Raw genomic sequence first — 57,671 nt, 5'->3', positions numbered from 1 at the left:
TGCCAAAGCCACCTTCTCCGGTGACTTGCCCAGTCGCTGAAATCGAAAGGGCACCAGTTCCCAGGTTCCTGACGCTAATACCATTGGTACCACCCGTAACAGCTGCAGCATTGATGCTCAGGTCCGTCCCGGAGTGGAGGGCATATATACCGTTAGTCTCTGCCCCTGTAACTTGCCCGGTCGCAACGATTGAAAGGGCGCCCGTGCCGTTATTCGTAGCGGTAATGCCATTGGTACCACCCGTAACAGCTGCAGCATTGATGCTCAGGTCTGTCCCGTAGTGGTTGACGTAAATACCGTCAGTCGCTGTCCCGATGACTTTTCCTGTGGCTGTGACAGAAGTCTGACCGGTCCCGAAATTAATGGCTACAATGCCATCCTCGCCACCCGTCACACTTGCAGCATCAACTCTGACATCGGTGCCCTGGTAGTTGAATGCATAAATGCCGTATTTTCCCTCTCCGGTTCCTGTCCCGACTACGTGCCCTGTGGAGGTGACGGAGGTCGAGCCCGAACCGTAATTTATAGCGGCAATTCCGTTGTCACCCGAAACATCGACGGCTTCAACGCTCAGATCAGTCGCGGTAACACCATTATACGCATAGATGCCGTCACCATTGATCCCTGTGACTTGCCCCGTCGCTACAACGGAAGTTGAGCCAGAACCATCGTTTGTTGTGGAAACTCCGGACTCAGTACCCGAAACATTTGCAACATTAATGGTTACATTTGTAGTGCTCGCGTCGTTGGAGGCGTGAATACCGTCGCCATTGTTACCAGTGATTGTGCCGGTCGAAGTAATAGTGAGTGCACCATTGCCTTCGTTGATTGCGTAAACGCCGTTCAAAGCGCCCGTAACATTGTTTGCTTCAATGTTGAGATCTGCACCGTTGGCAGAATTTTTCGCCGTTATACCGTCGCTATTGGTACCTGTAATTTGTCCCGAGGACTTTATGGAGAGCGAACCCGAGCCGTAATTATCGGCATATATTCCGGCATTACCGCCAGTGACATCAACGACATTAATGGTCAAACCCGTACCAATGTCCGACGTGCGAGCGTAGATACCGTAATCGTTGGTTCCAGTCACTTGCCCGGTGGAGACGATGGAGACCGAGCCCGTGCCCTCGTTCCAGGCGTAAATGCCGTGTTCGTTGCCAGAGACATCTGCCACATTGATGTCAATGTCTGTGCTCAAAGCGCCGTTGTTGGCATTTATGCCATCGCGATCCGAACCCACAACATTCCCTGTCGCGGTGATAGAAAGCGCACCAGTACCGCCATTATTGGCGAAAATGCCAGTCGAACCACCTGAAACGTCGACGACGTCAATGGTCAGATTGGTTCCGTTGTTTGAAGCATTGATCCCGTTGGCAGTGGTGCCGGTGACTTGGCCTGTCGTCGTAATCGAGAGCGCGCCATTGGCATTATTCTCAGCGGAAATTCCTCTTCCATTCCCGATAATCGAAGAGGCATTCTGATCGTCAAATGTTAAATCGCCAGCCCCTCCGCCACCTACTGATATATCAAATCCGTCACCGATTGCCGCATTGATCCCGAAACCCGGCTGAGTTGTCACTGACAGTGATCCAGGATCTGTCAGGATCTGTGACAGGTCACTTCCTGTCGCGGCACCTGTACAGCTATAGACGCCTGCGGAAACAACCGTACACGACCCAGCCATCGCAGAACCGGTCATGATCCCATAAACGGCTGTGCTGGCAAGCAGCGCAAGTTTAACCTTTTTGCGCCCAATCCCGGCATTCGAAGTCTTCTTGGTTGGTTTTATGATCATGCTGTCCCCTAAGAACTGTAAAAAAACCAGCGCAATTTCAGCGAGGCAACCCGATTTCTCCGGGTCATAAGTGATAGGATCTAGTTCTTCGGTTCCCCATCGGAATAAGACTCTGAAACTTGTTATCTTCACTTGGAGTTTAAAATTGCCTGCAGCGAATACAATATCAATAAAAGACACTAGCTAACACTTACTGGCACTTTGGAATTTTTGAGCTATTATGGTCGCCAAGTCTATGTATTCTTTTAGTTATTTGAATTCAAATTAAGACCGTACGGCCTGTAATTGCCACCTAAAGATAAGAGGCTACTACTTATTGATATTGCCAATGCTGTTTGAAGGGAATTGATGGCAAGGACCGTTACATGGCAGACCTTCGCAAAAGCCCAGTGACTTGGTGGAAGGCAAGTGTCAATTGAGCTCTTATCGGTTTTGGAGTTTAAGCATCGACAGCAAATAATGCGAAACTATTTCATGCACGGGCGGGACCAACGGAATATCCGAAACGATTACTTTTGGGCTTGAGATCGATGTGAACGCCAAGATGCGTATTTTCTGTAACTGTCGCTAAGGCTATGCAAAAAGATCGACAAACGAAGAAGTCTGCCGCGTCAATTGGTTCATAAACGGCGACATGGTTTCGGCGATTGCATCGTCATGACGGATAGCGCGGCCTAAAGTTATGAACAGAACCGCCGACGGCGAAAGCACCACGGAGTAATTTCTTTGACAATGTTCAAGCGTGGCCGCGCTTGGGGATATCGCGCCGTAAGTCAAAAAGAGCCAGATGCTGAAGAAAGAGGGTCACAGAAAAAATGATTGAAACGACTAGGGTTCTTAAGCTACTCAACGCATTAAGGGATCGTCATAAAACTGTCTAAAAAACGTCGTGCAGCTGGAGGGGAATTTTTATCTTATGCTACTTTCTGTAGAGGGAATTGTCGAAAAAGGCCTTGGTTATCATTCTCGCTTGCATATTCCGGGTAGCAAAGAAATTGATTCCGCTCCCGACGACTGGCCTATCCAGTTTGCTGCGGGTTCTCTGAATATTTTTGTGCCAACACTTCCTCAGGAGGTCTCCGGGCGTCAAGGCTTCAAAGCGCTGGACAAGGGAAAGTTTCCTGCTGCTTTCAGTATACCTCAGCACGCAATCGGAAATAAGAGCCTCCGTAAAAAATTCTTTAAGCCTCGACGCGGAACCGGGCAGGCATGGAGAGCAATCTTATCGGCCAACGCAGGAACACAGAATGTCTGGGTATTCCGCCGTATTGGCTCTCACATGCGCTATCATCTCGAACTAATCTCGCCATTTATTCTTCGTGAACAGCTTCGACTGTCTGACGGCGATCGTGTTAAACTCACGATGGTTGATAAGTTCGAACTCGGACATCTATGAAGCGGACTTACTGAAAACCTCGTTTTCTTGTTTCTTACTGACCTAAGCTTCGCCACCTGAGGACTCATAACACCTCCCAAGGCGTCGGAATGTCTGCGGATGGGAAATTGAAATTATGGATCCTCGGCCAGAATTCGTTCGATTTCCAATATTCGTTCATCACGACGAATGAGCCTCTTGCTGCGTCGACCGAATAATTTCTTCTTTGACGTGGCTTGGCGGCTTGCTTGGAGCTGCTCGATAAAAACCTCTTCAGAAAAGCCGTTCTTGAACCGATCAAAAACCCAGCAGAATGAAACCGGTAGCCGTGCGACGGTGAGGCGTTCGTCCGAAATCGTTGCCAAGATTTCTTGCAAAGTCACTTGGTCCCAGATTTCCGGCTGACTGTCGCACGCTTTTTTCCACTCACGCAGCAATTCGACGACTTCCGGGGTGTCCGCAAGGAAAATGGTTGCTGAAATTAGTTTGCCTTCATGCGAATAAAAAACCCCTATATCGGCGTCAATTGCATTGATATGCGGCCAGGGATCGTTATGGAAGACAGCGTCGACGTCGACATATAACAAGGGTCCACGGTGTTGTTCTCGGGCTTTCAAAAGGAATGTGGGCTTCAAAGCCGCATTTCTTACCCACGAGCCTGCGCTTTCAATAGGGCTGGTTTCGACCGTAAGCCCCAAGCGCCTGGCCGACTTTTCCATGCGTTTCGCTTCGTCTTCATAAAACGAATTTCGCGTATAAAACCCGACAACTCTGCCGTTTGTTTGCAATGATGGCGTCAATTTATCAAAAGTCGGAAAAGGCCGGACAAAACGCCTATATTCGGGCGTGATCGCGCAGAACTTACGTCGAATAGTGTCTAGGAAAGACATAGGGGATCCAAACTCAGTTTTCACTGCCTTGTTCATTCGTTGGTCGGGTGCGATAAAGTCAATTATTCGCCACTATCAGAAGACAGCAGGCTTTCTTCTATTGACGATGACGACAGCTCTAAGAATGTGGCGAATTTATAGAAGTGCACGTCTGCTGAACGCAGAGCCACATCTCCTTGAGGACAGGACTTATTCCTCTGGTTTTCCGTCTCCGATAGAATTCACGTTCAGGAGGGCGCCTTGGGTTTTCAGGCCCCCGACACGTAAGACGAGTTTTTTCGCGAAATACTGAGCCTGAACGTTGCTGCCGCTACGCCTTAAAGAGAGCGTCTTACGCAACTCGGTTCGTGGAGATCAGCACTGGGGAGGCACTCAGATGCCGAAAGGGGCTCCCATATCGATCGCCTTTCATTCAACTGGATAGAAGCGCGCGTTGTTGACAATCAGGATAAAGATGAAATTGTCAGCTCATCCTTCGAAACGTACAAGCGAACGAGTTTGATATCGCCAAAGAAAATCAGCCCGCGGCGGGGCGATCATTACCGAAGAACCCGAGCGATAACTCAATTCCGGCAATCTTTGCCATTAGTTATCGCCAAGACTGCGAGAAATATCTCCGACCGCCTGCGACATAGTTGAAGGTGATGAAGTGCGACGGACATCATCCGCCGCACGGGTTACTTTAGTCGTCGTAGCGCCAGCCGCGAACAGGCTCACCAGTTGCTGGATTAAAATCGGCTTGGACCTGCATGCCATTGGCGTCCACCGCACTGATTTCGTATAGACCATCATCCATCTCGACTTCGCGAACCTTATAACCGTTTCCTTCAATTTTCTTGATGATCTGGCTGATACTCATCCAATCAGCTGTGCCGGAACCGGCGGCCTGTATTGTCTGCGCGTTTACAATTCCGGAAAAGATAATTGGCGCGAGGCCTGCGGCGGCAATCGTCGAAAGAATGTTACCCATGATATACGCTCCATTGTGTGTCCGTGGTTTACTTGGCTCAAGGCCAGGTGACGCTGGCTCTTTTCGCAAACCTCACCTGACACTCCGCATTCATTCGTTGTCAGGGTTCTGTCAGGATCGTGGGTGTAGAATTCTGAAATGCGTACACTCTTAGTCATCTCTTTTCTCTTTTTAGCAGCGCCGTCTCTTGCCGAAGACAGCCAGGATCGTGCCCGTGACGCATTGGAACGCGGTGATATTCTGCCCCTATCGAGAATTCTCGATGTCGCTAAGCGGGATGCGGGTGGACGTGTGATTAACGTTGAACTTGACCGCGATGATGGACGCTTTATTTACGAAGTCGAAATTATCACGTCCGATGGCCGGTTGTTGGAACTTTCCATCGATGCGGCGACCGGTAGGATCCTTGATCGGGATTTCGAGGACGACTGATGCGAGTGTTAGCTGTCGAAGATGATTCCCGCATTGCCGAAAGCATCAGGCTAGCACTCGAGGGCGCTGGCATGCGAGTAGAGCAAACGTCCAATGGGGAGAATGCCTGGTTTCTTGGCGATACGGAAGATTTTGATCTCGTCATACTTGATCTCGGCCTTCCAGGAATGGACGGACTTTCCGTGCTCAAGCGTTGGCGGGCCAACGGACGCCACATGCCAGTGTTGATACTAACCGCCCGTGGCTCCTGGCAGGAGCGTGTGGAAGGCATAGAAGCCGGAGCCGATGACTATCTCCCGAAGCCGTTTCGCATGGAAGAACTTATTGCCCGCGTCCGTGCTTTGATGCGCCGGGCAGGAGGTCTCGGATCTGCAGTACAAGAGTTCGGCGATCTCGTGATCGATCTCAACCGTATGAATGTCACACGTAAAGGCTGCCCGGTGAACCTCACCTCGCTGGAATGGCGAGCATTTGCCTACCTCGTTCTCAATCGTGCACGTATCGTACCGGCTGGCGAGCTCGTTGAACATCTTTATGGAGATGATGGTCGCGAGGCGAATGCGCTCGAAGCGGTCATCGCTCGGCTTCGCAGAAAACTCGGCGAGGGAGTGGTGGGTACTCGGCGCGGTTTTGGGTATTTCTTCGTGGAGACGGTCAAGTGAATGGCATTTCACTGCGATTGCGCCTGTTATTGATCGGCGGAGCCGCAATCATCCTCTCCCTTGGTGCTGCAGCCGCAGCACTATCCATTCTGTTTGGTCACCATGTTGAGCGGCGTGCGGCAGCGGAGCTTCAGCTTCAACTTGAGCAGGTCGTGGCCGGACTTGCGCGCGAACCGACTGGCCTTTCAATTCGTATGCCCCCTGTGGATCCTCGCTTCTCACGTCCCTATGGGGGGCTGTACTGGCAGGTTAAAACTGATGAGCAGACGCTCCGCTCGCGTTCCCTTTGGGATCAAACACTCGAGTTCGCGAGCGATGACCAGGTTCCAATTCAAAAAATTACCGGTCCAGAAGGCGCAAGTCTCTTAGCACTCCATAGGACTGTACGGCTTCCGGCACGGTTGGGTGGGGCCGCAGCTCAAGTGATTGTCGCGATGGACCGAAGCGAACTCACAGTCGCCAGACGAGCCTTTGTTGCAGATATGGCACCTTATCTGGGTGCTCTCGCACTGGCACTTATAGCAGCGCAGATCGCTCAACTCGTTTACGGACTGAGGCCTTTGATCCGCATTCGTGAACGTATAGGCCAATTGCGCGCGGGTCGGGCGTCGCGTATGGGGGCGGAATGGCCATCGGAGATGCTTCCGCTAGCTAATGAAATCGACGCGCTGCTTGAAGCCAGAGAAACCGACATCAAGCGCGCCCGTTTGCGAGCGGGCGATCTCGCGCATGGACTGAAAACTCCACTACAAGCACTACTTGGCGAAACACAGTACCTGCATCAAAATGGCGAAGCGCGCATCGCCTCGTCCATCGAGGACATCGTAGATACGATGCGCTCACATGTTGAACGAGAACTTGCGCGCGCGCGGACTGCCACAACATCGAGCTCAAGCTGCGATGTTGCCTCAACCGTGGAGCGCATTAATGCTGTGCTGAGCCGCACACCCAATGGCCGCAGTCTCATCTGGAACGTTCACGCTGAGACAAATCTTTCTGCAACCATTGATGCGGCCGATCTTGCGGAAGCGCTCGGAGCGCTGGTTGAGAATGCAGTTCGCCATGCTCGCTCGGCTATATTTATAGAGGTCACAAAACATGACCAACGCATAAAGATATTAATTGGTGACGATGGTGGCGGTGTGCCCCCGGAACGTCTGACTGAAATCGCGCGTCGCGGCTGCAGGCTCGACGAGCAACTTCCTGGTGACGGCCTGGGAATTGCCATCGCGACGGAAATAATTGAGGGGGCCAAAGGCACTCTAAAGCTGCAAAACGGGACCAAGGGGCTAATGGCCACCATCGATTTGCCCTTAAGCACCCCCAAAAACTGAGCGCTCTGAGGTGATTTTTACGCTGCAATTTGCTAAGTTGGGACACTTAATGTCGTGTTAAAATTGAGCGCTCGCTGAGGGCTTCGTCCCCGCTTATCCTTCAAGAATGCGTTGAGAGTGCTAATTAAAGCAAATTCAAGATTGCAGCCTCTTTGGACGAAATTGGCTACAAACGCTCTTATAAGTCCTTTCGGAGGATAGGCCTGTTACTTATAAGGCTCCTCGCTGAGCGCCAGGAGCCATGAAGCTAACTCACTTCAGACGCTTTTTTTCGGCAAAACCCAATCCGGGCGTGCGAAGTGGCAAGTGTATCCATTTGGAATACGCTCGAGGTAATCCTGATGCTCAGGTTCCGCCTCCCAGAAATCACCAACTGGCTCAACTTCAGTGACGACCTTGCCTGGCCATAGGCCCGACGCATCAACATCTGAAATCGTGTCCAGCGCCGTCGCCTTTTGCTCATCATTTGTGAAATAAATTGCCGAACGATAGCTGGTGCCTAGATCGTTTCCCTGACGATTTTGGGTGGTCGGATCGTGAATTTGAAAGAAAAACTCCAGTAGCTGGCGGTAGGAGATTTTCATTGGATCGAAATTGATCTCAATTGCTTCCGCGTGGGTGCCGTGATTGCGGTAAGTGGCATTTGGTACGTCGCCGCCGGTATAGCCGACGCTGGTCGCAACAACACCCGGCATCCTGCGGATAAGGTCCTGCATACCCCAGAAGCAACCGCCGGCGAGGACAGCACGTTCGATTGTCATTTTATGTCCTCCACCTGATCGAGATAGTCTCCATAACCTTGTTCGTTCATTTGGTCACGCGGCACGAAACGCAGCGAGGCAGAGTTGATACAGTAACGCAAGCCGCCCCGATCAATCGGTCCATCAGTGAAAACGTGGCCAAGATGGCTGTCGCCATGGCTTGAACGCACTTCTGTGCGGATCATGCCGTGGCTGACGTCACGCAATTCACTGACATTTGCGGGCTCGATTGGTTTGGTGAAGCTTGGCCATCCACAACCAGACTCGTATTTGTCCGATGAGGCGAACAGCGGTTCTCCTGAGACAATATCAACGTAAATGCCCGGCTCCTTATTATACAGAAGTGCACCAGTACCCGGTCGCTCCGTCGCGCTCTCCTGCGTTACCCGATATTCTTCTGGCGACAGCTTGGCTATTGCCTCATCGGTCTTTTTGTATGCAGCCATCAAATCTTCCTTCTCAAACTCTGTTACATAAGATGGATATTTCAATCGAGGTTGTCCAATAAAACAACCGCTACCGCTCAGCCTCGGATCAGCCGGCGAGATACTGGATGCGAGAAAGAAAATGAAGAATATCAGGTCAGGATGCAAAGCCCCCACCGCAATGCAGGAGGTGGCATTGCCTCAATGAGCCGACTTACTTGCGGGGAGCCTATCGTGAGGAGGGAGAAGGGGAGCTTGAGGCGAGGGAATGAGGCGGAGCTCATCGCGTCGATGCGCGGCCTGATGTAGCACTCAGGTGCTTGGCCTCAGCGCCCACGATCAGTTTGGTGAAATCGCCAGCTTTATAGCCCCTCTTGAGCGGATGGGCGCAGGCATATGTGAAACAAATGCCGATGTTAAGCTTTACGGGGTGATTGATGATTTTGCCGAACTGATGACCGGCGTCGAGGACCTTAGTTCCAACATCGCAGGTCGTAGCTTCATTTGCCTCCAGACCGGTCGACCATCTGGTGAACTGTTTTCAGCAATTCATCTCCAGCGACTTGGATAGCCGCTCGCTGACAGGCCGATCGGCTTTGCAACTGGCAATTTCCTGGCGCAGCGCGATTTTGACCGCATCGGTTTCGTTGTTTTTGTCAGGTCGACCGGCTCCTCAGTGATCTTGGTGACCTCTTGATCTTTCGTGAAAAGGGCAATCGGGATATCTCCTTATGAAGAGATGACGATATCCCAAGAAGTTATAGGGTCTACGATAAAGGGGCTAGGCTGCCTTATATTGTTCGCCCTTGTCAGGGCGATGAGCCCGGCTGCTGGTATCAGGTGAACAAGAATACACAATTGACAGTCTACCTACTAGAAGGTAGATAGAAGTTTATGAGCAACATTCTGTCAAACTACGATCATATCCTTGTCAGCGCGCGTGAGCTAATTGTCCGTGGTGGTTACAACGGTTTCAGTTATGCGGACATCGCCGAGATCGTCGGCATTCGCAAGGCTAGTATTCATCACCATTTTCCAACCAAGCTCGACTTGGTCCTAACCCTTGTCAACCAGTATCGTCTAAATGCAGAGACCGGAATTGCGCAGCTCGAGCAAAACGTCACAGATCCGGTCGATCAACTGCGTGCGTTTGTTGATCATTGGGCCCAGTGCATCGAAGACGGTAGCCGCCCATTTTGTGTTTGCGCGCTTTTGGCAAGCGAACTGCCGCTTCTACCCCGAGAAATCGCCATCGAAGTCAATGCTTACTTCCAGCTCCTCTCGAAATGGCTGGCTCGGGTATTCGAATCCGCCTCAAAACTAGGACGCATCCATATTTCGCGCGCGCCGGAGGTGGAGGCGGAAGTCTTTATGGCAATGGTTCACGGAGCCATGTTGTCTGCGCGTGCATTCGCAGACCCCGGCAAGTTTTCGTTGATCACAAACGCAGCATTGGACAGTCTAGCACCTAGGCACTGACTGCTAATTGGGAGTTCCTGTCCGATAGGCTGCGAAATACACCCAAAGCCATCGTCGTCGCAATGCCAGACTACCAACTAGAAGGAAGGCGTTATTCTGACGCAAAGCGAATTTCAGGTTCACGAATAATCCGTGGACCACTCAACCAAGAGCCAAAACAATCGCCACCACCTGGAAAGGAACTAAAGTGTTCGGAATCTCAACGCTCGGCTGGCTTCATACACTGGGAAGCCTTCCTGCAATACCCGCAGCAATCTACATGATTTTTCGATATGGGCGCGTCAAGCCGGACAGCCTAGCAGGGAGGATCTACTTTGTTTGCATGGTGATCGGCAGTTTGACGATCTTTCTCGTCGCAAAAGCCCCCATCAGCCCAGCCATTGCGGTCATCACTTTGCTTTGTCTGGTCACTGGTTACACGATGCACAGGTTCACATTTCTCGGACGCCTTCGAAAGTACCTTGAAACCCTGCTTCTCAGCCTCAGCGTGTTTTTGCTCATGGTTCCTTCTGTCTCGGAAACGCTTCGCCGTGTACCAGATGGCCACCCGATTGCATCCGATCCAAACTCGATCGTGCTGAAAGCCGCCCTGGGAACAGTAGCCACAATATTCGTTTTGGGCCTGGCAACCCAGTTTTTCTTCCTGGCGCGGCAGGCAACAAGGAAGCCTCGAAATTTGGTCTGAACTGGCGTCTCGGACTAACCTGAGTGAGCGAAGGCTACAATTGGAGGCCCCTGTAAACCTTATGGGTCGGCCGCTTTGTGTGAGCGTCCTATCACTTGGCACAATGCCTACTCAGGTCACGCAAGCCTATTTTCATTTTCTACATAAACAAAATGCTCATTGCAGAATTTCAAATCAGTGGAGGTATTTTCCACCTAAACGAACGTCGGCGTTATGAAAGCGACAAATAAATATATGCCGGATATTGAAGAGACGTGAAATCATCACGTCTAATCAGTACCGGCATTACGCTCGGATCGCCGTTCGAACGAGCAGGTTCTAATAACCTACTGCAGCACCAGCGACGGCACGGCTGTCTATAGCGCCGTAATAGCGGTTGTCACCGCCCTTTTCGATAGCTGCCATGTCCTTGCCGCCGATAAGGATGCCTGCTGCCTCTCCCCAAACCGGCCAGTCATCGTCTTCACCAACCGTATAGCCCATACCGGTCAGCAGCCGGATCGTATCCGGAGAAAGCGCATTCGCTTCGATATAGACCCGGTCAGGCAACCACTGATGATGAATGCGCGGTGCATCAATCGCCTCCTGAATATCCATGCCATGATCGATGACATTCATGATCGCCTCGAGCGTGATCGTGATGATGCGCGAGCCGCCGGGGCTGCCGATAACCATGAACGGTTTACCATCCTTCGACACGATGGTTGGGCTCATCGAGGACAACGGTGACTTGCGTGGTTGAATGGCATTGGCTTCCCCTTGTATGAGACCATAGAGATTGGCCACACCTGGCTTGATGGTGAAGTCGTCCATCTCGTTATTAAGGAGAATGCCGGTACCTTCAGCCACCTTGGCCGTGCCGAAGGATCCGTTGAGAGTATAGGTCACAGCGACCGCGTTGCCATCCTTGTCGACAATGGAATAATGCGTGGTTTCGTTGGATTCCTTGAATTCGGCTGGCTTCAGAGCCTCGCTGACACCAGCGCGATAAGGATCGATGCGGCCACGGATCTCTTCGGCATAAGACTTGCTGGTGAGTTTCTCGATTGGATTTTCGACGAAGTCGGGGTCACCCAATGCCGTATTTCGGTCAACATAGGCGTGGCGCATCGCTTCCACCATCAAACGTGTGGTTTCTGCTGAGCCGTAGCCAAGATAGGAAATCGGATAGCCCTCCAGCACGTTCAGGATTTCGCAGATGATTAGTCCGCCCGAAGAAGGCGGAGGCGATGAAACGATGTCGTAGCCGCGATAGCTGCACTTGATCGGCTCAAGCTCACGGACCTTGTATTGCTCGAAATCGGCCTTGGCGAGAATGCCGCCATTTTCCATGCTCGATCTGACAATCAGATCGGCAATATTACCTTGATAGAAGGCGTCGGGACCTTTTTCCGAAATCAATGAGAGCGATTTCGCCAGGTCCGGCTGGACGAGCTTTTCCCCCAAGGAAAGCGGCTTTCCGTCTTTCAAGAAGATTTTCGCCGCTGCCGGATCGTTCGCCAGTCTTTCATTGCCATCAGCAAAGGAGAGAATATCGCCCAGTTCCAACGTGAAGCCGTCCTTGGCAAGCTTCAGTGCTGGGTCGATCAACTCCTCGCGCTTGCGGGTGCCATATTTTTCGCGCGCTTCCTCAAGGCCAGCCACTGTGCCTGGAACGCCGATGGCGAGATAAGTTTCAGTGCTGGCGCCTTCAACCGGCTTGCCATCCTTGTCTAGATACATAGTCTTGGTGGCTGCGAGCGGTGCGCGCTCGCGAAAATCGAGAAAAGTACTTTTGCCGTCCTTGAAGCGGATGGTCATGAAACCTCCACCGCCGAGATTACCGGCAGTCGGGTAGACAACAGCCAGCGCGTAGCCAACCGCGACAGCCGCATCGACGGCATTGCCGCCCTTCTTCAGCACATCGATACCGACCTGCGAGGCAAGGTGCTGGGCCGTCACCACCATGCCATTCTGGCCTTCCGCCGGTGCTGGTGATGCCGCGTGAACTGAAGGCAGATGTCCGGCAATAGCGATAATAGCGGCAAGGGAAAATGATTTCAGTCCGTAATGCGGCATGTCTTTTCCTCCCATGTAGTCTACCATGTGGTCGGACAATAGCGTGCGAGAAATTTCAGGCGAAAGCAAGCACGACAAAGCTTGGCTACATGATTCCACAAATAGTGCGTGAGGCGATACTAATGTGCCAACTTTGTGGATTGAAGTTTTATAATGTCTGACACTGTTGCCTGCATGACTGCAATCCCTCGGTAACTGCCTGGAGCTGATTAATATCTTGTCTCATTTCGCAGATAAATCAAAAGCCTAGAAAGGCCGCAGGCTCAGCTTGTGAGTTCATATCACGTGAAGGCGAGGGGCTATTTTCGCCATGATGAGATCGCTAACTAACAGTACTGGCAATTTGGCAGAAGAACGCTGATTTCGCGCGAAACTTCATGCTTCAATAAAAAATGTAGATGATTGAAGGTTTTCGACCATGGCGATCAACATTACCAATGACGAAGCGGATAAGCTCATTCGCAAGTTTGCAGCGCTCACCGGACGCAATCTGACGGATGCGATTATATTAGCAGTCAACGAGGCTATCGATAGCCGTGTTAATGCTGAAACACCGTTGGAAACTGCCGAACGTTTGCGAAAGAAGCATGGAATGCGCCTCACAGATCAGGCGAAAAACCCTCTCCCTCAAGCGGTCTTTAACGACATGTGGGATGACAATTAATGTTTGTCGATGCTTGCGCCCTGATCGCACTTGCGACCAAAAAGCCAGAAGCGATAAGCGTTTCAAACGCACTGACAAATTCCAAGACGCGCCTCACATCACCGGTCGCAGTGCTGGAAACAGTTATTGCTTTATCACGTCCAGATAAGTTCGATTGCACGCCTACACAGGCCGAAGCTTTCCTCATGGACTTGCTGGATTCGCGCAATATCAAACTGGTGGATTTGCCGGTTGGCAAGAGTGCAGCGAGCCTTTCCATCGGGGCAATCGAGAAATATGGCAAGGGCGCGAGGCGGCTTAATCTGGGCGATTGTCTGCATTACGCCTGCGCAAAATATTATCGTGTTCCCATTCTCGCCACCCATGACGAGTTTCGGCAAACAGATTTGGAAACCGTACCCTAAACGGGGTGCAAAGCCTGTGAGATTGATAACGTTGCGATCCCTATTCGCCATTATTGGCGCTCAGGATCGACGTTAATGTGGTTTTTGTCGTTGCTGGACAGCGGCGATATATGCCTCAATCACTGCATCGCAGCTTAGTCATCATTGACCTTGAAGGTAGTACGTCCTCAGCTCCAGATCCAAGTTTCAACATGTGGCAAAATGGGATTTTCGTCATATCTGGTGTGTTGGGCTGACTTTAAAATCCAATACGTGCGCTTATAACATCGTCACATGTGTACGATTAGTTATTCGCAGAGATCTTATCAACAATTGAGTGAATAGCGCTTTCGAAACCACAGGCTTCAGCTCAATTTTCGTCCCGTTTCCGAAACAAACGTCGTAAGACGATCTACAATTGCGTCAGATTTAACGCAGACTGACCGCATAATGAGTAGTGGTGGTTAAACATCGCGACTGTCGCAACTCGACTGGTTTGTCTTCAAGGTCGACTGCAACGCGTTGAATTGCCAGCAATGGATGGCCAAGTGGGCACGCCAGTCTCTGCGCATCTATTTCATCCGCAACGGTCGCCCTTAGTTGCTCGTCGGCCCTGGCGATTGTGATACCCCAGCGCGCAGATATCAACTGATAGATATTGTTCGGGATAGCATCCAAGGCGTCGAACCCCGGAAACCGGTCCTTCGGAAGCCATATGACTTCGTTGATCACAGGATTTCCCGCAAGCGTGCGCACGCGTTCTACTCGTAGCATCATGGTACCCGGCGGTAATTCGAGGGACTGCGACACGTTGGCAGGCGCTTGAACTGCTCTCGTCGCGAGCGTCAGGGATTGTGGGAAGTCAGTTTCCCCTCCATCCAGCACCAAGCGAAAAAACTGGAACATGATCCTCGAGTCTTCCGGTTGCGCGACGAAAGTACCTCGTCCTTGCCGCCGTACCAGGAGATTGTCCGCCGTCATTGCATCCAGAGCCTTTCGGACCGTTCCTTGGCTTACGCTGAGACTGCGGGCGATCTCTTGTTCGCTGGGCAGGATCATTCCCGGCGTCCATTCACCCGTCACAAGCCGGCGCACCAACTGGTCGCGCACTTGGGCATACAACGGTTTGGGACCGATTGGTGCGCCGCTTTCCTGTTTTAATTTGTTCATTTCTTACTCTGCAAGCCCCGTTTTCTCGCCCCGAGATGGGCGCGTTCGCGATTCTATCGCAAGACGATTGACAGGAAAAGCCTCTTATGTCTTCTATAAGACGTCTTATATAAGACATAAGAGTTTAACAATTCATCACCCTGCGTGACGTGGCTTGAGAGGAGCACACCCGTGTCCATTCCCCAACTGTTGATTCATGAGGCTGGAGACAACGTCGGCGTCGTCGTCGTCGAAGGCCTGAAAGCCGGCACGAACATGTTGTGCGTCGTCACGCACGACAACTCCAGCTTCAAGATGGTTGCCCATGACGATGTGCCGATCGGTCACAAGATCGCGTTGGCCGATCTCAAGATCGGGGACACTGCGATGAAGTACGGCGAAGACATCGGAAAGTTCGTCGCCGACGTCGCCAAGGGCAGGCATGTCCACACCCACAACCTCAAGACGAAGCGCTGGTAGGAGAGCGGACCGATGACCACAAAATATTCCAACATGACTTTCATGGGCTACAGGCGCGAAAATGGCCGCGTAGGCGTCCGCAATCATGTCGTGATCTTGCCCGTCGACGATATTTCCAACGCGGCTTGCGAGGCCGTGGCGAACAATATCAAGGGCACGCTCGCCATTCCCCATTCCTACGGGCGCCTGCAGTTCGGAGCCGACCTCGAACTACACTTCCGCACGATCATCGGCACTGGCGCGAACCCCAACGTCGCGGCCTGTGTCGTGATCGGTATCGAACCTGGCTGGACCAAGCGGGTTGCCGATGGCATTGCCAAGACGGGCAAGCCTGTCGCTGCCTTCTCGATCGAGCAGAACGGCGACCTGAAGACGATCATGGATGCTTCGCGTTCCGCCAAGGAATTCGTGCATTTCGCCTCCGAGCTTCAGCGTGAGGAGTGCTCGATCTCGGAACTCTGGATCTCGACGAAATGCGGAGAGAGCGACACGACGACCGGTCTCGGCTCCTGCCCGACGGTCGGCAACATGTACGACAAGCTGCTTCCCGAAGGGATCTACGGTTGCTTCGGCGAGACATCCGAGATCACCGGCGCCGAACACATTTGCAAGGCGCGCGCAATCAATCCCGAAGTCGGCGAGCGCTGGTACAAGATGTGGAAGGCCTATTCCGATGACGTGATCTTCGCGCACCAGACCGACGACCTGTCGGAAAGCCAGCCCACCAAGGGCAACATCGAAGGGGGCCTGACCACGATCGAGGAGAAGGCGCTCGGCAACCTTGAAAAGATCGGGCGCACGTCGAAATATATCGACATCCTCGACGCGGCCGAGGCTCCGGCCTCGGGCAACGGACTTTACTTCATGGATAGCTCCTCGGCGGCGGCCGAATGCGTCACGCTGATGGCGGCTGGTGGTTATGTCGTTCACACCTTCCCGACAGGGCAGGGCAATGTCATCGGCAACCCAATCTTGCCTGTGGTCAAGATCACCGCAAATCCACGCACCGTCCGGACGATGTCCGAGCACGTCGACGTCGATGTGTCCGGCATTCTTCGCCGGGAAATGACCATCGATGAAGCCGGTGATGCTCTCATCGACATGATCCGGCGTACCGCGAGCGGCCGCAACACCGCGTCCGAGGCGCTTGGCCACCGCGAATTTTCGATGACCAAGCTCTATCGCAGCGCCTGACCACCGGTGTCGGCCCGCTCTCACAAAAAGTGCGGGCCGACGATCGGGTGGTGACACTGCCAAAGTATCTTCAAGAGAGGCAGAAATCGATGAACTCGGAACTGTCGGCGCGGACTGAAATCAAGCACATGACCGTAAGGGCAAGACTCTCGAATGTGAAAAATCACGTGCTCCAGATCCGCTATGGTGTCGGCATCTTAGGTGCGCGGATCACGGCCGAGCAGATGGTGAGCCTCCGCGCCGTACCGGTCATCCTGGTCGGAGCGACGATAGCCGCGAACATCGTGTGATTGGCTTATTTCGAGGGTTATGCCGCTCGGGCGCAGGGCGTCCGCATAGGGTAAAGGCTGCGTACAAAATTTTTAACCAAAGAGAAAGAGTGTCCATGAAAATCGGCGCACTTCGGGAAAAAGTTGAAGGCGAGAATCGGGTCGCGATGACGCCGGACAGTGCATTGCTGCTGCAGAAGCTGGGCCATGATTGTTTTGTAGAAGCGGGCGCGGGCGTGAAGGCGGGCATTTCGGATGACGCCTATCGCGCGGCCGGCGTGACGGTTGTCGACGATGAGGGCGCGCTGTTTGTGGCCTCGGATGTCGTAACGAAGGTTCGTCCGCCGGAGCCCTTCGAGGTCGCGCACCTCGTTACCGGACATACGCTGCTCTCCTTCTTCTATCCCGCCCAGAACGCCGAACTCCTGGAGCAGGCCTGTTCGACGGGTGCGAACATCATCGCGATGGACATGGTGCCGCGTATCAGCCGAGCGCAAAAGATGGACGCGCTGTCCTCCATGGCCAACATCGCCGGTTACCGAGCAGTGATCGAGGCGGGCAACAATTTCGGCCGCTTCTTCACCGGCCAGATCACCGCCGCCGGCAAGGTGCCGCCGGCGAAGGTCCTGGTCATCGGCGCTGGCGTCGCAGGCCTCGCCGCCATCGGCGTCGCCGTCTCGCTCGGCGCGCAGACCTACGCTTTCGACGTGCGCGCGGAAGTGGCCGAGCAGATCGAGAGCATGGGCGCCGAGTTCGTCTTTCTCGATTTCGATGGCGGCGTGCAGGATGGGGCCGCGACCGGCGGTTATGCCGCCCCGTCCTCGCCGGAATTCCGAGAGAAGCAACTGGCCAAGTTCCGCGAACTCGCGCCGCAGATCGACATCGTCATCACCACGGCGCTGATCCCCGGACGCGACGCGCCGAAACTGTGGCTTGCCGACATGGTGGCGGCGATGAAGCCCGGCTCCGTCGTTGTCGACCTTGCCGCCGAGCGCGGTGGCAATTGCGACCTGACCGTCGCCGACCAGAAGATCGTCTCGCCGAACGGCGTCACCGTCATCGGTTATACGGACTTCCCGAGCCGCATGGCCGCGCAGTCCTCGGCGCTCTACGCCACCAATATCCGCCACATGCTGACCGACTTGACTCCCGGAAAGGACGGCCGGATCGTGCACAATATGGAGGACGATGTCATCCGCGGGGCGACCGTCGCCTTCAAAAGCGCGATCACCTACCCGCCACCACCGCCGAAGATCGCGGCGATCGCTGCCCAGAAGCCTAAGGAAAAGGTGAGGGAGCCGACGCCGGAGGAAAAGCGCGCCGCCGAGGCTGCCGCCTTCAAGGCGGATACGAAGAACCAGCTGATGCTGCTCGCCGCCGGCACGGCGCTGCTCCTGATGGTTGGAGCCTTCGCGCCCGCGGCCTTCATGAGCCACTTCATCGTCTTCGTGCTCGCCTGCTTCGTCGGCTTCCAGGTGATCTGGAACGTCTCGCATTCGCTGCACACGCCGCTGATGGCCGTCACCAATGCTGTCTCCGGCATCGTCATTCTCGGCGCGCTCCTGCAGATCGGGTCAAGCAACTGGCTTGTGATGGTATTGGCGGCGCTCTCCGTGCTGATCGCCACGATCAACATCGTCGGCGGCTTCCTCGTCACCCGGCGCATGCTCGCCATGTTCCAGAAGTCGTGATCGGGGGATTTGCATCATGACCATCGGTATCGTTTCGGCCGCCCATATCGCGGCAGCAGTTCTCTTCATCCTTTCGCTCGGCGGCCTCTCAGGCCAGGAGAGCGCCAAGCGCGCTGTCTGGTACGGCATCGTCGGCATGTGCCTTGCGGTCGTCGCCACGGTGTTCGGGCCGGATGTCGGCAACGGGGTCGTCGTCGTCCTAATGATCGCCGGCGGTGCGGTGCTCGGCCATTTCGTCGCCTCGCGCGTGCAGATGGCCGAAATGCCGCAGCTCGTCGCGTCACTGCATAGCTTCGTTGGTCTGGCCGCCGTGTTCATCGGCTTCAACGCCCATCTCGAGGCAGCGAATGTCGCCGGCCTCGACGAGGCTGCGCGTGCGACGCTGACCGGCTTTGCCAAGTTGCTGGCCCACAAGGAGCCGGTTGAACTGGCGATTATGAAGGTTGAGGTCTTCCTCGGTGTGTTCATCGGCGCAGTTACCTTCACCGGCTCGGTCATCGCCTTCGGCAAGCTGGCCGGCAAGGTCGACGGCAAGGCGAAGAAGCTGCCCGGCGGGCATCTCTTGAATGCCGGTGCCGCAGCCCTGTCGATCCTGTTGCTGTTGCTCTATGTCAATGGTGCCGGCGTCTGGACGCTGGTGCTGATGACGCTGGCCGCTTTCTTCATCGGCTATCACCTGATCATGGGCATCGGCGGCGCAGATATGCCGGTCGTTGTCTCAATGCTGAACAGCTATTCCGGCTGGGCGGCCGCGGCCATCGGCTTCACGCTGGGCAACGACCTACTGATCGTCACCGGCGCGCTGGTCGGCTCTTCGGGAGCGATCCTATCCTACATCATGTGCAAGGCGATGAACCGCTCCTTCATCTCGGTCATTCTCGGCGGCTTCGGCGCAACGACCAGTCCGCAGATGGAGATCTTAGGTGAACAGATCGCCATCGATGCGGAGGGCGTTGCCGCCGCCCTCAACGACGCCGACAGCGTCATCATCGTGCCGGGCTATGGCATGGCGGTGGCGCAGGCTCAGCAATCTGTCTCGGAATTGACGCGCAAGCTGCGCGCCGCCGGCAAGTACGTGCGCTTCGCAATCCATCCCGTCGCCGGCCGTCTGCCGGGGCACATGAACGTGCTGCTCGCCGAAGCCAAGGTGCCCTACGACATCGTTCTGGAAATGGACGAGATCAACGAGGACTTCCACGAGACCGATGTGGTCATCGTCATCGGCTCGAATGACATCGTCAACCCGGCGGCGCAGGACGATCCGAACTCGCCAATATCGGGTATGCCGGTTCTGGAAGTCTGGAAGGCCAAGCAGGTGTTCGTGTCGAAGCGCGGGCAGGGCACCGGATACTCCGGCATCGAGAACCCGCTGTTCTTCAAGGACAACACCCGCATGCTCTACGGCGACGCGAAGAAGTCGGTTGGCGAGTTGCTGGCGATGGTCAATTAGCGGGGAGGCTTCGTAATGAAGGGCTTTACCTCCGATACGCTACACAACCCGCCTGCACCGCGAGGCAGCCTGATAGGTCTCCCCGAGATTAGCTCAAGCGCGCTGCTGCCTCTAACCGCGAGGAGGCGCGGTCGACTTGCGCGCGATCAGTTCAACATCCAGCATTGTAGAACGGGGCGCTTGCGGTGCTCTGAGCATTTCAAGGATACGCATTGCCGCCAGATCACCCATATTGGCGGCGGGAATGTGCACGGTCGTCAGAGCAGGTGCCACGTGCTCGGAAAACTCGAGATTGTCTATTCCCGCAATGGACATGTCTGTGGGCACTGCAATCCCTTGTGCTTGCGCCTCGATCATCGCCCCCGTCGCCAGAATATCGATCAGGCCGATTATCGCTGTCGGCGTATTGGCGTGCGTCAGCAAGCGATTGCAGCCGGACCTGCCCCCCGCGATGGAGATTGGCTGTTCGAGAACGTTCGTCTCACCGAGGGGCACGCCGCGTCGTTCAAGGGCATTCCGAACCCCCTCGAGGCGTTGGCGTTGGCGATCATTGTTCCGACGTTCGCCCGTCAGGACACCGAAGTGGCGGTGCCCGAGGTCAAGGAGATGGTTCGCCACCAACTCGCCGGCCTTCACGTTGTCGACGCAAACGCTGTCTCGCCCTTCCATCGCGCACCAGGTCAGGACCGTTGGAGTTCCGGTGCTGTCAACCAGTTTCCAAAGACCTTCCGGACGATCGGCGCCGACGAGAACAAGACCATCGACCCCCTGGCCGATCAACTTGCTTGCAGCGAGCTCTTCAAGAAATGGATCGTAGTCGTGAGACGCGACAAGGAGCTGGAATCCCGCATTCGAAAGCGCCTTTTGCATCGCATGCAGTGCTCTGGAGAACATCGGGCTATCGAGGGTCGGCACGACGACGCCAACACTGTTGGAGCGCCCGGAAACGAGCGCCCGGGCTTTCGCATCGGGGATATAGCCCAGCGATTTAGCCACCGCGCGGATGGTGCGCAGCGTCTCCTGCCTGACCAATTCAGGATTGGAAATCGCCCGGGAGACGGTGGCGGGTGACACGCCGGCCGCTTTGGCGACGTCCGCGAGGGTGGCTTTGGAATTCTTCACGGAAACCTCCGGCGAGAAATGAAAGAAATTTCATATCCTTTTCGCCGGAAGCATGCAAATAAAATCGTGTTATTCGAGACTATTAGAAGATTAGGCTATGCCAGACATTGACAATATGATGCAAAAATGAAAGCGTTTGCATAAATACTGGGAGGTACGCGATGTCGAGGAGGATGAGGGTCGGGGCCACGACCATTCTCGTGGTTATGGCACTTTGGTTTGTTTTAACGTCTTTGACCGGCGCCATATCGCCCGGGCGCTTCCCGTCCCCGGGCGCTGCTTGGCAGGCGCTCGTTCAGATCTGGTCACCGGGATACGCCAACGGAACATTGCTGGAGCATGTGCTTCGCTCCCTGCTGCTCGTTCTTTCCGGGTTCGCTGCCGCAGTGCTGACCGGCGTTCCCCTCGGGTTGCTGATGGGTTGGAGCAGGAAGGCTGAAGCGTTCATCAACCCAATCTTCCTAATCGTCCGCCCGATACCGCCGCTTGCCTGGATACCGCTCGCCATTTTGTGGCTTGGTCTCGGTGACGCTGCAAAGATCCTTGTGATCTGGTTTTCCGCCTTCGTTCCGTCGGTCATCAATGCCTACTCGGGCATCCGCAGCCTGGACAAGACATTGATCGAGGCTGCGAGAATGCTTGGGACGCCGCCCAGAAGGTTGACGCTCGAAGTGCTGTTGCCGGCAGCTAGCCCCATGATCTTCACCGGATTGAGGCTTTCGCTCCAGGCCTCCTGGACGACGTTGGTCGCCGCCGAGCTTGTCGGTGCTCTCTACGGACTTGGCAGGGTTCTGAATGTGGCGCAGCAGGATCTCTATCCAGGGATGATCCTGGTCGGGATGGTTGCAGTCACAATCGGCGGCTGGGCGACAACCTACGTCCTGTCGCGCTTCGAGCAGTGGTCGCTGCGGTGGAATCAGGCCGCAATGGCGGCGGGAGTTTGATAGCCATGGCCCGTAGCATTTCTCTTCAGCAAAGCTTTCTTCTTGGCTTCGCAGGCCTCGTCGCCTTCTTTGCACTTTGGACGTTTCTATCGGTCTCTGGACTGACTTCGCCACTCTTTCTGCCATCGCCGGCAGCCGTAGCTGAACGCTTCGGCTTCCTGCTGCACACACGGTTTGCGGGCGGAACCCTCTTGCAGCATCTCGGTGCAAGCTTTGAACGGTTTGCATATGGCTTTGGTCTGGCGGCGCTGGTCGGCATTCCGCTTGGCCTGATGATGGGTTGGTTCAGGCTATTGGACGATATCGTTACACCGCTCTTCGACGCCGTGCGCTTCATTGCGCCGATAGCGTGGGTGCCATTCGCCGCCCTCTGGTTCGGGACCGGTATCGGTGGCCCGATCATGATCATCTTCGCAGGCGCTTTTCCACCTTGCCTGATCAACGCCTATCGCGGTGCGAAGTTCGTGGATCCGCGGTTGATTGAAGCCGCCCGTATGCTCGGAACACCGGATTCGCGGACGATCCTGGAAGTCCTGTTTCCATCGTCAGTGCCGTCGATCATTGCCGGCTTACGCGTATCCGCAGGGCTTGGTTGGCAGTCTCTCGTAGGTGCGGAACTCATCGTGGCATCCACCGGTGTGGGGTACATGATGGTTCAAGGGCAGGGAAACCTTTCAACTACCACGGTTATGTCCGGAATGATCGCAATCGGGCTTGTCGGCATTGCGATCGACATCCTGCTCCGTGGGATCGAGGCTCGCATTCTGCGAGGCCGGGGACGGCCTGGTTAAGTTACGGCGTTGCGACTTAGGCGGCCAGTGCACTTGGCTGCAGCGCACGGAATGTTCTGGAGGAGAAGGAAATGGGAATTATCCGCCTTGATGGTGTCGGTCGTGTCTACGGCAAGAAGGATGGCTTCGTCGCGCTGAAGGACGTCAATCTGGAAATTGCCGACAAGGAGTTTGTCGCGGTTGTCGGCCCGTCCGGTTGCGGCAAGACGACCTGCTTGCGATTTGTCGCCGGTTTCGACTTCCCCACCTCGGGGATGGTTTCCGTAAACGGAAAGCCTGTAACTCGCCCCGGCCCGGATCGAGCAGTGGTGTTCCAGCAGTTCGCGCTCATGCCATGGAAAACGGTTCGTCAGAACATCGAGCTGGGCTTGCGCAATAAGAAAGTGCCTAAGTTTGAGCGTGACGCGCGCATCGCAAGCACGCTTTCCTTGATGAACCTCCAGGCCTACGAAAACGCCTTTCCCCACCAGCTTTCCGGCGGGATGCAGCAGCGTGTGTCGATCGCCAGGGCCTATGTGCTCGACCCCGATGTTTTGCTTATGGACGAACCGTTCGGCGCGCTCGATGCGCAAACCCGTGTCGTCATGCAGGAGGAACTGGTTCGGCTGGCGCGCGTCAATCCGCGTACCGTGATGTTCATCACTCACGCGGTGGAGGAGGCGGTCTACCTTGCCGATCGAGTGGCCATCATGTCGCGGCAGCCCGGCAGGGTAAAGGAAATGATCGATATCCGATCCGTAAGGCAAGCCGAAAATTGGGATGCGCACGAGAAGATCGAGGACGTCATGGATCTTGAGAGTTTCGTCCATCTGCGCACGCGGATATGGCGCAGCCTTCGCGAAGAAAAGGCGATGGAGATCGCCTGACCGCACTGGCTGCGAACTGGCAACTCAAACGGAGGATGTGTGAATGAAGAAAATTCTTCTTGCCGTAATGCTGGGCTCGATGCTGATGGCCGCGCCGTCAGTGCGTTCGGCCGAGCTTGAGCCGATCAAGATCAGCTATCAACCGTCCCTTTACTGGGCGCTTCCCTTCTACATCGCGAAGGAGAAGGACTGGTGGCGCGAAGTGGGTCTCGACGCCAGCTTTGTCACGTTCCCGGCGGGCGCTCCGCAGATCGCCGCTGCGCAGGCAAACGACTGGGATGTTGGAGGCACCGGTTCGGTTCCTGCCGTCCTGGGCGCTGCCCGGTTCGGATTGCTTACGATTGGCCTGACGAATGACGAGTCGAAGGCCAACGCAATTATGGCGCGCTCCACCGTCATCGATGGCCTGAAGGCTGATCCGACGTCGATAAAGGGCAAGAGACTGCTCTTGACGACCAATTCCACTGCCGACTACGCGGCTCGGGCGTGCCTGCGCAAATGGGGTGTCGCCAACGCTGACGTCGAGTTCGTCAATCTCGCGCAGGCGCAGGTTATCTCGGCGATTATCAGCAATAACGGCCACATTGCTGGGGTATGGGCGCCGCACACCTATACGTTGAAGGAGCGGGCCGGCATGGATTACCTCTGCTCCGGCGCGGATGCTGGTGCGACCGTACCGGGAGCATTGGTCGTCAGACCGGGCTTTGCTGAAGAAAAGCCTGAACTCGTCGCCAAATTCCTCGCAGTTTTCCTGCGCGGTATTGCCTGGTCAAAAGCCCATCCCGAAGATGCGAAGGCCATGCTTAGATCCTTTTACGCCGAGGGCGGCGTCGAGGTGTCCGACGAAGCTGCCCAGGCGGAATTTGATCTGCGCCAGACCTTTTTGCTGCAAGAGCAAAGTGACCTGCTCGAACGCAACGACGGGCACTCGCAGCTTGACTCGTGGTTCTCGTCCGTCGGCGACTTCATGACCGAAGTTGGTACGATTGCAAGCAATCCGGATACCGCAACCTATATCGAACCGAAGTTCGTGCACATGGTCCGCAACGATCCTGCGCTCGCAGCCTTTGCCGGGAAAATCGACTAACCCCAACCGCCACCGAACCATTATTGCGACCGGGCTACTTCCGTTTCTTTGGAGAAACGGAACGCTCCTCATCGAAGGTATGAAAAATGGCAATCACCTATCTGAAAAAAGCAAGCAAGTCACCGGAAACCGAAACCGGCACGGCACGCGACGTCGTTGCAACCATGCTCGCCCGCATCGAAGCAGACGGAGAAGCAGCCGTTCGCGACTATGCCGAGTCCCTCGACAAATGGACCGGCGATATCATCGTGACGCGCGAGGAGATGGAGCGGAGGACCGCGAACGTTCCGCAATCTGTGAAGGATGACATCGCTTTCGCTGCCGACCAGGTACGCCGCTTTGCACTCGCTCAGCGGGATTCTATCAAGGACTTTTCCGTGGAACTTCTCCCAGGTTTCACGGCGGGGCAGAAACTGGTGCCATGCAACGTGGCGGGTTGCTATGTGCCGACCGGGCGCTATGCCCATATCGCGTCGGCTTACATGTCCGTGGCGACGGCAAAGGCAGCGGGAGTGAAGACCGTGATCGCCTGCTCGACGCCGTACAAGGGAGAGGGCATCCATCCCTATGTACTTTACGCGATGCAGGTTGCCGGCGCGGATATCGTCATGACCCTTGGTGGTGTCCAGGCGATTGCCAGCATGGCCTACGGACTTTTTACCGGCCTTCCCGCTGACATCATCGTCGGCCCCGGCAACAAGTTCGTCGCCGAAGCCAAACGGACGCTTTTCGGCAAAGTCGGCATCGATGTGTTCGCCGGTCCGTCCGAAGTCGCCGTGATCGCCGACGACACCGCCGACCCCATGGTTGTTGCGACGGATCTCGTCGGCCAGGCAGAGCATGGTCACGAGAGCCCGGCGTGGTTGTTTACGTCCTCAAAACGTATCGCTGATGAAACCATGCGTATGATGCAGGGCATCATCGATGCCTTGCCGCAGCCTGCAAGGGACGCAGCGGATGCCGCATGGCGTGACTATGGCGAGGTTGTCCTGTGCGACACGCGTGAGGAACTTGTCGAGATTTCCGATCAATATGCCAGCGAGCATCTTGAGGTGCATTGCTCGGACCTCGATTGGTGGCTGAGGGAGCTTACCAACTACGGCTCGCTTTTCCTCGGAGAGGAAACGACGGTTGCGTTTGGCGACAAGACTTCCGGCCCCAATCATATCCTTCCGACGAAGTTCGCCGCTCGGTATTCCGCCGGCCTTTCGGTCCACAAGTTCCTGAAACCCCTGACCTGGCAGAAGTCCGACCGTGACGCGTGCAAGACGCTCTCTCTCGCAACGGCGCGCATTTCTCGTCTTGAGGGGATGGAGGCTCATGCCCGCACGGCGGACGTCCGGATGGACAAGTATTTCCCCGGACACAATCTCGACATGGGCGCCCCAGTCGAGAGCGCAAGCTGACCACGTCCTCAAGAAGCAGGGAGACTAGCATGGGACGATTGTCTAACCTCTTTGATCTCGACGGCCGAACCGCCGTCGTGACTGGTGGCAATTCCGGAATTGGGCTGGCAATCGCCACAGCTCTCGGGTTGCAGGGTGCGTGCGTTGTGCTGATCGGGCGCAATATCGCCAATCTGGCCTCAGCGGAGGCAGCTCTGAGGACCGAGAACATCCCCGTGCAGACCGTTGCCGGAGATCTTGCGGATCCAAAAGACGTTAACCGCGTCGTTGCGGATGTGAATTTGAGCAACGACGCGGTCGATATTCTGGTCAATGCCGCGGGTGTCAACCTTCGCAAGCCGTTCGCCGAGGTATCGGCCGGCGACTTCGATCTGCATATGGCGTTGCATCTTCGGGCGCCGTTTCTGTTGACACAGGGTTTCGCTCCCCTCATGCGGGAACGCGGTTGGGGCAGGATAATCAACATCGCCTCTCTGCAGTCCACGCGCGCATTTTCAAATTCGGCGCCTTACGGAGCCGCTAAAGGGGGAATCGTGCAGCTTACGCGCGCGGTTGCCGAGGAATGGTCCCGCCATGGCATAACCTGCAACGCAATCGCCCCGGGGTTCTTTCCGACACCTCTGACCGAGCCTGTTTTTTCCGATCCGCAACGAGCAGCCGCGAATGCCGCGCAGACGGCGATCGGCAGAAACGGCAATCTCGACGACCTTTACGGAACGGCAGTCTTCCTGGCGTCTGAGGCGTCCGCCTATGTTACAGGACAGACGATCCACGTCGATGGCGGGTTTACGGCGAAGTAGAAGGAAGCCGAACATGAAAGCTCTCGTATATACCGCACCTTATACGCTTGAATTCACAGATGTGGTCGAGCCAGTCCCGTCTGCAGGCGAAGTCCTGGTCCGGGTCGACGCTGTCGGAATCTGCGGTTCAGATGTGCATGCCTATCATGGCCACGATTCTCGTCGCTTGCCTCCTGTCATCCTCGGGCACGAAGCTTCCGGGGAAGCGATGAATGGCCTGTTGACAGGCCAGAAAGTGACGATCAATCCGCTGGTGACACCTGCCGATGGCAAATTTGCCCGATTTGGCCGGCCCAACCTGGATTCTCGACGTCAAATCATTTCCATGCAGCCGCGCCAAGGCGCCTTTGCGCAATATGTTGTGGTACCGGAAAGCAATGTCATTCCGCTTCCCGAAAACTTCGATGTGGGGACAGCAGCACTCGCAGAACCGCTAGCCGTTTCCTGGCGCGCGGCAAAGCGCGGCTGCGCCTTGCTGATGACGCCTCTGGACGAGGTGAGAGCGGTCGTGCTTGGCGGCGGAGCAATCGGCCTCGGGGCAGCGCTTGCGCTGCGACATTTCGGTATTCGCGATATCGCTGTCGCAGAGACAAACCCGGTGCGACATTCGATGATATCGGCGCAAGGTGGTTTTCGCCTTTATGTGCCGGGCGAGAGTGCGGCTCCGAAAGAGAACAGCATTGATCTTGTCATCGATGCAGTCGGAGCCGCGTCAACGCGCGCCGCCGCGTGCCAAATGGTCGAACCGGGCGGAGTTATCGTTCATATCGGCCTGCTTCCGGGAAGTGACGGACTGGACGTTCGCAAGATCACCTTGCAGGAGATTACGTTGACGGGCGCATATTGCTACACGCCGGACGATTTCAGAGACACTGTCGCCGCGATGATCGCAGGCGACCTTGGCGGCCTCGACTGGTTTGAAACGCGTGCCCTGTCCGAAGGAGCGGACGCGTTTGCAGACATCGATAACGGCTTGATAAGCCGTGCGAAGGTTGTGCTGCGACCCTGACCTGATGTGAAATCTATCCATGAAGCAATAGATAATGAGTGGGTTCTGTCGCAAAAATTTTGGCTGGTTAAGAGCGGCTTTGTTCTTGGGCGCATTTATGCTGCGAGCTCCGCAAAGAGCTGGAACCAATTTCTACTTGAAAGCTCATCTTCATCGGAGTTCAGCGCGTTTTTTCCGACGCTAGTGTATCCTCGGCGTTTCGATCACAATCAACGGGTGGGTTGCTCTTTGAGCGTGGCGTCCTGTTTCTGCAGATTTGGACGAGATTCAGGGCTATTGACTAGCAATCTGCAATCTCGGCCCGGTATACTGCTGGAAACAAGACACGCATGTCCTCGACTTTGAATCAAAAGCAAAACCAACCCTACAAATTTGTCCCGTTAACTATCGAGGCTTGAAATTCGTGCGCACCCAAGGGTCTGATCAGATCTTGCGTTCCTTGTGGGCTGTCTGACATGCGGTGGGAAGCGGAATGGCGGCTTTTGGCGAGAAAGCTTCCGAACCGGACGTTTGAGTGTCTATGTCGGTCTAAAAAGCGATCCAGCCATCACCACACGTTGGGCCCGGGATCCCACCACCTCGAGAATACGTGGCCCGTTGTGCAATAGCCCCAGATCATCTTCGCGCAGCATGGTCTTGAGGCGCCTGTCCACACGACTCCGCAATCGAGGAAGTTCGATTTCGACCGGGATCTCATCAGGAGATGAGAGCGGGACAAAAACTACAGCATCGAGCATGGCGAGCGCTTTGCTGACATTGGCCAGTTCACGGCCACTCGGAAGCCACTCAAAGCCCTCACCAGCGCTGACCACCTCCAGATAGGCGAGAAAGTCGAGTGGACAGCGGTCGAAGATCACGTCCCGGCCACCAGCATGACCCAAGATCAGCTTACAGCTTTCGGCAAGCTGCTTTTCAAGATCAGCTGTCGTAGCTCCATTGGCAAATGGGACGCCTTGCTGCTCAAGAAGCCAATAGGGCTCGGGCACGCTTTCATAAGCGCGATGAACGGCTGTGAAGTCGTGGATAAATGTCGTCTTGCCACTACCATGCGTCCCCGTCACTGCAATATGCATGATTCCTCCCTCCAGGGGCATTTACGACGTCGATTTCACTTGAGCAAGAACCGACGTATCAGGTCTAGCGAAGGCCCTTATTGTTCGGGCCGGCGACTGCTAGTCCCGTCTTTCATCTCAAAACACTCAGTCAGCTTCTAGCTCCCTTGAGCCGCAGCTTCTGGAAAACGGTCCTAATTCCTCGAACGACCACAATGGCGTCGGAAGCGGTCGTTAAAGTCGCGTAGGATTTACGATTGGCCGCGCTCATCAGCCGTTCAAAGTATACTGATCGGAGATTAGTCCCGCGGTTGCTGCACGCTATGTCACGCATTCCTGATCTTCCGGAAAGCGCATGTAACGGATCAGTTCGTGCCACCAAATCTGTCCCGTTTTCAAACCCGCCAGTTTATGCCAGTTTTAAAGGAACCGATGTTTCTGACCGGCAATCATCACACCTGGCAAAGACGAGGGAAAGTGGTTCGTAACCTTCCAAGGCAAAAAACGCAGCAGCTTGGCGCGCGCAGAAATCTTCTATAGACTGTGTAATTCATATGCATTACAATCAAGCTTTAACTTGGAGGAACTTATGGCTTCTAACGCACTCGTTCAAACTCGTATTGATGCCGAAGTTCGAGATCGTGCCTCTGCTGTGCTTGAAGGTATGGGTCTTACGGTGTCGGATGTTGTTCGTATCTTGCTCACCCGGACGGCGAACGAGGGGGCATTACCGCTCGAACTTATATCAGGCAGCGAAGCGCACGATGCTTGGTTTCGCAGCAAGGTTCTTGAAGCGCTTCACGACCCACGACCGGACGTCTCGGATGATGAAGTCACGGCTCATTTCGAAAGACGCCGGGCGGCAGCGCGCCTTAAAGCAACGACGCTCAAGTCGTGAAGCTCACTTGGTCCGCATTTGCGTTATCAGATCGAGACGCCATTTTCACTTTTATTGAGGCGGATAATCCCTTATCTGCAATCATGGTTGACGAACGGATCGTCGCGGCTGCTCGTCGCTTAATTGATTTTCCGGCGAGTGGTCGGGTTGGCAGAATTGCCGGGACGCGGGAACTTGTTGTAAATGGTACTCCATACGTCGCGGCTTATGCTGTAACGCAATCGGCGGTTCGTATCCTCCGCGTACTTCACGGAGCGCAGGAATGGCCAGATATTATTCCTACCAGATAGGCTTCGAACTTAATGTTTGGGATCAACGGGGCGCCAATTCGCTTCTGTTCAAGATAAAAGGGCGATATTGCCGTTGAGGAGGGGCAATCGCGAAGAATCTTGACTGGTTATCAATGGGAGACGGACTGCGTTGCGGTATGCCAGCACTAGATTTCAACCAGTTAATTTAACATAATAAGAAGCTTTCCATACTTGACCGAGGCTAAAGCGGTTTCCAATGGTGTCTTGTGCCTGTACTAAGGGTGTTATATCGAGCACTCTGTCGGGGGTACACATATGCGACTTCAGTCTCCATGGACTCCTCGTCTTTCAGATAATGGCAATACTCCCGCAAACAGGCTAGTAGAAGCTTTGTCAGAGGACATTCTCTCCGGGCAGTTGCATGGCGGCGACAGACTTCCTGCCCATCGGGATTTGGCATGGAAACTGAACCTCGGAGTAGGCACAGTTACGAAAGCCTATGCGATGCTTGAGCGGCGCGGATTGGCGCGCAGCGTAAAGGGCTGTGGTACATTCGTCGCCGTCTTTGAATCGCGAAAGGGGCCTGCAATTGATTTCTCGGTCAATCGCCTGCCTGTTATGTTAAGTGACAGATTGTTGGCTGGCACACTTTCTGCAATATCCAGAAAAATAAACTCAGCCCACGTCAATCTTTATCCCCCACCAGCAGGCCATGATGAGCATCGGCGTTTATTGGCGCGCTGGCTCGAAAGCCTGAGCATTGAGGCGGACGCAAAGAGGATTATATTAGCTGGAAGCGGGCAGCAGGCACTTTGGCTTGCTTTCGATATTCTGTGCGGCGGCAATGGTTTGATTGTCACAGAACGTCTCAGCTACTCGGGAGCTATTGCACTTGCGCGCTATCGCGGCCATCCAATGCGGAGCGTTGATATTGATGACCAGGGTATGGTGCCGGATGATCTCGATCGGGTGCTATGCGAAGAAGAGAACAGCGGGCGCCGTCGCCTTGTTTATCTGACCCCCACACTTCATAATCCTACGACGATTTCTATGGGAGCAAACCGGCGAAAGGACATTGTGGACGTCTGCAACAAGCGAAACGTCCCGATTGTTGAAGATGGTGTCTATACACTGGGTGCCTCTCCCAACCTTCCTCCACTTGTCACCCTGGCACCGGATCGCGTCTTTCATGTAACGAGCCTCTCCAAGTCACTCAGTCCAGGATTGCGACTGGGCGTTCTGGTTTTGCCTTCAGGCTGGGAGGAACATGCCGAGGAAGCCTTGCGTGCGCTGCCACTGTCTTCTTCGCCAGTAGACTATGCGCTCCTCGAAGAGTGGTTTACCAGTGGTGTTATGGAAACGGTGAGGGGTACTTTGCGTGCCGAGGCGCGGCAAAGGGCAAAACTGGCCCGGTCATTCTTCGATAACAGAACAATCATGACCGATGATTGTGCTTTTCATGCGTGGCTGCCAATGCCTCATACGGAAGCGGAAGCCTTCGAAAAGGCAGCGGCGACGCTTGGCGTTGTTGTTACAGAGCCGGATGCCGTTCGTGCTGATCGAAACGATAATGCGACGGGTATCCGGCTGTGTCTGGGTGGGCTTGGTATGGAAGACCTGACCACAGGTCTAACATTGCTCTCGCAGTTGAAAATAGGGGATCATTCTTAGAAATCGACGTTACTCATGAATTCCCAACAGCCGTTAAAGCGGTGTCACCATTTGAAACTGGAAGACACCATAACCTCTCTGCCATCTCCGTAAAGACACTTTGCAAATTCGCAGACAGCGTATTCGTCGTTGAAAAGGTTTGTTGCATTCAATGACAAGGTAATGTTTTTGGTCACTTCATAGCGAACCATTGCATCGACAAGCGTGTAGCCGGGTATTGGTTTATCTATGCCTGATGCGCTGGTCCATCCGGTGTATCGTACACCACCTCCAACGGTCAGTCCGTCGATGCCCAACTGAGTTACATCGTAAGTCATCCAGAGAGCGGCCTGATGATAGGGTGTGTTTTCACTGCGCTGGCCAAGTTCCAAAAGTTCTTCACTCTTGGTGATCCGGGCATCTGTGTACGAATATGAGCCCACCATGGTCAGATAATCAGTCAGCTCGGCTTTGGCCTCAAGCTCAAATCCACGAGCACGCCGCTGACCGATCTGTGTGAGCTCATCAGCAAGTGTACGGGTGACGATATTGTTCTGATCAAGCTGATAGGCGGCTGCGCTGAACAACATATTCGTGCCGGGCGGCTGATAACGAATGCCAGCCTCAATCTGTTCTCCCGTCATAGGTGAGAAATTCATGTCTTCGGCATATTCAGATACCGAGATCGGGAAGAAGGATTGCGCATAACTGACATAGGGAGCCAGTCCATTCTCAGCTTCGTAAACCACCCCCGCGCGCCATGTTGTCTTTTCAGAGTTGCGGCTGATCGACTGGTTGTTCGCATGATAGCTGAAATCCTGATCAGCCCAGTCGTGTCTTACACCAAGCAGTACGTTCCAGCGTTCATCAAAGGTGATTTTGTCTTGCAGATAAATACCATGCTGTACGGTTGTTGTTTTCGCACCACGGTTACGAGCAGGGTCACGATTAACTGTGAAACTTGCGCCGTAGATTGGATTGTTCAAGTCGATTGATGGAGCAACTGCACGAAAATTATCTGAATCATACGATGTGTCGTAAAAGTCATAACCGACGAGCAATGAATGTGAGAGTGGACCTGTATCCACATCGAATGCAACATTCATATCATGTGTGAAGCCCTTCGCGCCATCATGACGGTCGCTGTACTGGCGAGCCAGTATGCCTGTCTGTGCGACCTGATTAACGGCAGCGGCGCTCGTCTGGGCCATCATATAACGCCAGTCCAGATCGGATTCGTAATAGCGTGATTTTGCCGAGAACCGCACATCATTGTCGAAACGATGGGTAAATTCGTAACCCAGCGCACCCATATTAGTTTTCATCCGATCATAGTCCGGCTCTCCAATAAAAGTGTCGCGGCCGAGGATGAATGGGCCATTACCGATGCCTTCCACAATTTCGTAGGGTAAGGCAGCGGGGAAACGTGTGTTGGTCTTCTGGTAAAAGCCAAGCATGGTCAGCGATGTGTCTTCATCAGGCTTCCATTCCAAAGCCGGGGCGATATAGATGCGGTCATTGTTCATGTAATCAACGTTGGTGTCGCTGTCGCGACCAAGAAAAGTCAAACGATATGACAATGTGTCGGTTATTGCTTCGCTGAAATCTGCAGTAAGCTGTTTACGGTTATGAAGCCCGCCCTGAACCGAGACTTCACGCAGAGGCTCGGATGTCGGGCGTTTGCTGACGCCGTTCACAAAGCCGCCCGGCGAAAGCTGGCCATAAAGAACCGAAGCCGCACCGCGTACAACATCGACACGTTCAAGACCAAATGGCTCTTGCGTACCATCATAAGAGTTGTTCTGTAGCCTCATCCCGTCGCGCAGCATCCCACCGGTACCTGATTCGACGTCGAATCCACGAATTCTGAACCGGTCGGCGACGCGCGAGAATGGGCCGGGCTGTGCCGTGAAACTTGGTGTATAAGCAAGCACGTCAGCAAGAGTTTGCGCTTCGCGATCTTTGATTTCGGTAGCTGAGACTACCGACACTGATTGGGGCGTAAGCAGGATAGGTGTATCCGTTTTCGTGCCACTACTGCTGACCTTAGCTACATATCCTTTAACAGGTTCTGTTGAGCTGGCATTGTCCTGCACGACAATCGTTTGCAGCTGAATTCCAGCATTCGTTTCCTGTGCTGAAACACTGCTCACCGCAAGCGCCATCATCGCGCAAGCGAGTGGAATGCTATATGGCAATGCAGACATGTAGGGCAGGCTGCCGATATTCGATTTCAGATGGTTTACCGGCATAGAATTCCCCAATAGCGATGCATGAATTAGTGGAGGCTGGCAGGCCACCGTATAAACATGACAAGTACAGTCAACAAAGATATGCTCTCGCTATCATGTGATTCACTTTGAATAAATTAAAAAAGTGTCACAACACACTTATTGCAGCGCGCTCACTATCGCGCGGATGATATGACGCGATTGGAAGAGCCTATCAGAGCCGCTTCTTACAATTGTGCACGGAGATGCTGGCTATGTTCGAAATGAAGCGAGTGAACGTTTATCGTGGCACCCAGCATATTCTCCATGACATTGATCTGAAAATTCTTCCGGGGCGTTTTACCGCTTTGATCGGGCCGAACGGCTCTGGCAAATCAACGCTTCTGGGCAGCATGGCGAACTCGGTCGCGATATATAGCGGTCATGTTGAACTTGGTTCAAAGCAGCTTGTTTTATACTCGAGACGCGAACTGGCCCGGCAAATGGCATTCTTGCCGCAACATGTGCATACGCCGGTCGGAATGAGTGTGCGTGAACTACTTGCACAGGGACGGTTTCCGTGGAGAAGCTGGCTCGGTGGCTGGTCAAGCGAAGACGAAGACGCTGTCTCGCGTGCCGTTGCACTTTGCGGCATTGAACAACTCATCGACAGACCATTGCAGAGCCTTTCAGGTGGTCAGTTGCAGCGTGCATGGATTGCAATGACTTTGGTTCAGGATACACCAGTTATTCTGCTCGACGAACCTACGACATTTCTGGACGTTGCAAACCAGTTAAGCCTGCTTGATCTGCTGTCGGTCTTGCGCGATGCAGGACGCACAGTGGTTGCAATCCTTCACGACCTCAATCAGGCGGCGCGTTATGCAGATCAACTTGTCATGCTGAAAGATGGGCGGGTGGTTGCCGAAGGCGCGACACAGCAGGTCTTCAATGTGCCTAATATCGATAATGTGTTTTCGGTGCGATCAAGAATGCTTGATGATCCGGAAACGGGAATTGCAATGTGCATTGCTTCTTCCTGGGCGTGAAGGGTGCATCCTTTGTCAGTTTATCTGCGTTCTTTTCAGTTTTTCGCCCTTTTTGTGCTGCTAATCGTGGCTGCAATCCTTCATCTGAAGCTCGGAGCGCGTCAGCTTGACTGGAGTGTGGTCTGGCAAGCACTTGTCGCCTATGTTCCGGCAGACCCATTGCATAATATCGTGATGGAAATGCGAATGCCTCGTTTGATCAGTGCTGTCATCGTCGGTGCAACCCTCGGTCTTGCAGGCGCGTTAATGCAGGCGGTCAGTGAAAACCCGCTTGCAGATCCCGGGCTGATGGGGGTGAACAGTGGTGCTGCCTTCTTTGTCGTTTTCGGTTTGCTTGTGCTCCCCGGTAACACGCTTGCCATGATACCGCTTCTCGCCTTTGCGGGGGCAATTGTTGCAGCAGCGATCGTTCTTCTGAACAGCGGATCGGACCCCAATCCGGTTCGCCTCGTTTTATCCGGTGTGATGGTTGCGGCCCTGTTCAGTGCCCTGACCTCTATGGTTCTTTTGCTTGACCAGCAGGGGCTTGAAACTCTGCGGCGCTGGCTTGTTGGTTCGCTTGCTTTTGACAGTACAGTAGCCCGCTGGCAGACCTTTCCATTCATCCTTCTCGCTGGATGCATTGCAGTAGCGAATATTCCCGCACTTAATCTCCACCGATTGGGATCGCAGTCGGCGGCGTTGATGGGGCTGAATGTATTGCGGATGCGGCTCTCATCACTTCTGGCGATCGTGCTTTTGGCCGGATCATCTGTTGCAATAGCTGGTCCTATTGGCTTTGTCGGTCTTATTGCTCCGCATATTGGGCGTATTTTTCTCGGTAATGACTATCGGCTCCTCATCCCCGCAGCGCCTCTGATAGGTGCACTGCTTATTGTTACTGGTGACATCGTATCACGCACGGCATTACGTCCACTGGAGATCAATACGGGTATTGTGACTGCCATCGTCGGCGGCCCCATTTTCATCGCTCTCGTTCTGGGGAGAGTGAAATAATGGCAGTGCAAACCCATATCACCAATCACACCCGCAATCGGTTTTCTCATGGTCGGATCATTCTGATTGCTGCTACTGTGTTTCTTGTTATAGCCGCAATACTGGCAATAAAGCTCGGCAGCTATCCTGTTACACTAACAGAAATTATTAAGGCGGTCATAACGCCCCAAAGCACTGATAATATTTTGCGTAGCATCGTGTTTGACACGCGTCTGCCACGCATATTGCTTGCCATTTTTTCTGGTATGGCGATGGCTCTTGCCGGAGTGATATTGCAGGTAGTGACACGCAATTCACTGGCTGCACCCGGATTGGTGGGTGTTGAGGCAGGCGCTGGTATCACCGTGTTGACTGCGCTCATTCTTTGGCCATCTGAGCTGGCTGTTGAGCTTTATCCGCTTGCGGCTTTGCTTGGTGGGCTGCTGGTTGCATTGTTTGTTATCGCTCTTGCCTGGAACAAAGGGGTCTCGCCCTTGCGTCTCATTCTGGTGGGTGTTGGTGTAACAGCGATACTCAGTGCATTGGCAGACCTGCTTATCACCTACGGACGGATCGAACATGTTGAATCGGCTTTGCTCTGGCTTGCAGGCAGTCTGCATAGGGCAGGGTGGGAAAATGTGCGGGGGCAATTCTGGTGGCTGCTTCTTGCCGCTGTTCCCATATTGTTGTTTTCCCGCCAGTTTGACCTGTTTCAGCTTGGTAATGCGGTTGCAGCAAGTCGCGGCCTGAATGTTGCGCGCTTTCAGATCATCGCACTTTTGCTGAGTGTGATGCTTACCGCTTCTGCCGTCGCGAACGTTGGTACAATGAGTTTTATTGGTCTCTTAGCCCCTCATGCTGCAAGGCTTTTGGTAGGGGAAAGGCATAGATTGCTTTTGCCTCTGTCTGCATTGATTGGTGCAAGTATTGTGCTTGTCAGTGACACAATCGGCCGAACCGTTTTTGCTTCACTTCAGATTCCGGCGGGACTTGTGGTTGCAGTGATCGGCGCGCCCTATCTTCTTTATCTGCTGTCGCGAAAAGGAACGACCCGATGACCAGAATAGCGTCAGCTTTGCTTATTCTTATATGCAGTTTCGGCTTTGTTGTTAGTGCTCATGCAGAAGAAACAAGAACATTTACCAATCGTTTCGGCTCGGTTGAGGTGCCAGTTCACCCACGCTGTGTGGTGTCATTGCACGATTTCAGTCTGACAACGCAATTGCTGGAATTAGGGGTTGTGCCTTGTGGTTCATCTGGTCGCAAGCGCTTGCTTGCGGACACTATTTATAGGGGTGCATCGCAGAGATACGATACGTCAGAAATCCAGTATATCGGAACGCATCAGGCTCCTGATATTGAAACAATTGCGGCATTGAAGCCAGACCTGATAGTGGGGTTGTCTTATCACGCAGCGCTTCGCGATAAGCTTTCAGCAATTGCGCCCGTTGTGCTGCTGCCTTTACGTGAAGAAGGCATATTAACCTATTCAGAGCAATTGGCTGATCTTGTTGGTAAACGTCATCGCTATGATGAATTGCATCGGGAGTATCAGGATATAGTCAGCGAATTCGGAAAGCGCGTAGAGAAACCAGCTTCAATCACAGTGACACCGATGGAGATTTATCGCGATGGTTTCAGAATTATCGGGCGTGGTGGCATGGAACAGGTGATAAAGGATTTTGGTCTTGGTCATGTTCCCGCTTATGAGAATAGCGAAAGCGATATACCCTATAGCTTAGAACGCCTTTCCGACTTTGACAGTGATATCATCATCGACACTTACGAAGAAATGCTGGACGAGGAGGCGGAAATGCGCGCCTTCCGGTCGACTGTCCAGTGGCGCAATCTGTTTGCTGTTCGCAATCGTCAATTTCTGTATTTTAATCGCAGTCGTTACGGCGAGACGATGCAAGGCCTAATTGGTTCTGCGATTTTGCTTCTATCGCATATCGGCGAGCGAGAAATCCTCCGGCAGAAGCCTGAATAGGTTGTCAGGTCAGCGGCGTAATTGAAACTGCGATCCAGCGTTCAACCTGATCCCTATCGCCGTCTGGCTCTAGCGTGCTGCAGCGTGTATTGACGTCAAACTGATCCAGCCTCAACTGGATGAGCAACTGTTGAGATTGAGTGGAGGCAATAATCTCCGCTTCAATTTCATTCGTGTTCCCTGCTTTGCGCTCAAGAACAACTTTCTCCTGTGGCCCAATATCATTCCAGAATGAAAGTGCGGCGTGCTCGGCGACCTGTTCTAAGGCGTCGATTTCCGGATTGCCTCTGTACGCTGGCAGGAATGGAACACCTTTGCTAAGGCAGGACAGGAAATCGGAAACGTCCTTTGGCTGGAGACGTCCATATCTGGCGCGCTGTGGCAAAATGAGCAGCGACGCGGCAAAGCGACATCCGCCGATATGCGTTGACTGTAGAACCCGGAAAACCGTCGGGTCGGCCTGATCACGCAGCGCTTTCCAGGTAGCAAAACCATAACGTGCGCAGCAAGGGTCCTGCTTTCCATCTGTACAGCAAAGGATGGTAATGCGCTCATCGCGCTCTCCGCAGAGTTCCCCTCCCGAGGCCAGAACCAGCAATTGCTCGGTCAGAATGTCAGTCGTTGCTGTGCGTAGAATAATGTTGTCGCATGAGAGAGCAATTTCATCCCCCTCTACGAGTGCCACATGGATACCAGCCTGATTAGTCGTTATCATAGCCTGAGAAAGTGCTTCGGGCATGTCAAACGCATTCGTTCTTGGAACACGCCAGTGGCGTCGCGGCCAATGGAGGAGCGCGTAACGTGGGGCGGTCCCACCAGCTCCGGGCATAGGTTCACCCCGCTCCAGACAGACGTCGCGACAAAATTTATGAGCACTCATATTTAGCCAAGTTGTAAGAGCTCCTCACACGACCGACGGTTTGGTAATCCAAACACACGAATTGCCTATTCATATACATTCATTGTGCTTTGTCGCAACGATGAACTAACAGTCATTCGAAAATGGCTGATAAGAGGTGCAGATTTCTGACTGGTGGCCTGGAACCACAACCGCCTAAAACTGTCGGGTTGAAGCACGACTGTTCTTGACTCATACACAAAATCAATGACATGCAACAACGCTGCACCGGTTATTGAAAGTTGCGGATGGTATCTACGGTGCACCTTTTTCGCCGTCATCCGCCTCCTGTGGCAAGGAAGGTGGGTGTAATCAATGCGTCGCAACAAACGCATAATAATAATGCAATTCTATCATCTACTAAGAGAATATAGTCTTTATAATTTTGGGTATAGGACAATCAGCAACACGTCCCTTTACCTTCCTAATCCAAAAGCCATAATTTACGTCAATGCTGTCAATGCCATGTTCATTTATCGATACCCTCAATTCTTTTAGAAAGTCATCAATATTGCTATCTAGTTCAATATACTCAACAGAACCATCACAATTTGTGATGCTCTTGCCTAGCTTGAAATCTCCATTGCCAACAATATAATCCAATAATATGCGGACATCACTCAATTTTCTGCCAACACTCTTCGATAAGTCAATGTCATTTTCATCATAGGAAACCGCTGCAATGATTTGTGCAAAGAAAATGTAATCGATCTCGCCTTCCTCATAGAAGGAATCGATAACGTCTCTCTCTCTTTTTTTCATTGGGCCAACCTCACGGCTTTCTATCAATTTTAAATGGTGTCCGTATGCTCGGAAATAAATCAAATTTCGCGCCTGCTGTCTCGGAGATAAGTCGCCATCCAACGCGTGCTCCTATGGTTTCCTAGCGTAAAAACTGCTTCATGCTTTTAAAAACCGTGAGTGCAGGCTAAACTCCTGAGCAAATAGCGAGTATATAGCTTATGAAATTGGATTATCCGCTGCTTGGCCTCATCAAACAGTGCGAAACGGTCTGCGAGGCAACTTGCTGTGGTCGTGATGCATTTGACTTTTCCCCAATTCATATGGCGTCGTTCTTGCTACGATATAATTGCGAGATCGACGTGGATCAGATTGAGCAGATAAACTCCCAACTGGCGAGCCTCAAGAGGGAGAGCATAGACGCAATAAAAAACGAGAAGGTGATAACAATAGACGAAATGAATCAGATTTTTACCGGAGAACAACTCGCTGAAATTTGCTCTGAATTATCTGATAATTTACTGCTTGCTCCGAAAATAGTTTCGTTTGCAGAAAAGCTTTTAGAAAATCTGCCGCAGTCGGCGAGTGATTAACTCATCCGGAACATTGTTGCTATGGATAGCTATCGATGAATTGCACAATTAAGAAGATCGATTGTTCCGAAATCTTGGACTGGCCGTCTTTCCATGATGTTTTCATTTCTGCTTTTGGTTTTCCAGACTTTTATGGGAGAAATCTCAGCGCTTGGGTCGACTGCATGACCAGTTTGGATGACGACTTCTCAAGTTTCGTGGTGGAAAAAGGAAAGATGGTTGTTTTACAACTCGATCAGGGACAAAAACTGAAAGACCACTCGCCAGAAATTTGGAATGCAATCTTAGAACTTGCGGCGTTCGTAAATTATCGACGTCTAGAATGCGACCAACCGCCGATTTTGATTGTCTCTTTTTACTTATGAGAGAATTGAGGGTTTTAGAGGTGCGCCCCGATTGCATAGCCAATGTTGACCCGGTGAAATCCAAGACATATCGCCTGGGTCAGCCGTTCAAACACACCTTGAAGCGACACCAATCTGGAAAGTCGCCGTTAAAAACGAAGAAATCCTCTAGGTACTTTAGTCCTGCGACCTGGAGCCGTCTAACAAAGTCATCGGCAGCTTCCCCTCCGAATAACGGGCCAAGAGACACGATATCGTCGCTAGGCAGTAGACTCATAACGATCTGATCCAAATTCTTGCTGCTGCCAATTTGACAGCGGCTGGAAGTTCATCGGGTCTTTATGGTAACGCGTGGCGATGCCTCTGAACTGTTTGAGTTTGCTGAAGAATCGCTCAACGAGATTGCGCTGTCGGTACACCCATTGACTGAAAGGGAAGCTTCCCTTCCGATTGCTCTTGGCCGTAATATTGGCCCATGCCTGCCGTTGCTTTGCAAATGCTCGTATAGCGTTGGTATCGTAGGCTTTGTCCACCAGCAGGATCGAACCCTCGGAGAGTGTCTGTAACAATGGTTCCGCCATTCGGCCATCATGGGCTTGGCCGGCGGTGAGTGCGAGACAGATCGGTCGATCATCGGCATCGACAACTGCATGGATTTTGGTGGTCAGGCCGCCACGGGAACGTCCCATGCAGCCATCGTCTTGATCCCCCTTTTTCCCGTCGCCGCATGTTGATGAACACGGATACAGGAGCTGTCGATCATGACGATATCGCCATCGAAAGCTTTAGAAATCTCGCCCAGAACATGATCCCAGACACCGGCCTTTCGCCATCGCACGAACCGGTTGTAGCATGTGGAATACGGACCATATCGATCCGGAACATCTGCCCAGGGCGAGCCTGTCCGAAACCGCCACAAGATGCCGTTGATCACCCGACGGTCGTCAACGCGGGGCACGCCGCGCGGCTTATTCGGCAACAATGGTTGAATAAAATTCCACTCGAAATCGGTGAGATCAAACCGGCGACGGGTCATAAGAAGCCTCCAAATCAAGGCTTCAGTGAATCAAAGACGTACCCATATGTGAACCCCGTTTCTGAGTGTGTGGCTAGTCCGGTAGGGATGGCGAGACGATCGTTGCCCAGTCTCGAAATGCCTCAAGAACCGATCGAAGGTGAAGAGGACCGCCAACGCCGTGAAACACGTTATTCTCCGTCCAGCATGTCCACCAATCGGTTTCGTGCCCGTAATGGTGTGTGATCCGTTCGAGTGTCCGACCATCACAGTCTGTCCCGGCGAGATCGATCTTCAGCGACCAACCCGGATTGTCAACCGTGCTGATTACCGGACCGAAACCGTGCTCCCAGTCCCCGTCACAATGCGCTTCGTACCAGCGCGAAAACCAGTCTAAAACATCCATTTGACAACGCTACCTCAACAGCCTCTAACTGAAAAGAGGTGACCACGGACTGTCAGCTCACAATCCCAAGTTTATGAGTTTACGACCTAGTGTCCAAAGGTGGAGACTGTTCCATTAGCTCACACAGCTTTTCCAGATTTATCTCGGTGCGTTTTAAGCTGTCTCGCCGAACCGACGCGGGCGAACGAGTTGCTGAAGGCAAGCAAATAGTTGATGGAGTGGCGCGCCCTAAGCGGAAATAGTTTAGTTGCTCGTCAGGTTTCATCAAGTCCGATCGTGAGAGACGCAAGGCCGAGTGTATCCAACAAATTCATATGGATACATCATTTCAATGATGCCTAAGGCTGAGGGTCGTAGGTCCGTATCCCGTCAAGGCATTGTGGAGTAAGGGTTCGCGATTCCACTGGAAGCCGACGATCCGTTCAACCTTTCCACCTAAGCCGAACCGTTTTACGACGTACACACAGCTGCCATTGGCATTTGGTCTTGAAGTTAATATAGATTGGTTGATAGCAACGAAACTAACCTATTTTGTAACTGCGAATCTCATTTGTCCTTGAAAGAAATGATCAGCAATGCCGATTACTCCTCATCACCATAAGATACCTGTTATAGAGAGCGATAGAGGGCCAAAGTTAGCATATGAATTGATTAGAAGCTCAAACATTGCGACCATTTGCACCTTGGATAGCGAGACTGGGTATCCGCTTTGTTCATTGGTAAACATGGCAGCACATTATGATGGTAGGCCCTTATTCTATTTCAGTAATCTGTCCCTGCACACCCGAAATATTTTAGTGAATCCAAAGGTATCGCTGCTAATATCACCGTCAGGTTCATCTGAGCTTCCGCGTACAGTGCGAATTAGTTTAGTGGGGCAGGTGGACCTTGTTGAAGATGATGGTGGTGACTTCAAAAGGCGCTATATTGAGTATAATCCGCAGATGGCATCGTACCCGACAGTTCCAGGGTTTCATTTCTTTGTAATGACAATTGAAGCGGTTCATCTCATAGATGGTGCAGGAGGACCAACCGATATAAATGTATCAGATTTAATTAATTCAGACCGGATTGAATGCGAATCTCTTGAAGCTTCGATCATAACTGAAAAATTGGGTTCCCGAAGCTCGCTTCTACTAAACGCTATGGTTGCCAGTCGAAACATATCCAATAACGATAATGTTGAGTTAGTTGCTGTTCGCAAAGACGGAATGCTGCTCCGGTTTGGAGGAAAGCATCTCTTTCTAAGTTCTGACGAAGCGTTAGATTCTGTTGACAAAGTGCTGGATTTTGTAGGGTGGTTTGGGTAACGGCGACATGCTGCCCGACCTTTGTGTCGCCGCCACTATTACTAGTTTAGAAACCTGCCGGATGGCAGAGTATGCAGTTTGCTTGCGTTCCAGCTAGATAACCCCAAGCGACTTCAACGTCGCCTTTCGTATTATTGTTTTGCGAACTGCGCCCTTCCAGTTCAGACAAATACTTTTTCAAGTCACTGATTTTTGCGTCAGCTTCCAACTCCACCCTTAAGGATGCATCAGGCGTCTTTGAGAATGCAACTGGAATCATCGGTGCTACTAGGCTGAGACCGAATAGCGAGCCGACCGATAGTAAGGCAAATACTCTCATTTTTTGCTCCGTAGTTACTATTTTTGGGCAGATTTTTGCTAACATCCAAAATGCGCGGGGCTGTGGTAAATCAAAGGGGTGTTTCCCTCGTATAGTCAGCCCACATGTCTCGATATAATTCACTCGAGTCTATAAGTTCCGCGTGGTTGCCTTGAGCAACGAGTTTGCCTTGGTCCAGGACTACAATGAGTTGAGCGCACTTTACAGCGTGGAGGTGGTGCGTAACCAAAATCACGAGCCGGTCTTTTGACCATTGTTCAAGTTTTCTCTCAATCACCATTGCTGTCTCCACATCCAGCGAAGAAGTGGGCTCATCGAAAATCGCAATGCTGGGATTGCGCAGAACGGCGCGTGCAATCATAAACCTTTGCCGTTCCCCTCCAGACAGATTTCTGGCCTCAGGTTCCAGCACTGTGTCTAGGCCGTGCTGAAAGCGGTCCAATATACGACTGCATCCAGCGAAGGCTAAGGCAGACATGATCGTGGGTTCATCGGGAGAATCTCGCAATCCAACCGTGAGATTATCATATAGAGTTCCCTGAAACAGTGCGCTGTCCTGCTCGACAATGCCAAAGGAACGCCTGAAACTGATCTTACTGTAATAACTGGCAGGGAAACCGTTATAGAGGACCGTCCCAACTGTTGGCGTATTTTCCCCAATGATGGTTTTTATCAGCGAGCTTTTCCCAGCGCCGTTTTTGCCGACGAATGCCACGAGACCAGTTTGCGGCAACTCGAGAGATATATCGATTAGGGAAGGGCGATCTTGACCCGGATAAGTGAGAGAGACTCCCTCCATCGTGACAGATACCGGTGCCGCAATGGGATTAATCCCCCGCGTTAACACGTTACCTTTTTCTGCGAAGAACCGATGCAAATCATGCATTGCAACCTTGGCTTCTTGGAATTGTCGATTAAGTGCTGCGGCGGCGCTGAAAGGCACACTAATGTTCATTGCCAAGATGTTGATCGCCAATAGATCGCCAAGGGATATGGTCCCCTCGGTTATACGATAGGACCCGAGAACAACGATCACTATCGTCACTAATCCTGAAGAGATCGATGAGATCGTCGGCGCATAGGTCCCATAGTAAGCGAGCGCGATGGAGCTTTCCGTGCTTCGGCGAACTATTGCCGCCCACTTTCTCAGAACGTAAAATTCCATGGTTTGGTTTGCAATTACGCGCAGTCCTCGCAATGTTTCGCTCAAAAACCCCTGACGTTCGGACTGAGATAAGTAACCTGCGTTAACCGCACCAACAATTTTGGATTGAGTGGCGTAGATAGCAAAGCTGCTGGCCGAGGATATGAAAAGTGTGATAACCGCAATTGCTTGATCGTATGAAAACATCAGAGCAAAGCAAGATATCGATACAAGAACGCTGATGCACAGCGAAGGAAGAGCACCGCTGATAAAAGAAGCGATACTGCGAGATTTGATGAACAATCCCTGCAAATCGCTCTGGTAGGTGAAAGGAGACGATCGAAATGACAAAAACAAACTAAGAAGTATTTTAACTTGAAATCGCTTTTCAATGAAGGAAGACAGCCGAGAGAGCAAAGCCGTATTGAAAAGATTCACCATTGGTGTCGACACTGCAATAACGACAGCTGAGAAAACCAAAAGACAATTGTATGTGCTTGCGAGGGCGTGACCGTTTGTGACCCTGTCAATAAAATGCTGAGTTATGAGCGGTAAAAGAAGCGGTAACGCTATACAAAAAATGCTTAGAAAAGTTATGTAAATCAGCAGTCTAGTCCTTATCAGGACCGAGCTGATTACGATGCCCCATGTGAATCTACTGCTATTCATCAACCCCAGTCCGAAATTTCCCCAAGAGCGACGTGTCCGGGCCGAACTTCGACTCCGCCATAAACCCGACTCGTTTACTCAACTATTAATTAGTTGCGTCGTGACACGGTTGTCAAGTTCGAGTGAACAGATCAAACGGTCTGGCTGTTTGATGCTCGAAGCATCCACTTTAGTTGGCGGAGAAGAGAAATTGGAAATCATCAATCGGTTGAGTTAACAGCTTTTACGTTCGCTGCAGCAACGCCTAGCAGTATCTGTAAGGGATGTTGGCACACGTGTTCTTGACTCACAGTCAACAACCGCTGATCCAAATGGAGTGTTGAATTCAGCCGGAATTTGACCAAGTTTTGTGTTTGATTTTGATCAAACCTAGCACCTGTTTCCTGTTGAATCTCCTTTCTACTTCCGTATTCGTGTGGCTTGACTCGAAATGGAAATCGGGCTCAAATTTAGGCGAAACTCAACATCTATATGGCAGCCGTGGATCGAACCCGCGGTAATAGCTTTGTTCTCGTCGCGGGGTGCAATCAGCAGCTTGCGAGCAGTCTGCGCCTCAAACCACAGGACCAAGAAACATTTCAAATTGTGCGGTGCTGTAAATACGACTGCGCGTTCTGTTGGGATGCAACAGGTTTGGTTAGTTTATGATGTTACAAATTAGATTCTATTGGCGATCCAGTACTTAATCGGAACCAAAACCATTTAGAATGGATAGCTCGTGAGCTGAAAATATCATTGTATATCGATACTTAGATGAATCACGGTCACGGCCGTGAATGGCAGAAGCAACGAAACTGATTTGAAGACTACCATCAGCTGTGGTTTCTGCATGAGATTCATCGATCGTTTCGTCGTAAATCACAGCAGTATCTGCCCATTCACGCCTTGCCGCGCCTACTTTGACAATCATGGATTTTCCCCTTTTTGTATATTCTCGCAATAAGTGTAGCGCACAATAAGATAAACGTCACCTTTCTGAACCAATGGAGACGCGAGCGTGCAGTGACAAGTGGCGTGTGCGCCTTCTCCTTGTGATGTCTGAAATATTTACACCACCCTGTTTTGGCCCTTTATTTACAGGGAGTGGATCAGACAAAAGACGTGAGGGCCTGATTCACCTCTTTATGCTTCTGCTTTAATTGAGAAAGGGTAATTATATCAGCACATCATTTCCGGGGTGGCTATGACGCTCGTCTTGGCTGTTGTGTAGATTTACGCTCGTATCTCAACCAATTCTTTGTTTTGCCTTGACCACCGAAAGTGGCGAAAACAGTGCTCAAGCACTGACTTGAATTAGGCAAACTGTGTGACCGGCGAACGAAAAACTGGTTCATTTCGCGCTGTAAATCTACGTTGCTCATTCATGAGCATCAAATACTGCTATCACAGTGACGAATAATCAATGTGATAGCTACCAAACGTATCCTATCTGACGGCATTTTCACGCGTCAATTGAGGCCAAAGTAAAGCAGCCATAAAGATGGTGTAGCCAACAGCCACGAGTATATAATTCACCCGCGTAGAGAAGGTTTCAGCTGCCGTTCCGGGTAGGGGTGATACACCTAGCCCGAATACGATAAGGAAAGTCATCAGAGCCCCCGCGTAAACTTTTGCGTTGCGGTCTTCAAGTGCAGCGCTGCCACCAAAGATTAGCCCTGCCAAAAATACGATTAAGAACAGAAAAGTAGGTGTTGGGTGCACTTGCAGCAGTACGAAAGCCGCTGACGCGACCAGTCCTCCTAAGAGGTTGACCATGACAAGGCCTATGGCTGCTCGTGTGGTTCCGGCCACTTCAAATTGTGAAAGCAGTGACGCGACTGTTATTGGAATTACCGCTGCCGTTTCAAGACCATCCACTGTTAAACAGGCGAGGAGAGCGACCAGTAGAATAACGGTATTGGCTACGGCGAACCGTACCGCAAGGGGATGTGCCGCAACGGCCGCTGCTTGAGCATCAATACGGCTGCGATCCGGGATCAAGGCATGAGCGAGCCACATGAGTAGAGTTCCGGTTACCACGGCGTGTACAAGGATCGCCACAATGGCGTTTCCGACTACAGGGTTGAGAATTGTCATCAACGGCACTACTACCGCAACAATCAATATCAGGAAAACTGCCCCACCGCCTTTACCTTTAGCCCGCAAAAAGAAGCATATGAAGTAGAAGAACCCGAGTATCATTAGGAGCGCTGGCGGTCGATCGCCGATTGACATGGTTATGAACTGCATGACGACGCCGGTGGTTAGAACGAGCACCCCGATACCCAACGACGTTGAAAGGGTTAAAGGCCGCGCACTGCCGATTAGAAACTGCGCGGCAAACATTGGACCAAGGAACGGTACGATTGCCCCTGAAAGAGTCGCCCCTGTAAAACCAACGGCAATGGCTAGCGCAATCCGCAACCCCTTTCGCTTTGCGTTAACTTGATTTTCCTTCATGGGATGCTCGTTATCGGACATACGTGAGGACTGACAAAATGCGCAACCAGGCGAAACCGAGTGAATTGGTGACCGAGTTGTCGCCGGTATAGATGACCACATTCGCCTGCGATCCATAGCCGACACCCTTAGGTCGACCCTCATCGAGGATTAGGCGAACAGGAAAGCTCTGGGGTGACCTTGTCCAACTGTTATCGGCAGAAATTTTTGGGAGTCCCGTGTTCGGATCGACATTTCCTTGGGACACACCCATACCAACGCTTTCCACTTTGGCAGCGAAAATTCTTCCTGGCAGGACGTCGAAAAGTACATCCGCACGGTCTCCCGCGGTAATATTCTCCAGACTGTTTTCCTTAAAAGCTGCTGTTATCCAGACCGTGCCAACGTCGATAAATGTCATAGCACGTTGGCCGACACTGACCACTCCGCCCACCGAGAGTTGAAGGTTCGTGACAACTCCCTCCGCTGGCGCTACGATCGTTGTACGAAGGCACGCGACCGCGAAGACGACACCCGCTTTGTCGCGGGCTTGTCTGGGCAAAAGATGCGTGCCGATGATATGCAGCAGCGCTATTTCTGGAAAGGGTATTATCCGAACTTTGAGCGGGGGCCGTTCGCCGATTACGGTATAGCCCAATTGTCAACCGTTGAGAAAAGCAAGCGCGATCAGTACTTCGCGATCACCATGTCGGCCAGGGCGGTCGGCCCGTAATCGGATTTTTTGTAAGACTGGTACCTAAGCAAAAATGACGACTGTCCATGCGACAGCCGCCATTTTCCTTTTTAACCTCTAAAGTTCTGGTTTGTGGTCGATTTGTAGGCCTCGGCTAAATTCCGCTCGCTTCATGCACGACGGTGCCATTAAAATCGCAGCTGGCGCCATGGTAGTAAGAGCAACCAGAAACTTCTTCCAGCTTCAACGTGTATTGATCCATGAACTTAAAATTCACCTTGCAAAAACGGCTATTCTGCAGGGATTCTTTTTTGCTTTCGATGATGTCGCGCACGTCTGAGCCGGAAATGCCTGCATTGGCAATCGCAATCCAAGCGATGATCTCGCGGTCGAAGGCGTCGATAGTGAAGGCGAGACGAATGACCTCGCGATTCCAGCAGGTGAACTCCAGACCGTGGGAGCACCAGCGCAGATTGGAGCGCATGGCCATTACCTTGCCATCGTGGACGCGGCCTTTGCGAACGGCCGTATGTTTCTCCAGCAGCATGGCGTGGTTGCCCATGATGCGATGGACCCGTTTGGCGTTGACGACAGGCTTATCGGCGGCTCGCCTTTCGCGATTGAAGAGCGCAGCGATCCGCCGATAGCCATAGGTTGGCCTTTGATCCACCAGCTTGCGAATGGCGGGCAGAAGCTCCGCATCCTCGGCCTTGTGGTAGGCTCCGCGTCGCTTTGACCTGCCTTTTAACCGCTCGACAAGGTTCGAGCGGGAGATACCCGGAGTGTCTGCGACGGTCTTCATTGGGAACCGTCCTTGGGCAATAAGATCGGCCGCGACATCCGTTTTTTGAGTCCGCTTTGGAAAGGGCTTCGCGCAGGATTTCGACCTCCATTGTCTTACGGCCGAACATGCGCTCCAGCTCGCGGATGCGATCTTCCAGTTTCTTCACTTTCGAATTGACGACCACCGGCTCGTTAGAACCGACGTCTGCAGCCCCTCCCTCGCTCAAAAGCCTACGCCATCGATAAAGCAAATTGGGCGCAACGCCACGGCGGCGAGCGGTGGACGATACCGTCTCGACTGGTCCAAAACTCTGCTCAATAATTGTCAGCTTCTGCTCGGTTGTCCACCGCCTGCGGCGCACATCTCCCATCAGCAGTTCAACGTTTCGATACTCGTTAGACATAAGCCTGTCCTCAAGCCTGTGCTTGAGCCTTTCTGCTTATGCCGACTGTCCGGTCGAAATGGGGTGCAGTTCAGGAAGCGACGCCTTTGCATTTTCGATGGGTTAATTTCAACGGCTGAGCGATTCAAAGTCACGCACTTTCGTCGTGGCTATTCAGCTTGCCATGTCCACCGAAAAAGTCGCGCTTCCGCTTTGCCTCACCCGTAATAAACGATCGGTTGTTCGAATGTTGCGGCAAAATTGACGATTCTGACTGATTTTTATTTTAAAACAGAGGGCCGCCAACCAATCTGCTCCGCTTGCATCACGCACTGGGTGCCAGTTTTCCCAATGGTTTTCAAAACGGCTTTTATGGCAGGATATATCTGTGTGTAGTACTCCACAGCGGCTCCATTAGCGGCCCTCCGCTTCGCTTCGGGGCACTCCACCGCTGTGGAGTACTACACCCAGATATAATCTGGGCCCTAACCTTAACCCTAACCCTAACCCTAACCTTAACCCTAACCCTAACCCTAACCCTAACCTTAACCCTAACCCTAACCCTAACCCTAACTCTAACCCTAACTCTAACCCTAACCCTAACCCTAACCCTAACTCTAACTCTAACTCTAACTCTAACTCTAACTCTAACTCTAACTCTAAGCTTCTAATTAAAAGCGAAGTATATACGTATTGCTCCATGCTATGGAAAAGTTTAATTCAACGCACGTATCAACAAGCGAGCGAAAGACGACAAAAATTTTAAGGAGCGTAAATAGTTGGAATTTTATTTAATCTATGAAATATTTTTTGTTTTTACTCAAGTTATCGTACCCTGTGTCTCTCTGCATAAATTCCCCGTCAAGCTCTAGTTTAGAACAGTATCCAAGATCGCTTCAGCTTCGATCTGGAGAAAGTCGACAAACCGCATGTTGTGCATCTCAAGGCTTATGGGTTCGAATAGAACCTTTTTAGCCTTGTAGGGTGCCATCTTAGCACGGAGATCAGCGCGGACGACGTAGAGGTCGTCGAGTTGCTCTTTGACGACCTTGCGTCCGTCTTCAGTGCTGAGCCGTTCATGGTAGGCCTTGAACTCCGATGCATTGCTGCTGATAGCCTCAACGCATTTCACAAGCGCCCTCTTCTCCTGAAAACTGTCGAAAGCCTTCTTCAGGTTCTGCACCTCTGACTTGAATGCTTCCGCAGAAGGGCGCATCCCATCATAGATTGACATGACAGTATTGATCGGAGCGCCATCTCCCTTTGCTCGCAGAAGGGCACAGGAAATGTTGACGCAAGCTCCGGAGGGTGCGCGTTGCAGAGCAGAAAGCCGAGCGTTGGTGTCTGCCCAGTAAACGTTGAGTGTAGCTCGCCCGCCCTTCACATCCAAAACAGCGCCGCCATGCCCGGCCAATCCAATGTTGCTAACGTGGCTGATAGCGCCATTTTTCGCCTTGTAGAAGCGGTTCTTTGCGAAGAGGGGTTGGTCGTAAGAGCATACGACATGCTTGTGCAGGTCTCGGGCCAGAGGATCGTAACGACCATCAATCATCTTCGGAGCGAAGACGGCGTCGAGGTTGGTAGATCCCAGCTTGAGGCCTTCAGCGGTTGACTGAACGTCCGTGTAGGACGCCTTTTGGTATTCGATCACGCCAAGCTCAAACAAGTCGGCAGTAATGCCAAGACAGACCCACGGTCCCGATGCAAGAATATTCTGCGAAACCCCCCATCTCCGCATCAAATCACTGTTTCCGCCGTAAACCGCGCTGTCCTCTCGGGTATCGGAAAACAGGAAGCCACGTTGGATAGGCCATCCGGCCGTACCTTCGCGGGAAAGCGGATACTTCTTCTCCAGCTCACTCTCATCGGTGGCGGGAGCGCTAGAAAGTCCCTGTCCATTCAAAACCGACTGGACCATCGAGCGATAAAAACCGCTGGCAGTAGGGTTGGCAGTGCCGGCGGCAATGGCCTGAAGGTATGCGTCGATCTGTTCGTTGTAATCGGCGGCACGCTCCTCGGTCGAGTGGGGCGCAGTAATATCGGCAGGCATCTTGTTGCAGGACGCAGCTACATCGGCGAGGCCCAGATCAAGCAGCCCCAACAGTGTCTTGTCTCCGTTGTGCATCCACGCGGCATGGGTCTCCTCCGGCGTCAAAAGAGGCGCAACTCCCTCCCAGACTTGATCGTACTTTGTGCGTAGGCCAGAAAAAGCGCCAGGCTCTCGGTTGAACAAGCGCATGAGGCCTTTGTACTTCTTCGCTACAGCTTCATCAATGTAGTAGCCACGAGGCTTGCTCTTGTCGGTGACAACGATGGAAGTGAAACGGAGGAGGATCATCAAATAGTCGAGCATGGAAAGACTGAGGCCCATCAAGCCAAAACGGGCGCCGGGCTTAATGCAGTTGTCTTCAAGGAGCCCGAGACGCTCAAGGAAGCCCTTGATGAGGTCACAGTTCGGGAGGTCGCTATAGGCGCGTTCATGCTTGATCGGCTCGCGCAGGGTGGTGCCGGAGGCGAGCGTAACGAAGTCGAAGGTCTCAACGGTTTCGCTGCCATCCTTGCTCAAGCGAAGCACGGGCCGGGTGGGTTCGGAGATGTCGACTTTGACCACCTCGGTGCCTTCGTGAAGGGTGACGCGCATGTAGTCGCCAAGCTGCGCCTTGATGTACACCATGACCCGATCAAAGCACTCACGAGCGACACGTCCGACGAACCCACGAGTGGCGCACTCGACGTTGGTGTTGAGGTGGCCATCAGAACCGAAGGCGTTCTCGACCATGATGGGAGCAGCGACACTGATGCGAGCGTATTCGGCCTCAATTGTGGCACGATTTTCTTCGGAGGCCTCCGCAACGCGCTTGGGCAAATCAAGGATATCCGTGGCGAGGTCACGAAGCTCCGAAGAGAGATTTTCGACGCCGGGGATGTTCAGCGGAAGGCCCAGTCCCCCGTTGATCATGCCATGGGTTTCGTCCTGGAAAGCATTCCCGCCACCGGTGGCACGATCCTGCTTCTCAAAGATGGCGATCTCCTGAAAGACTTTGCCATGCTTCTTGACGAAGGAGCCGAGCTTGTCCTTGTTGAGGATGAGAAGCAAGGCGTTAACAGCCACTTCGATTTGGGCACGAGGGCCAAAACCGACATAGGCGTACTTGGTAGTGGCAGGCATCTTGGTTGGTATGGAAAAAAATTGTAAAGAGGTTGGATTGTGAGATTGGTTGCAGAGTTGAGAATGTTGTTTGTTGTTGACTATTCTTTTTGAGTGGGAGAACGACCGCATCTTTATAGATTTCAGACAGACAATATTTTTGCCAAGTCGGGTTGAATTTAAGCCGAGCTGACAAATTGATTTCGGTGCTTCGCCGATCATGACGTAACATTTATGCGATTTCCTTGTTTCTCCGCTTCGCCAAGTCCGAAGGATGAGACACATCACGGTGTACGCGTCATTGTCGCATGTTCAGCTGCCCAATAATGGCAACAAAAATTGGTCACGCGTCGCAACCGATCCCTGTATGTGAGGGATTTTGAGCAAGTTATTACTATTTTCGAAACCGCTTAGCGACTTGGCGTGCGATTAGGCAGCAAGGTTACGAGAAGGAATGAGCAAAGCCTCAACTGACGATGCGTTGGTATATATCACCAGTGCTCGTTACGTGATATTCGGTACCCATCAAACTTCTTCAAACCTCAATCTGACAATTTTTTCGTGTCAATTCAACACCATGTCTTCAAGCACGTTGCAAGTCCAGGCGCCTGCGTCGAACCAACAGACACCTCTCAGGTCACTTCTCGTTAGCGTCTCAATCGCTTCGCAAAGTGAAGCTGTCCGCCTAATCCTAAAAGACGCTGTTCTATTTGCCATTCACTCAGGCGCAACTGTCGCTCTAGCATGGGATCAGCAACAGAAGGCGCTGATTTCCGTGAATGCTCCCACTGGAGTTGCTTATGTTGTGCCGGCTTTGAGCTATGGAGTGGCACAGAATTTTCTTGAGCCTCTTCTCAACATGATCGCCCAAAAGCATGGTGGTTCCATCGAGCAACCTAAGCTGGAGGGCTGGAAGAAATGCATCGATATTGCCTGCGACATTATCATCGGTGCTGGGAATGTCGGCGGAGCTCACGCTATCTTGGCTGAGATCAAGGACCCAGAGCAGGTCGACGTCATTGTCACCTTCATCCTTTGTTTCTTCAGTTACTGGGTTATGAAGCTGCTCGTTAAAACGGCATTGCTCAATATCAGCTACAAGAAGACGATTGCGAGACCAGGCATTGAATGGAAGGAATACTACCGTCGGAGCATGGGAGACGCCCTGAAGTCTTTGATTTCTCTTCACCAGATCGTCACCAATCTCACGCCCCGCGTGGTCGCATTTTCGATCTACCCTCTGCTTGCGAATGTCATTACTGCATGGTGGACGGAGAAACATGGCACCACTCATCCTGGTATCCCTGTCTTGATTAACCTCCTGTGGTTCTTTGTGGATTTTGACACCTGTTTTGAAATGGCTGCACGTATTGCCGACTGCTTGCTGCCGTCTGAGCGTGTTGTGGAAGCGGCGGAGGATCAGCAGGACGCTTAAGACGTATGGGCTTTGATTGCTCATTTCATTAGATTGATATTATGTACTTAGTTTTGGAATTGATAACTGTTTGCTACGCCAGACTAAATTCATGACTGCGTGACTTGCTGTTGTCGCACCAAATTGTAATAGCTCAGACAGTCTCGGCGTTCAGTTCGGCGACTTACCATGCAGCCATTGCACCTCGTATATGCGCGTGGCTTACCAACTGAACCGGGATCGGCCGCCCATGCTGACGTGTCCTTTGCCCGTTCGGCGACTTGGCATGCAACTATTACACCTCGTGTTGACGCATTGCCTTCAGCTGATCAGGGGTCGGCCGCTCACGCTGACGTGTCCTATGACTCACAGTGCCTCGTGACCCGCGCTCGACGCTACGAGCTATTTCTCTTACGTGTCTCAACGTGATTGGCACTCGCTCACACGCACTTTCTCGTCCGCTTTTCTCCGAACCAAGCTTAAATACTCCGGTGGTCGCTGTTGTGTCGTAGTTAGAAGAACTGCAGACATTTCCATTTCCTCTCCGCAATGGCTTACAACGAACCCAACCGCCGCCGTGGAGGCCTCACTATTCGCGCTAGCAGAGGTCGAACGTCTTCAGCTTTTATCGATGATGATTTCAGCGACGAGGCCTCCACGTATGACGAAGAGGAACCTTCGCAGTACACACCGAATTTCCGTTACCCCCCTCAACGCCAGCCTGGTCATCCCAACTATTACAGCCAGCCCATCTCTGGACCATACGGCTACGGCCAACCCCAGCCTCAGTTAGAAGCTCAGCATCGTGTCCAGTTTTATCCCCCGCCTTGCGTCCGTTGCCATACGATGCATCAGGGAGACACTTGCCCGCTGTCACCGCCGCCGCAGCCCCCCTCGACTTACACGCAGGAGAGCGAAGTTTTTTCTCCGCCAGGCCACATTTCTCAGACATTTCATGTTTCAGGTCCGCACATTGTAATCAATGGAGCTGCCAATCCGCGTGCCAACTACACGAGTACCGGAACTGATGCTCCCCTCCGACCGATCGATTACAAGGACGTGGGAACCGATGTTCCGTCTTTTGCCGAGAATGAAGAGATGACAAGCGCTGCTAAACCGGCAGACATGAACAAAGGCAAGAAGCGTGCGAGCCAGATCCAAGCGAAAGAGGGCGGGTCTTCTCGTGATGATGTGGAGGAGAGGGCGTAAGGAAGGGTGTTGAGACCGCGGGGGGAGTTTGCGGTGGCATGAGGACGTGGATAGCACTGGACGTTCGTTTTTCGAGTTAGCTTTTTTTGGTTTAGTGGAATTGAGACAGAATTTTATTTGTTATATTTTTGCAGGATATATGTTCGTGTAGTGTTTGTATAAAAGTATGTATGTTAATTCCTTAATTCCTTAATTCCTTAATTCCTTAATTCCTTAATTCCTTAATTCCTTAATTCCTTAATTCCTTAATTCCTTAATTCCTTAATTCCTTAATTCCTTAATTCCTTAATTCCTTAATTCCTTAATTCCTTAATTCCTTAATTCGTTAATTCGTTAATTCGTTAATTCGTTAATTCGTTAATTCGTTAATTCGTTAATTCGTTAATTCGTTAATTCGTTAATTCCTTGGTTCCTTGATTCCTGCATCTGAGGTTCCGAAGAGAATAAATCCCCGTGCAGGACTTCGGGGGAGGTGCATTGACGTCATGAGCGCCAAACGTGCGTATTTCGAGTGTTGTCCGCCGTTTAGGGCGCAAATGCTTCACCCGCTCGATACATCAGCAGCGTTTCTCCCTGTGCAACTCCTCGATGCTAAAAGCTACGAGGCAGCCGCTTTCAGCTGTGGCAAGACCAGTATTTATCGGGATTGTGCTGCGCAGCGGTCGTGGCCTGAATGTGTCGTTCGGAGCGCTGCTCGCGGATAAGGCATTCGATGCGGACTGGTTGCTTTCAGAACTCGATCAGCGTGGTACAGCGGCGGTTATACCACCAAAAGCAAACAGAAAGACGCAGTGCGACTTTGATCGCCATGCATACAAGTGGCGACACCTGATCGAAAATTTCTTTGCGAAGATCAAGGAATTTCGAGCGATCGCAACGCGGTATGAGAAAACTGCCTGTAGTTACGCTGCAAACGGGCACCTCGTCGCAACCATCATCGCGTTAAAGTAAATGTCCACGGACCCTCCGCAAAACTGCAAATTTTCTAGATCTCGCTGCGCAAATCGGCTTTGATTTTTTTAGGTATGGAAACAACGCCGTAGGACACTCAGGATGAGCTATTGGCATGGCATATGCTTGTCACTGAACAGGCAGAGAAACTGGGCGCACAACAAGCCGAAGTCACAAAGCGCGATACCATTATCGCCGTTTTGTGTGTGCAGCTTGAGCTGCTCCGCCAACGCTAGCATGGCGCTTCTTCATAAAAGATTGATCACACAATCAAGCAATCCGAACTGATGCGGGAGGAGACCAAGGCTTCACCTGCGGAAGCTGAGGTGCTTTCTGGAAGTCTCCTTTGCCGGAGCTGGACGAAACATCCGAAAAGCCAAAGCGCAAACCATCGTCAGATGTCCTTCCAACGGAATAACGGATTTATTCATCACCTTGCACTTGTCCGGCCTGTGGCGGAACTTCATTCCTGAAGGCAGCTGATAAGGTTGTACAGTTGATGGAGCACGTGCCGGCATGTTGAAAAGGGTATGTTCAACAAGGACTGCGATACGACAGTGTCTGGCGAGATTCCGTCCTTGGCCATCGACCGCGGCAACCCAGGACCTGGATTGCTCACACATATCCTGGTCGCTAAGTTCGACGATCATATCCCGTTCTATCGTCTGCCTGAAATGTATGCCCGGCTGGGGTGGACATCTCGCGCTCCGTCATGGCGGATCGGGTCGGCCGGGTATCGGATTTGCTTACGCCACTCATTTTAGTGATCAGAGCGCATCTTGCTGCAGTCGATCCAATACACACGGATGATCGCAGGTCGATGTTTTTGACCCTGGGCGCGGAAAGATAAGAGAGGCAGGGTTTTGGTCTACTTGTTCGATGGGAGTGACTATCAGGATACCAATCCTGGAGTAGTCGCTTGCTACAAAAAAGCCTTTCTGCAACCAGATTATTGAAGCTGCATGCATGGCGCATGTGCGTCGTAA

52 protein-coding genes and 4 pseudogenes (1 of these 56 only partly in view) are annotated in these 57,671 nt (G+C 52.7%); 36 read left to right on the top strand and 20 right to left on the bottom strand.

The window, feature by feature from the left end; genetic code table 11:
* Window positions 1-2,684: 2,684 nt before the first annotated feature.
* The gene (locus KMS41_23595; GenBank protein QWK80696.1) at window positions 2,685-3,191 is read left to right on the top strand and encodes a CTP-dependent riboflavin kinase; all 507 of its coding nucleotides are present in this window, start codon (window positions 2,685-2,687) and stop codon (window positions 3,189-3,191) included.
* 113 nt (window positions 3,192-3,304) lie between these two features.
* On the opposite strand, the gene KMS41_23590 is transcribed toward KMS41_23595, so the two are convergent.
* Both KMS41_23590 and KMS41_23585 read right to left on the bottom strand, forming a co-directional pair.
* Window positions 3,305-4,060 carry a glycosyltransferase family 77 protein gene (locus KMS41_23590; GenBank protein QWK80695.1) on the bottom strand — a complete coding sequence of 252 codons (756 nt, stop codon included), beginning with the start codon at window positions 4,058-4,060 and terminating at the stop codon, window positions 3,305-3,307.
* Window positions 4,061-4,742: 682 nt separating this feature from the next.
* The gene (locus KMS41_23585) at window positions 4,743-5,030 is read right to left on the bottom strand and encodes a PepSY domain-containing protein (protein ID QWK80694.1); all 288 of its coding nucleotides are present in this window, start codon (window positions 5,028-5,030) and stop codon (window positions 4,743-4,745) included.
* 138 nt (window positions 5,031-5,168) lie between these two features.
* On the opposite strand from KMS41_23585, the gene KMS41_23580 reads away from it, so the two are divergent.
* The 3 genes from KMS41_23580 to KMS41_23570 are packed head-to-tail and all read left to right on the top strand — an operon-like array spanning window position 5,169 to window position 7,458.
* Entirely contained in the window at window positions 5,169-5,462 is a 294-nt protein-coding gene (locus tag KMS41_23580; GenBank protein QWK80693.1) for a PepSY domain-containing protein, read from the top strand.
* A complete protein-coding gene (locus KMS41_23575; GenBank protein ID QWK80692.1) occupies window positions 5,462-6,124 on the top strand; it encodes a response regulator transcription factor in 663 nt (220 codons plus the stop codon). Before KMS41_23580 ends, KMS41_23575 begins: the two co-directional genes overlap by 1 nt.
* Window positions 6,121-7,458, top strand: coding sequence for a HAMP domain-containing histidine kinase (locus KMS41_23570; protein ID QWK80691.1), 1,338 nt, complete (start codon window positions 6,121-6,123; stop codon window positions 7,456-7,458). Before KMS41_23575 ends, KMS41_23570 begins: the two co-directional genes overlap by 4 nt.
* 257 nt (window positions 7,459-7,715) lie before the next feature.
* Here KMS41_23570 and msrA read toward each other — a convergent pair whose 3' ends face one another.
* Both msrA and msrB read right to left on the bottom strand, forming a co-directional pair.
* The gene (msrA, locus tag KMS41_23565; protein QWK80690.1) at window positions 7,716-8,219 is read right to left on the bottom strand and encodes a peptide-methionine (S)-S-oxide reductase MsrA; all 504 of its coding nucleotides are present in this window, start codon (window positions 8,217-8,219) and stop codon (window positions 7,716-7,718) included.
* The gene (gene msrB, locus KMS41_23560; protein ID QWK80689.1) at window positions 8,216-8,665 is read right to left on the bottom strand and encodes a peptide-methionine (R)-S-oxide reductase MsrB; all 450 of its coding nucleotides are present in this window, start codon (window positions 8,663-8,665) and stop codon (window positions 8,216-8,218) included. The genes msrA and msrB overlap by 4 nt, the downstream gene beginning before the upstream one ends.
* A 295-nt stretch (window positions 8,666-8,960) precedes the next feature.
* On the opposite strand from msrB, the gene KMS41_23555 reads away from it, so the two are divergent.
* The 3 genes from KMS41_23555 to KMS41_23545 all read left to right on the top strand — a co-directional run bounded on the left by KMS41_23555 (window position 8,961) and on the right by KMS41_23545 (window position 10,808).
* The gene (locus KMS41_23555; GenBank protein QWK80688.1) at window positions 8,961-9,215 is read left to right on the top strand and encodes a hypothetical protein; all 255 of its coding nucleotides are present in this window, start codon (window positions 8,961-8,963) and stop codon (window positions 9,213-9,215) included.
* A gap of 323 nt (window positions 9,216-9,538) precedes the next feature.
* Window positions 9,539-10,123, top strand: a complete 585-nt coding sequence (locus tag KMS41_23550) for a TetR/AcrR family transcriptional regulator (GenBank protein QWK80687.1) — start codon at window positions 9,539-9,541, stop codon at window positions 10,121-10,123.
* A gap of 187 nt (window positions 10,124-10,310) precedes the next feature.
* On the top strand, window positions 10,311-10,808 hold the full coding sequence (locus tag KMS41_23545; protein ID QWK80686.1) for a hypothetical protein: 498 nt from the start codon (window positions 10,311-10,313) through the stop codon (window positions 10,806-10,808).
* A gap of 318 nt (window positions 10,809-11,126) precedes the next feature.
* On the opposite strand, the gene ggt is transcribed toward KMS41_23545, so the two are convergent.
* Window positions 11,127-12,866: a gamma-glutamyltransferase gene (ggt, locus tag KMS41_23540; GenBank protein QWK80685.1), complete on the bottom strand. Its 1,740-nt coding sequence runs from the start codon at window positions 12,864-12,866 to the stop codon at window positions 11,127-11,129.
* A gap of 418 nt (window positions 12,867-13,284) precedes the next feature.
* Between ggt and KMS41_23535 the strand changes: the two genes are divergently transcribed.
* A complete protein-coding gene (locus tag KMS41_23535; GenBank protein ID QWK80684.1) occupies window positions 13,285-13,530 on the top strand; it encodes a type II toxin-antitoxin system VapB family antitoxin in 246 nt (81 codons plus the stop codon).
* Window positions 13,530-13,934 (top strand): type II toxin-antitoxin system VapC family toxin, encoded by a 405-nt coding sequence (locus KMS41_23530; GenBank protein QWK80683.1) that lies wholly within the window; start codon window positions 13,530-13,532, stop codon window positions 13,932-13,934. The genes KMS41_23535 and KMS41_23530 overlap by 1 nt, the downstream gene beginning before the upstream one ends.
* A 408-nt stretch (window positions 13,935-14,342) precedes the next feature.
* On the opposite strand, the gene KMS41_23525 is transcribed toward KMS41_23530, so the two are convergent.
* The gene (locus KMS41_23525) at window positions 14,343-15,083 is read right to left on the bottom strand and encodes a GntR family transcriptional regulator (protein QWK80682.1); all 741 of its coding nucleotides are present in this window, start codon (window positions 15,081-15,083) and stop codon (window positions 14,343-14,345) included.
* 171 nt (window positions 15,084-15,254) lie between these two features.
* Here KMS41_23525 and KMS41_23520 point away from each other — a divergent pair, with 171 nt between their 5' ends.
* From KMS41_23520 to KMS41_23500, 5 genes are all read left to right on the top strand, one after another.
* On the top strand, window positions 15,255-15,542 hold the full coding sequence (locus KMS41_23520; GenBank protein ID QWK80681.1) for a UxaA family hydrolase: 288 nt from the start codon (window positions 15,255-15,257) through the stop codon (window positions 15,540-15,542).
* A 12-nt stretch (window positions 15,543-15,554) separates the two neighbouring features.
* Window positions 15,555-16,736 carry a UxaA family hydrolase gene (locus KMS41_23515; protein QWK80680.1) on the top strand — a complete coding sequence of 394 codons (1,182 nt, stop codon included), beginning with the start codon at window positions 15,555-15,557 and terminating at the stop codon, window positions 16,734-16,736.
* Between the two features lie 89 nt (window positions 16,737-16,825).
* A complete protein-coding gene (locus tag KMS41_23510; GenBank protein ID QWK80679.1) occupies window positions 16,826-17,026 on the top strand; it encodes a hypothetical protein in 201 nt (66 codons plus the stop codon).
* 95 nt (window positions 17,027-17,121) lie between these two features.
* Window positions 17,122-18,696, top strand: coding sequence for a Re/Si-specific NAD(P)(+) transhydrogenase subunit alpha (locus KMS41_23505; GenBank protein ID QWK80678.1), 1,575 nt, complete (start codon window positions 17,122-17,124; stop codon window positions 18,694-18,696).
* Window positions 18,697-18,712: 16 nt separating this feature from the next.
* Complete coding sequence (locus KMS41_23500; protein ID QWK80677.1) at window positions 18,713-20,146, top strand: NAD(P)(+) transhydrogenase (Re/Si-specific) subunit beta; 1,434 nt, start codon at window positions 18,713-18,715, stop codon at window positions 20,144-20,146.
* Window positions 20,147-20,257: 111 nt separating this feature from the next.
* Here the strand turns inward: KMS41_23500 and KMS41_23495 are convergent, their stop codons facing one another.
* Window positions 20,258-21,268, bottom strand: coding sequence for a LacI family DNA-binding transcriptional regulator (locus KMS41_23495; GenBank protein ID QWK80676.1), 1,011 nt, complete (start codon window positions 21,266-21,268; stop codon window positions 20,258-20,260).
* Window positions 21,269-21,429: 161 nt separating this feature from the next.
* Between KMS41_23495 and KMS41_23490 the strand changes: the two genes are divergently transcribed.
* The 7 genes from KMS41_23490 to KMS41_23460 all read left to right on the top strand — a co-directional run bounded on the left by KMS41_23490 (window position 21,430) and on the right by KMS41_23460 (window position 28,171).
* Window positions 21,430-22,212 (top strand): ABC transporter permease, encoded by a 783-nt coding sequence (locus KMS41_23490; protein ID QWK80675.1) that lies wholly within the window; start codon window positions 21,430-21,432, stop codon window positions 22,210-22,212.
* Window positions 22,213-22,217: 5 nt separating this feature from the next.
* Window positions 22,218-23,003 carry an ABC transporter permease gene (locus KMS41_23485; GenBank protein QWK80674.1) on the top strand — a complete coding sequence of 262 codons (786 nt, stop codon included), beginning with the start codon at window positions 22,218-22,220 and terminating at the stop codon, window positions 23,001-23,003.
* A gap of 71 nt (window positions 23,004-23,074) precedes the next feature.
* Window positions 23,075-23,869 (top strand): ABC transporter ATP-binding protein, encoded by a 795-nt coding sequence (locus KMS41_23480; GenBank protein ID QWK80673.1) that lies wholly within the window; start codon window positions 23,075-23,077, stop codon window positions 23,867-23,869.
* 43 nt (window positions 23,870-23,912) lie between these two features.
* A complete protein-coding gene (locus tag KMS41_23475; GenBank protein ID QWK80672.1) occupies window positions 23,913-24,956 on the top strand; it encodes an ABC transporter substrate-binding protein in 1,044 nt (347 codons plus the stop codon).
* An 86-nt stretch (window positions 24,957-25,042) separates the two neighbouring features.
* Window positions 25,043-26,362: a histidinol dehydrogenase gene (gene hisD / locus KMS41_23470; GenBank protein QWK80671.1), complete on the top strand. Its 1,320-nt coding sequence runs from the start codon at window positions 25,043-25,045 to the stop codon at window positions 26,360-26,362.
* A gap of 29 nt (window positions 26,363-26,391) precedes the next feature.
* Entirely contained in the window at window positions 26,392-27,162 is a 771-nt protein-coding gene (locus KMS41_23465) for an SDR family oxidoreductase (protein QWK80670.1), read from the top strand.
* 13 nt (window positions 27,163-27,175) lie between these two features.
* The gene (locus KMS41_23460) at window positions 27,176-28,171 is read left to right on the top strand and encodes an alcohol dehydrogenase catalytic domain-containing protein (protein ID QWK80669.1); all 996 of its coding nucleotides are present in this window, start codon (window positions 27,176-27,178) and stop codon (window positions 28,169-28,171) included.
* A gap of 518 nt (window positions 28,172-28,689) precedes the next feature.
* Here the strand turns inward: KMS41_23460 and KMS41_23455 are convergent.
* Window positions 28,690-29,244, bottom strand: coding sequence for an ATP-binding protein (locus KMS41_23455; GenBank protein ID QWK80668.1), 555 nt, complete (start codon window positions 29,242-29,244; stop codon window positions 28,690-28,692).
* Between the two features lie 568 nt (window positions 29,245-29,812).
* Between KMS41_23455 and KMS41_23450 the strand changes: the two genes are divergently transcribed.
* The 3 genes from KMS41_23450 to KMS41_23440 all read left to right on the top strand — a co-directional run bounded on the left by KMS41_23450 (window position 29,813) and on the right by KMS41_23440 (window position 32,043).
* A complete protein-coding gene (locus KMS41_23450; protein ID QWK80667.1) occupies window positions 29,813-30,121 on the top strand; it encodes a type II toxin-antitoxin system RelB/DinJ family antitoxin in 309 nt (102 codons plus the stop codon).
* Window positions 30,118-30,411, top strand: coding sequence for a type II toxin-antitoxin system RelE/ParE family toxin (locus KMS41_23445; protein ID QWK80666.1), 294 nt, complete (start codon window positions 30,118-30,120; stop codon window positions 30,409-30,411). Before KMS41_23450 ends, KMS41_23445 begins: the two co-directional genes overlap by 4 nt.
* Window positions 30,412-30,687: 276 nt before the next feature.
* Window positions 30,688-32,043, top strand: a complete 1,356-nt coding sequence (locus KMS41_23440; protein QWK80665.1) for a PLP-dependent aminotransferase family protein — start codon at window positions 30,688-30,690, stop codon at window positions 32,041-32,043.
* 44 nt (window positions 32,044-32,087) lie between these two features.
* Here the strand turns inward: KMS41_23440 and KMS41_23435 are convergent, their stop codons facing one another.
* Window positions 32,088-34,274, bottom strand: a complete 2,187-nt coding sequence (locus KMS41_23435; GenBank protein QWK80664.1) for a TonB-dependent siderophore receptor — start codon at window positions 34,272-34,274, stop codon at window positions 32,088-32,090.
* A 242-nt stretch (window positions 34,275-34,516) separates the two neighbouring features.
* On the opposite strand from KMS41_23435, the gene KMS41_23430 reads away from it, so the two are divergent.
* The 4 genes from KMS41_23430 to KMS41_23415 are packed head-to-tail and all read left to right on the top strand — an operon-like array spanning window position 34,517 to window position 38,246.
* Complete coding sequence (locus tag KMS41_23430; protein ID QWK81198.1) at window positions 34,517-35,281, top strand: ABC transporter ATP-binding protein; 765 nt, start codon at window positions 34,517-34,519, stop codon at window positions 35,279-35,281.
* Between the two features lie 12 nt (window positions 35,282-35,293).
* On the top strand, window positions 35,294-36,277 hold the full coding sequence (locus tag KMS41_23425; protein QWK80663.1) for an iron ABC transporter permease: 984 nt from the start codon (window positions 35,294-35,296) through the stop codon (window positions 36,275-36,277).
* Window positions 36,277-37,314: an iron ABC transporter permease gene (locus tag KMS41_23420; protein QWK80662.1), complete on the top strand. Its 1,038-nt coding sequence runs from the start codon at window positions 36,277-36,279 to the stop codon at window positions 37,312-37,314. Before KMS41_23425 ends, KMS41_23420 begins: the two co-directional genes overlap by 1 nt.
* Window positions 37,311-38,246 carry an ABC transporter substrate-binding protein gene (locus KMS41_23415; GenBank protein QWK80661.1) on the top strand — a complete coding sequence of 312 codons (936 nt, stop codon included), beginning with the start codon at window positions 37,311-37,313 and terminating at the stop codon, window positions 38,244-38,246. Before KMS41_23420 ends, KMS41_23415 begins: the two co-directional genes overlap by 4 nt.
* A gap of 4 nt (window positions 38,247-38,250) precedes the next feature.
* On the opposite strand, the gene KMS41_23410 is transcribed toward KMS41_23415, so the two are convergent.
* Complete coding sequence (locus KMS41_23410; GenBank protein ID QWK80660.1) at window positions 38,251-39,126, bottom strand: hypothetical protein; 876 nt, start codon at window positions 39,124-39,126, stop codon at window positions 38,251-38,253.
* Between the two features lie 378 nt (window positions 39,127-39,504).
* Window positions 39,505-40,008: a hypothetical protein gene (locus KMS41_23405; protein QWK80659.1), complete on the bottom strand. Its 504-nt coding sequence runs from the start codon at window positions 40,006-40,008 to the stop codon at window positions 39,505-39,507.
* A 239-nt stretch (window positions 40,009-40,247) separates the two neighbouring features.
* Here KMS41_23405 and KMS41_23400 point away from each other — a divergent pair, with 239 nt between their 5' ends.
* Window positions 40,248-40,478, top strand: coding sequence for a hypothetical protein (locus tag KMS41_23400; GenBank protein ID QWK80658.1), 231 nt, complete (start codon window positions 40,248-40,250; stop codon window positions 40,476-40,478).
* A 35-nt stretch (window positions 40,479-40,513) separates the two neighbouring features.
* Window positions 40,514-40,843 (top strand): barstar family protein, encoded by a 330-nt coding sequence (locus KMS41_23395; protein QWK80657.1) that lies wholly within the window; start codon window positions 40,514-40,516, stop codon window positions 40,841-40,843.
* A 252-nt stretch (window positions 40,844-41,095) separates the two neighbouring features.
* Here KMS41_23395 and KMS41_23390 read toward each other — a convergent pair.
* Window positions 41,096-41,858: pseudogene (locus KMS41_23390) on the bottom strand (IS5 family transposase).
* Between the two features lie 73 nt (window positions 41,859-41,931).
* Window positions 41,932-42,243: an immunity 53 family protein gene (locus tag KMS41_23385; protein QWK80656.1), complete on the bottom strand. Its 312-nt coding sequence runs from the start codon at window positions 42,241-42,243 to the stop codon at window positions 41,932-41,934.
* A 575-nt stretch (window positions 42,244-42,818) separates the two neighbouring features.
* On the opposite strand from KMS41_23385, the gene KMS41_23380 reads away from it, so the two are divergent.
* Window positions 42,819-43,553, top strand: a complete 735-nt coding sequence (locus tag KMS41_23380; GenBank protein QWK80655.1) for a pyridoxamine 5'-phosphate oxidase family protein — start codon at window positions 42,819-42,821, stop codon at window positions 43,551-43,553.
* Window positions 43,554-43,599: 46 nt separating this feature from the next.
* Here the strand turns inward: KMS41_23380 and KMS41_23375 are convergent, their stop codons facing one another.
* The 5 genes and pseudogenes from KMS41_23375 to KMS41_23355 form a co-directional block, all read right to left on the bottom strand.
* Entirely contained in the window at window positions 43,600-43,872 is a 273-nt protein-coding gene (locus KMS41_23375) for a hypothetical protein (protein ID QWK80654.1), read from the bottom strand.
* A 70-nt stretch (window positions 43,873-43,942) separates the two neighbouring features.
* Complete coding sequence (locus tag KMS41_23370; protein ID QWK80653.1) at window positions 43,943-45,685, bottom strand: ATP-binding cassette domain-containing protein; 1,743 nt, start codon at window positions 45,683-45,685, stop codon at window positions 43,943-43,945.
* Window positions 45,686-46,367: 682 nt separating this feature from the next.
* Complete coding sequence (locus tag KMS41_23365) at window positions 46,368-46,595, bottom strand: hypothetical protein (protein QWK80652.1); 228 nt, start codon at window positions 46,593-46,595, stop codon at window positions 46,368-46,370.
* Between the two features lie 515 nt (window positions 46,596-47,110).
* Window positions 47,111-48,124 (bottom strand): DUF2955 domain-containing protein, encoded by a 1,014-nt coding sequence (locus tag KMS41_23360; protein QWK80651.1) that lies wholly within the window; start codon window positions 48,122-48,124, stop codon window positions 47,111-47,113.
* Window positions 48,125-48,134: 10 nt separating this feature from the next.
* A pseudogene (locus KMS41_23355) lies at window positions 48,135-48,614 on the bottom strand (efflux RND transporter periplasmic adaptor subunit).
* On the opposite strand from KMS41_23355, the gene KMS41_23350 reads away from it, so the two are divergent.
* A complete protein-coding gene (locus KMS41_23350) occupies window positions 48,531-48,836 on the top strand; it encodes a hypothetical protein (GenBank protein ID QWK81200.1) in 306 nt (101 codons plus the stop codon). The pseudogene KMS41_23355 and the gene KMS41_23350 overlap by 84 nt on opposite strands.
* A gap of 265 nt (window positions 48,837-49,101) precedes the next feature.
* On the opposite strand, the pseudogene KMS41_23345 reads toward KMS41_23350, so the two are convergent.
* Both KMS41_23345 and KMS41_23340 read right to left on the bottom strand, forming a co-directional pair.
* Window positions 49,102-49,984 (bottom strand): annotated as a pseudogene (locus KMS41_23345) (transposase).
* An 847-nt stretch (window positions 49,985-50,831) separates the two neighbouring features.
* Window positions 50,832-53,333, bottom strand: a complete 2,502-nt coding sequence (locus KMS41_23340; GenBank protein ID QWK80650.1) for a hypothetical protein — start codon at window positions 53,331-53,333, stop codon at window positions 50,832-50,834.
* Window positions 53,334-53,565: 232 nt separating this feature from the next.
* On the opposite strand from KMS41_23340, the gene KMS41_23335 reads away from it, so the two are divergent.
* The 4 genes and pseudogenes from KMS41_23335 to KMS41_23320 form a co-directional block, all read left to right on the top strand.
* A complete protein-coding gene (locus tag KMS41_23335) occupies window positions 53,566-54,546 on the top strand; it encodes a hypothetical protein (GenBank protein QWK80649.1) in 981 nt (326 codons plus the stop codon).
* Between the two features lie 825 nt (window positions 54,547-55,371).
* Entirely contained in the window at window positions 55,372-55,734 is a 363-nt protein-coding gene (locus tag KMS41_23330; GenBank protein ID QWK80648.1) for a hypothetical protein, read from the top strand.
* A 588-nt stretch (window positions 55,735-56,322) separates the two neighbouring features.
* Window positions 56,323-56,685 carry a transposase gene (locus KMS41_23325; protein ID QWK80647.1) on the top strand — a complete coding sequence of 121 codons (363 nt, stop codon included), beginning with the start codon at window positions 56,323-56,325 and terminating at the stop codon, window positions 56,683-56,685.
* 74 nt (window positions 56,686-56,759) lie between these two features.
* Window positions 56,760-57,671: pseudogene (locus KMS41_23320) on the top strand (transposase); it runs 337 nt beyond the window's last position.

Source organism: Ochrobactrum sp. BTU1, assembly GCA_018798825.1.
Classification (GTDB): Bacteria; Pseudomonadota; Alphaproteobacteria; order Rhizobiales; family Rhizobiaceae; genus Brucella.
Note: the sequence above shows the minus strand (reverse complement) of the source record. Positions and strands in the feature narration are given on the sequence as shown.

Bases quoted from the DNA above. Each gene is read 5' to 3' on its own strand.
- KMS41_23590 (QWK80695.1), bottom strand. From the start codon at position 4,060: ATGTCTTTCCTAGACACTATTCGACGTAAGTTCTGCGCGATCACGCCC.
- KMS41_23585 (QWK80694.1), bottom strand. From the start codon at position 5,030: ATGGGTAACATTCTTTCGACGATTGCCGCCGCAGGCCTCGCGCCAATT.
- KMS41_23580 (QWK80693.1), top strand. From the start codon at position 5,169: ATGCGTACACTCTTAGTCATCTCTTTTCTCTTTTTAGCAGCGCCGTCT.
- KMS41_23575 (QWK80692.1), top strand. From the start codon at position 5,462: ATGCGAGTGTTAGCTGTCGAAGATGATTCCCGCATTGCCGAAAGCATC.
- msrA (QWK80690.1), bottom strand. From the start codon at position 8,219: ATGACAATCGAACGTGCTGTCCTCGCCGGCGGTTGCTTCTGGGGTATG.
- msrB (QWK80689.1), bottom strand. From the start codon at position 8,665: ATGGCTGCATACAAAAAGACCGATGAGGCAATAGCCAAGCTGTCGCCA.
- KMS41_23550 (QWK80687.1), top strand. From the start codon at position 9,539: ATGAGCAACATTCTGTCAAACTACGATCATATCCTTGTCAGCGCGCGT.
- ggt (QWK80685.1), bottom strand. From the start codon at position 12,866: ATGCCGCATTACGGACTGAAATCATTTTCCCTTGCCGCTATTATCGCT.
- KMS41_23535 (QWK80684.1), top strand. From the start codon at position 13,285: ATGGCGATCAACATTACCAATGACGAAGCGGATAAGCTCATTCGCAAG.
- KMS41_23530 (QWK80683.1), top strand. From the start codon at position 13,530: ATGTTTGTCGATGCTTGCGCCCTGATCGCACTTGCGACCAAAAAGCCA.
- KMS41_23525 (QWK80682.1), bottom strand. From the start codon at position 15,083: ATGAACAAATTAAAACAGGAAAGCGGCGCACCAATCGGTCCCAAACCG.
- KMS41_23515 (QWK80680.1), top strand. From the start codon at position 15,555: ATGACCACAAAATATTCCAACATGACTTTCATGGGCTACAGGCGCGAA.
- KMS41_23510 (QWK80679.1), top strand. From the start codon at position 16,826: ATGAACTCGGAACTGTCGGCGCGGACTGAAATCAAGCACATGACCGTA.
- KMS41_23505 (QWK80678.1), top strand. From the start codon at position 17,122: ATGAAAATCGGCGCACTTCGGGAAAAAGTTGAAGGCGAGAATCGGGTC.
- KMS41_23500 (QWK80677.1), top strand. From the start codon at position 18,713: ATGACCATCGGTATCGTTTCGGCCGCCCATATCGCGGCAGCAGTTCTC.
- KMS41_23490 (QWK80675.1), top strand. From the start codon at position 21,430: ATGTCGAGGAGGATGAGGGTCGGGGCCACGACCATTCTCGTGGTTATG.
- KMS41_23485 (QWK80674.1), top strand. From the start codon at position 22,218: ATGGCCCGTAGCATTTCTCTTCAGCAAAGCTTTCTTCTTGGCTTCGCA.
- KMS41_23480 (QWK80673.1), top strand. From the start codon at position 23,075: ATGGGAATTATCCGCCTTGATGGTGTCGGTCGTGTCTACGGCAAGAAG.
- KMS41_23475 (QWK80672.1), top strand. From the start codon at position 23,913: ATGAAGAAAATTCTTCTTGCCGTAATGCTGGGCTCGATGCTGATGGCC.
- hisD (QWK80671.1), top strand. From the start codon at position 25,043: ATGGCAATCACCTATCTGAAAAAAGCAAGCAAGTCACCGGAAACCGAA.
- KMS41_23465 (QWK80670.1), top strand. From the start codon at position 26,392: ATGGGACGATTGTCTAACCTCTTTGATCTCGACGGCCGAACCGCCGTC.
- KMS41_23460 (QWK80669.1), top strand. From the start codon at position 27,176: ATGAAAGCTCTCGTATATACCGCACCTTATACGCTTGAATTCACAGAT.
- KMS41_23455 (QWK80668.1), bottom strand. From the start codon at position 29,244: ATGCATATTGCAGTGACGGGGACGCATGGTAGTGGCAAGACGACATTT.
- KMS41_23450 (QWK80667.1), top strand. From the start codon at position 29,813: ATGGCTTCTAACGCACTCGTTCAAACTCGTATTGATGCCGAAGTTCGA.
- KMS41_23440 (QWK80665.1), top strand. From the start codon at position 30,688: ATGCGACTTCAGTCTCCATGGACTCCTCGTCTTTCAGATAATGGCAAT.
- KMS41_23435 (QWK80664.1), bottom strand. From the start codon at position 34,274: ATGCCGGTAAACCATCTGAAATCGAATATCGGCAGCCTGCCCTACATG.
- KMS41_23430 (QWK81198.1), top strand. From the start codon at position 34,517: ATGAAGCGAGTGAACGTTTATCGTGGCACCCAGCATATTCTCCATGAC.
- KMS41_23420 (QWK80662.1), top strand. From the start codon at position 36,277: ATGGCAGTGCAAACCCATATCACCAATCACACCCGCAATCGGTTTTCT.
- KMS41_23415 (QWK80661.1), top strand. From the start codon at position 37,311: ATGACCAGAATAGCGTCAGCTTTGCTTATTCTTATATGCAGTTTCGGC.
- KMS41_23410 (QWK80660.1), bottom strand. From the start codon at position 39,126: ATGAGTGCTCATAAATTTTGTCGCGACGTCTGTCTGGAGCGGGGTGAA.
- KMS41_23395 (QWK80657.1), top strand. From the start codon at position 40,514: ATGAATTGCACAATTAAGAAGATCGATTGTTCCGAAATCTTGGACTGG.
- KMS41_23385 (QWK80656.1), bottom strand. From the start codon at position 42,243: ATGGATGTTTTAGACTGGTTTTCGCGCTGGTACGAAGCGCATTGTGAC.
- KMS41_23380 (QWK80655.1), top strand. From the start codon at position 42,819: ATGCCGATTACTCCTCATCACCATAAGATACCTGTTATAGAGAGCGAT.
- KMS41_23375 (QWK80654.1), bottom strand. From the start codon at position 43,872: ATGAGAGTATTTGCCTTACTATCGGTCGGCTCGCTATTCGGTCTCAGC.
- KMS41_23370 (QWK80653.1), bottom strand. From the start codon at position 45,685: ATGAATAGCAGTAGATTCACATGGGGCATCGTAATCAGCTCGGTCCTG.
- KMS41_23365 (QWK80652.1), bottom strand. From the start codon at position 46,595: ATGATTGTCAAAGTAGGCGCGGCAAGGCGTGAATGGGCAGATACTGCT.
- KMS41_23360 (QWK80651.1), bottom strand. From the start codon at position 48,124: ATGAAGGAAAATCAAGTTAACGCAAAGCGAAAGGGGTTGCGGATTGCG.
- KMS41_23340 (QWK80650.1), bottom strand. From the start codon at position 53,333: ATGATCGGCGAAGCACCGAAATCAATTTGTCAGCTCGGCTTAAATTCA.
- KMS41_23335 (QWK80649.1), top strand. From the start codon at position 53,566: ATGAGCAAAGCCTCAACTGACGATGCGTTGGTATATATCACCAGTGCT.
- KMS41_23330 (QWK80648.1), top strand. From the start codon at position 55,372: ATGCATCAGGGAGACACTTGCCCGCTGTCACCGCCGCCGCAGCCCCCC.
- KMS41_23325 (QWK80647.1), top strand. From the start codon at position 56,323: ATGCTAAAAGCTACGAGGCAGCCGCTTTCAGCTGTGGCAAGACCAGTA.